Raw genomic sequence first — 50328 nt, 5'->3', positions numbered from 1 at the left:
CTCATTTTCGAGAGACCTCGACCTCTATCCCGGCAACGACGCGCCAACCACCTCTACACCCTCATCTGTGAAGAGCCCCATAACGCTCGGCTCCGTTTCCTCATTCCGGCAGCACGGGTGCGCGTTGGAGGCGTGGACTTACTTCAATTCACGCCGTCATGCAGCGGCCTATTTGTCGAACATGTGCGTGATCTCGTTGCGCTTCTTGTCCATTTGGTTCTCGATGTAGAAACCGTTGGAGAGCGCCAACACGAGTACCACAGCCGCGCCGACACGTGCCCACTTGGGAGCGCCCATGATGAACGCGACGGCCACGCTGCCGGCCACGAGCGCGACACCCATCCATACCAAGCCAGAGCCAGACATCAAACTCACTGACTGCATCGACATCACAAGCCCCACAGCGGCAAGTACACATACAGCCGCTGCGACGGCAGCACTCTTGCTGTTGGCCGCGCTCGCCGGAGGGGGTGCCCCCGGAGCGGTCGGCACGCTCCATTCGGCCCCGTTCCAATAACGCTTTCCGTTGGGATCAGACGGGTCTGAATACCACCCCGGGGAACGCGGAGACGCAGTCACAATCCGGACGCTAGCAGCAAGCGCACAGTGAGTAGTCGGCTTCCGCGAACCTAATTGACGCAACACCAAACGGCCAGCCGAAGAGACGACGCGATTACCGTCCGGAGAAGAAGTCTCTGGCCTGCCGCAAAGTCTCAAATACCGCTTTCCCCGCGATAGCGCCGTAGCTGCCAAGCTCACGTGCGCTGAAGCCTGCACCGACTACTAGCGGGTCGGATACGTTGCGCCACTGGAGGTATGCACCGGGAAAAGTGTCAGGACCCGGGAAAGTCTCGGCGCTTGGGTACAAGCCCACAGTTTGTGGTCTCGGGCAACGAACCGCAACGTGTACCAACTTGCCACGTGCGGTGACTACCCCCTCGGGGACCGCGCTGTTAACGGCCTCAGTATCGAGTGCACCGTGGTACGCCCGATTGTTCGTATACGTCGCCTTCCGATACTCGCGCATACTGTAGATGGCCGAGACACAGCCATGCAGCGCCGACCGGTGGGCTACCGACGATTCGTCAGATTCCTTGCAAAGTCGATCAAACTCGAAGTCGAAGTCCTCATTAAGGCGGTCGAGGTCGGCTGTGGGCGTCCAGAGGTTGGTTGGCATACAGACCCCTCCTGTTGGGTGACAACAGTGTCCGCTAGCAGACCGACAATCACGGACACGAAAATCCCCGAAACAGCCACCGCCCCGGCGAGGACCACCGTCCAACGAGAACACCCCCGGCCCAACAGGACCGGGGGCGTTTCGTTGCAACTACCTAGTGGGCGTGGCCGTGGTGGCCGTGCCCGTGATCGGCTTCCTCGGCCGGCTTGTCCACGACGGCCGTCTCGGTCGTCAGGATCATCCGGGCCACCGACGCGGCGTTGAGCACCGCGGACCGGGTCACCTTGGCCGGGTCGACGACGCCGTCGGCCAGCAGGTCACCGTAGGTCAGGGTGGCGGCGTTGAAGCCGTGGCCGGCGGGCAGCTCGGCTACCTTGTTCACCACGACGGGGCCGTCCAGGCCGGCGTTGGTGGCGATCCAGTACAGCGGGGCCGACAGCGCCGAGGAGAAGACCTCGAGGCCGATCAGCTCGTCGCCGGTCAGCGAGCCACGCAGGCCATCCAGAGCGGTGCGAGCCTGGACCAGAGCGGCGCCACCACCGGTGACGATGCCCTCTTCCACCGCGGCCTTGGCGGCGGCGACGGCGTCCTCGACGGCTTCCTTGCGCTTCTTCAGGTCGGTCTCGGTGGCGGCGCCGACCTTGATGACGGCCACGCCGCCGGCCAGCTTGGCGAGGCGCTCTTCGAGCTTCTCGCGGTCCCAATCCGAGTCCGACGCCTCGATCTCGCTGCGCAGCTGCGCCTTGCGACCGTCGATGGCTTCGGCGGTGCCGCCACCGTCGACGATCACGGTGCTGTCCTTGCTGACCACGACGCGACGGGCGGTGCCCAGCACGTCCAGGCCGGCCTCGCGCAGGACCAGGCCCACGTCGGGGTTGACGACCTGACCACCGGTGACGACGGCGAGGTCCTCCAGGAACGCCTTGCGGCGGTCACCGAAGAACGGCGCCTTGACCGCGACAGCCTTGAGGGTCTTGCGGATGGCGTTGACGACCAGGGTCGACAGCGCCTCGCCCTCGATGTCCTCGGCCACGATCAGCAGCGGCTTGCCGGCCTGGGCGACCTTCTCCAGCAGCGGCAGCAGGTCGGGCAGCGAGCTGATCTTGTCGCGGTGCAGCAGCACCAGCGCGTCCTCGAGGACGGCTTCCTGGGCGTCGAAGTCGGTGACGAAGTACGCCGACAGGAAGCCCTTGTCGAAGCCGACGCCCTCGGTGACCTCGAGCTCGGTGTTCAGGGTCGAGGACTCCTCGACGGTGACGACGCCGTCGGCACCGACGCGGGTCATGGCCTCGCCGACCAGCTCGCCGATCAGCTCATCGCGCGACGAAACGGTCGCGACCTGGGCGATGGCGGTCTTGTCGGACACCGGCGTGGCGGCGGCCAGCAGGGCCTCGGACACCGCGTCGGCGGCCTTCGAGATGCCCGAACCGAGCGCGATCGGGTTGGCACCGGCAGCGACGTTGCGCAGGCCGGCCTTGACGATGGCCTGGGCCAGCACGGTCGCGGTGGTGGTGCCGTCGCCGGCGACATCATTGGTCTTGGTCGCGACGGACTTGACCAGCTGGGCGCCCAGGTTCTCGAACGGGTCTTCCAGGTCGATATCGCGGGCGATGGTGACGCCGTCGTTGGTGACCTGCGGGCCGCCGAAGGCCTTGGCCAGCACGACGTTCCGGCCACGCGGGCCGATGGTGACGCGGACTGCGTCGGCAAGCTTGTCGACACCGGCCTCCATGGCCCGGCGCGCAGCTTCGTTGAATTCAATCTGCTTGCTCATAAGAGCCTTTCGCTGATACGCATACCGCCCCGGACATCACCCGCACATGCATGCGGGGACGACCGGGGCGGGACACGAATGCTTACTTGGAGACGACGGCCAGCACGTCGCGGGCCGACAGGATCAGGTACTCCTCGCCGTTGTACTTGATCTCGGTGCCGCCGTACTTGCTGTAGATGACGGTGTCGCCCTCGGCAACGTCCAGGGGGATCCGCTTCTCGCCGTCCTCATCCCAGCGGCCGGGGCCAACTGCGACGACGGTGCCTTCCTGCGGCTTTTCCTTGGCGGTGTCAGGGATGACCAGACCGGAAGCGGTCGTGGTCTCGGCCTCGTTGGCCTGAACGAGGATCTTGTCCTCGAGTGGCTTGATGTTGACTGCCACGATGGAAGCCCTCCACTTGGTTGGTATGTCGATCCAGGGCCAATCCCCGGATGCCAGGTTGTTCGGCAAGCGTCCTGACCACACACCGTCGTCGCGGGTGCCGGAGCGCGGTTGGCCGCGTGCCACCTAGCACTCTATACACGCGAGTGCTAGCGCTCAAGGGTGGGGCAGTGCCGGATTCGACGAACTCGCTGTCGGCGGAAACAGCGCCCTACTCAGCGGCCGGCGAAGTGTTGACCAGGAGCAGGTTGGACGTCGCCCGATGAGTGATGGTGTTGGCCGTCGACCCGAGGACCCGGGCAAAACCCGCCATGCCGCGGTTTCCGATCACGATGACGTCATATTCGGCGGCCGCGAGCACGTCGGCGGGGTCGCCGGCCAGCGCGAGCCGCTCGAGTGAGCCGGTGATTCCCAGCCGGCTTTCGACGTCGTTCAGCGTCTCCTCGGCCGTGGCGGTATCGCCGGCAACGGTGACCAGGATCGGCCGGGCGCCGAGTGCGGCCGCCAGGTCGTACCCGGCACGCACCGCACGCACCGAGGTGTCGGAGCCGTCGGTGGCCAGGGCGATCGTCTGCACCGCCGCGAGCGGCTTACGCACGAACAGCACGTCGACGGGGCTGTGGTGCGACAGTTCGTTCGAGGTACTCCCCCACAGCCGGCTGGACGTGTGGCCGAGCCCCGCGGCCCCGACCACGATCAGCGGCCGCTCGGCCTGCGCCGCGGCGTCGACGAGGGCATCGAACGCACTGCCTTTCACCGGAACCTTGTCGATCGTCGTGACGCCCAGCGCGGTGAGATCGACGTCGGCGCCCTCGGCCGTCAGATCGGCCCACGGCTGCTCCCGGCCGCCGGGAACCGAAACGCTGGGCTTCCACGCGGTGACGACGGTGACCGGCGCACCGAGGCCGGCCGCCACCACGCCGGCGACGGTGACCGCGTCGGTCGCCTCGTCGGACCCGTCGGTGCCGACGACGATTCTGGAATAGGACGCCATGGCGGCCCTTTCGATCGGGGTGTCAGGCACCGAAGACGAGGATGTGGACGGCGCCGACGAGGATGCCCAGGAGCCCACCGTGGGCGTACAGCAGCCAGGCGTCCTGCTCGATGGCCGAGTACAGCATCTCGCCGAATTTGTCGGGCGGCAGCGCCCGGAACTTCTCGGTCGCGAACGTCTCGATCTTCTTGGCCTGCGTCTTGTTGAACCCGGGGTCGTAGAGGACGCTCGGCGCGAAGTCGACCAGCTTGTCGCCCGCTCCGCGTTGCAGCCCTTCGACATCCAGGACGCCGAACGAGTTGCGGGCGACGACCAGATACGGGCCCAGGATGCGCTCGGCTTCTTCACCGACCGCGGACTGGATCAGCGCGCGGGTCTTGTCCGCGCTGGCGCCGTTGAGCAGTTCGTGCGCGAAGTTCTTGACCGTCAGGACCTGTAGCGACAGCATCGTCGCGAGTTCGTGGGCGGCCTGGTGCTGCCGCTTCGCGAAAAGCCCTTGTTTCCAAAGGTATTTGTAACGGGGCTGCGGCTCGCCGGGCTCGAACACCACCTTGATCGCGATGATGTTGACGACGATGCCGATCACGGCGGCGCCGCCGAGCACCCACAGCCAGGTCGGCAGGAAGTGCAGGATCGAGTCGAGGAACCCCGGCAGGTGAATCGCGAAACCGCCATGGGCCGCGGCGTGTTCGCGCGCCTCATCGCTGGAGTAGTAGATCAGCGACAGCCACAGCGCGAGCAGCACACCGAACGGAAAGCCCAGCGCGCCGATGCGCACCATGAAGCGCAGTTCGGGCACCGCCATGCCTTTGATGATGTCCCGCAACACTTCCGGGTTGCGGCGCAGGAAGTTGACGGTCATCAGCTTGACGTTGAGCAACTGATCGATGTTCTCGCCGATCTTGGCGAAGGCCCGCTTGGAGATGGTCGGCAACTCGGCGTCGACGGTCTGCAGCACCTCGTCCTTCAACGGCTGGGGCAGCGACCGCCACATCTGCGGATGCCGGGCCTCGATGATCTCGGTGGTCAGCCGGCCGATATCCGGCCTGGCCGCCACCGCAATGGCTTTCGCGAGTTTGTCTGGATTGAGTTGTTCGTAGAAGTCCGAAATCTTGCCGATCCGGGCTATGGAGGTGTCGACGATGAGGCTGGCCATCTTCTCGGCGCGACACGGAATGAATCCCTGGAAACCCAGAATTCCGTTGGGCGCGAAGGTGGGCAGAATCTGGACCTTGCGGGGCAGAAAGGGAAATATCCGTTTCAGGCCCGGCACATAGAAGCCGGTGAACCGGACGGGCGCGAACAACATGATGACGCCGGTCCAGTTGGTGATCAAGCCGGCGATCGCGCTGAAGATCGGCACGCTGATGATGTCGACGACGAATTTCGATTGTCCGGTGAGCTCCTCCCAATCAAGAAAGGGCCCGGCGGCGAGCGTTGTCATGAAATATCCCTGGGCTTGTCGGGGGGTCGGATCAGTGCTTGGGTTTGTGCGCGGCGGGATCGGGTGGGCCTTTCCCGATGATCTTGTCGCCGCGCTCATCAGTGGCCCATCCCCCGGCGTTGTAGCCGTCGGTGTCGATGCAGACCTCGCAGAACTGTTGGCCGAACTCCGACAGATAGATGCTGCGGTACACGCTGATGGTCTTGGGTATCGCCTCGGTCACCTCGAGTGCGCGTGGTTGCACCTCAAGCAGCGCGTAGCGCCGGTAGTCCGCCACCGGCTCGGACGAAAAGCGCACCAGGCCAAGACGATTGAGGTTCGCGAGATAACGTTGGTCGGCCTCCGGCCACCGGCACCCGGCCATGTCCGCGATCATGTTCACGCCGCTGACGAGCCGCTCCGAGCCGACCTGGAACATCGTCTTCGTCCGGATGTCGATGGACGGCTGGGTGCCCGCGACGGCCAGGAAGCGCAGCATCCGAACCTCGTCCGGTGCCAGCTCACTGAGGATCTGGCCGAATGCCGGATGACGGTGCGCCTGTTTACGTGTCGGCTTCTGCGACTTGGCAATCAGCTCGTCGCCCCAATGGCGTAGCTCGGCGTCGCTGTCGTGCTTCGCGGCTTTCTTGTCCCCGTCGCGATGCTCGGACTTCTTCTTGGCGGTGTCGCCGGAGCTCATCACGCGGCGCACCGGTGTGACGGCAACGCCGAGGACAGCGGCAGGATTCAGCGCCGACTCCGCGGCGCGCTTCAAGCCGCCGAAGAGTCCCGGGTTCTCGACCGGCAATTCGTCCGGTGCCACGACGGGCAGCACAGCGGTTGCGGCAGCGGCATTTTCGTCATCGTCGTCAATATCGCTGTCATCGGCCGGTTCCGGCGACGACGGGATCGCTGCCGGCGCCGGTTGCGTCTCGCGCCCGGGCAGCCGACTCAGAATATTGACGACCTTCAGCAGGTCCCCGGCGGCGGCCCGGGTCGATTGCACGGCGGCCGCGATGTCGCGCGCGGTGTCGATACCCAGCTTGGTGAGCGGATCGACCAAGGCGCCCAAGGGATTACTGCTCTGATTTTGATCTTGACCGCGATCGTCGGAAGGCGACGCGCCACGCGCTTTGTCGGATTTTGGATCGTCGCCCATGATTCGCCTCCGTCGGACCGTGCGAGTAATTATCCAAAGGACCGGCTCGCTGATATGCGTTTCGCAGTGATCCAAAAACTACTGACGGCAGCGCAAGCGAACTACGTCGCAAACAGCCAAAGTTCGTACCACACCCAGGGCACGCGTTGTCGACGGTCCACAAATGGCCCGCCGCGACGAATTGTCAGTTCAGAACGGCCTGACCGAACCAGTGGCACAGCAGCAATGCGACCTCGACCTCGATGCGGTCGTCGACGATCGGCGTGCCCCGGCGACTGATCGCGCGGTTCACCCGGTACTTGATCGAATTCGAATGCAGATGCATTTCGTCGGCGGCCGCTTTGAAACTCGAGCCGGTCCGCAGGAACACGCGCAATGTCTCGCGGAGCCGTTCGTCGTTTTCGGTGTCGCTCGCCAGCGGGCCCAGGATTTCGGCCACCCACGCGCCGACCGCTCCGACGTTGTCGCCCAGCAGCGTCGCGACGGGCAACCCCGGGTCGCTCGCCGCGGTGATACGCCGTTCGGCCGAACCGGACACGACCGCCACCGCGCGGGCGGCGACCGCCTGTTCATGCGAACGCCGGAACCCTTCGATGCCGGGCAACGGATTACCGAGTGCGATCCACGGCGAATCTTGTTGCGTCGCGGCGAATTCCCGGATCCGGTCCGACGCACCCTCGGCGCTGTGCGCGGACAGCGGCAGCCAGACCCACGCGGTGAGGTGGTCGACCGACAGGAACAGCGGCGGCTCGTGGGTACCCAGCGACGAGGCGAGATGGTTGGCGAAACGCTCCATGCGGACGAGCTCGTCGCCGCCGTTGTCATCGGGGTACCACAGCGCCAGCGCGAGGTGCACGCGCTGCAGCGGGTAGCGGATTTCCTCGGTGAGCTCGTCGACATCACCGCCGGCCGTGGTCAGAATGGCGCGAACCCGCTGCGCCCGCATACTGTTTCGGTTCTCCACCCACCGGTCGTACTCCTGTTGGTAGGTGGTGAGGACCTGCTGCGAAATCCAGTCGATGTAGCCGAACGCGACGGTCTGGAAGTACTTGAAAACTTCGAGGCCCCACCGCGGATCCATGTCCGAGTCCGCGATCTCGTCGAGCACGAAGTTCATCACTTCCTGGTGGCCCAGCCGGTAGGCGCGTACCACCGCATTTGCCGGAACGCCGCGCTGTGCCATCCGCCTGGCGTGTTCGAGCGACTCCGTCGGCGGGACGACGTCCTCGATCGGGATCCGGTGGCGGATCGAGGCGAAGACGGTCTCGACGTTGGCCGCGACCGTGTGCGCCTGCAGTTCCATCAGTTGCGCATCCTCGCTGAGCTCGGCGATCTCGGTGAGGAGGATCTTCTGGATCGACTGCGTGATGTCGCCCAACTTGCCGTCGAGCCCGCCGATCACCTCGGCTGCGCGCGCGACGACGGCACTCTCGTCGACGCGTCGTTCCGGCATGAAACGACCGTAGATCACGCGGCGCCGAAGTTGCTGCAAATCGGGCTTTGTCGTCACACGACAACGACGCTCCGTAAACGCTCCGAGAGTTGGTCGTCGCGAGACGTCGATCGCGGCGGCCGCGGTGAATAGCTTTCGTAAACATCAGACCAACCAGGAGGGCACCGTGACCACTGCCGCCGCAACCGAAGTGGACCTCGCCGCCGTCGACCTTGCCGACCCCGCGGTGTGGGACGACGGTCCGCCGTACGAACTGTTCGCCCGAATGCAACGCGAGGACCCGGTGCACTACAGCCCGCAGCGCAACGTCCCCGGCGAAGGTGGCTTCTGGTCCATCACCCGCTTCGACGACGTGCGCACCGTCAGCCGCGACCACCGCACGTTCTCGTCCGAGAAGCGCGGCATCTTCAACGTCGACGACATCGGTGTGCCGCTGGATGTCCAGCGGCTGCAGCTGATTTCGATGGACCCGCCCCGGCACGACCGGCTCAAGGCCCTCGTCATCAAGGCGTTCACGCCAGAACGCGTCGCGGCCCACGAAGAGGCCATCAAGCAGATCATCAACGACGTCCTCGACAGCGTGGCCGACCGCGAGAGCTTCGACCTGGTCCGCGACGTCGCGCGGCCGGTGCCGGCCCGCGTGATCGGCTCGATGCTCGGCACGCCCGCGGAGGACGACGAGCGCCTCGTCTACTGGACCAACGTGTTCAGCGCGTTCGAGGATCCGGAGATCCGTACGCAGTGGGACGACGCCGGCGCCATCGTCGGCGAGATCATCACGTACCTGGGCGAACAGATGGCTCAGCGGCGCGACGACCCGCGCGACGACCTGATCACCGCGGTGATGAACGCCGAAATCGACGGCGAGAAGCTCACCGAACTCGAGATGGCCACGTTCTTCACCTTGCTCATGACGGCCGGCAACGACTCGACGCGCGCCACCTACAGCGCGACGATGCTGGCCCTGATGCAGAACCCGGATCAGCTGATCCTGCTGCAGGAGAACCCGGAGCTGCTGGAGCCCACCGTCGAAGAGGGCCTGCGCTACGCGCCCGCCTTCGCCTTCATGGGCCGGGCCGCGACCACCGACTTCGAGCTGCACGGCAAGCAGATCAAGGAAGGCGACCGGCTGCTGCTGTGGTACCTGGCGTCCAACCGGGACGAGACCGTCTTCGAGAACCCGCACGAGTTCGACATCACCCGCGAGGGGCTGGCGGACACGCACCAGGCCTTCGGCGGCCGCGGCAAGCACTTCTGCCTCGGCGCCAACCTGGCGCGCCTCGAACTGAAGCTGTGGATTCAGGAGACCGTCCGCCGGTTCCCCGACCTCACGCTGGACGGCGACCCGACCCGCGTACGGGCGCTGTTCCTCAACCAGTACAAGTCGATCCCCGTCCGTCGCACGGCGATGAGCCGCTCGGGCGAAGAACAGAGGGCACTGTGAGTAACGCTGCATACCGGGAAGTCGAGGTCGACCTCGAGGTCCGCCGGCGCGAACAATCAGCGGACGGTGTCGTCACGCTGACCCTCGCCGACCCCTCCGGCGCGGACCTGCCCGAGTGGACCCCCGGCGCTCACATCGACCTGGTCATGTCGCCGTCGCTGACGCGGCAATACTCCTTGTGCGGCAGCACCGCCAGCCGCACCGAGTGGCAGGTGGGCATCCTGCTCGATCCGAACAGCCGTGGTGGCTCGCAGTACGTCCACGACAAGCTCCACGAGGGCACCACGGTCCGGGTGCGCGGGCCGCGCAACCACTTCGCGCTCGTGAACTCGCCGCGCTACCAGTTCGTCGCCGGCGGTATCGGCATCACGCCGATGCTCCCGATGATCGAGGCCGCCGAGGCCACCGGCGCCGACTGGCAGCTGATCTACGGTGGCAGCGCCCGCTCGTCGATGGCGTACCTGGACGCGCTGGAACGCTTCGGCGACCGCGTGACCATCTGCGCGCGCGACGAGCACGGCGACGCGTTCCGGACGAAGCTGGCGGCGGTGCTGGCGGCGCCGCAAGACAAGACGTTGGTCTACTGCTGTGGGCCCGAGGGCCTGCTCGACGCGGTCGAGAAGGGCTGCCAGGCCTGGCCCGACGGCAGCCTGCACCTCGAGCGCTTCTCGGCGAAGACCATCGAGGAACCGGCCGACGCTCTCGACACGTTCGAGATCGAATGCCAGCGTTCCGGCATCACCCTGACCGTGCCGTCGGACAAGACGATCTACGACGTCGCCGAAGAAGCGGGCCTGGACGTACTGGGGTCGTGCATGGAAGGCGTGTGCGGCACCTGTGAATGCGAAATCATCGCCGGCATCGGCGATCACCGCGACTCCGTGCTCAACGACTCGGAGAAGGCGGAAAACAAAACCATCATGATCTGCGTCTCGCGCTCCCGGTCCGAAAGGCTGGTGCTCGACCTATGAGAACCAACTACCCGTTGAACTGCTGGTACGTGGCCGCGCTCAGCGATGAGGTCGGCGCGGGACTGCTGGCCCGGCGTCTGCTGGGCAAGCACGTGGTCCTGTACCGCCGCGCGTCCGGTGAAGTGGTCGCCCTGGAAGACCGCTGCGTGCACCGCGCCTATCCCCTGTCGGAGGGCCGGCGGGACGGCGACCGTGTGGTCTGCGGCTATCACGGCTTCAGCTACGAGCCCGACGGTTGTCTGGCCGACGTGCCGTCGCAGGAGAACGTGCCGCCCGGCGCCCGGGTGGCGGCGTACCCGGTCGTCGAGACCGCGCCGTTCGTCTGGATCTGGCTCGGCGAACCGCGTGCTGCCGCGCTGCGCCCGCCGCCACGCGTGCCGTGGTACCTGGACGGTTCCGGCTGGACCAGCACCACCGAGGTGCTGCGTGTCGAGGCGAATTATCTTCTGCTGCATGAGCATTACCTTGACCTGACCGATGTGTTCGTGACGCATCCCGAGGTCGTGCCGCCGGACATCCAGCAACTGCCGCCACTCAACGAGGTAGAGATCTCCGAACGCTCGGTGGCCTACACCCGGTCCACTCCCCCGAGCCGGCTGGCGCCGTGGGAGTCGGCGATCACCGGGTTGCCCGAAGAGTCGGTGGCCACCCGGCGCGAAGAGGGGACCTTCGTGTCCCCCGCGCTGCACACGCAGCACTACGCCATCGAAATCGAAGACGGCGAATCCTACGGGCTGTTGCGGATTCACGGGTTCACGCCCGAATCGGCGGGCTCGACGCACGTCTTCCTGCAGATGGCGCGCAACTACGCCGGCGCCGAGGACACCGTCACCGAGTACCTGCGGATCATGTTCCGCGAGTGGGCCGTTCGCGATGCGGCCATCCTGGAGACGATCCAGCGGCGGCTCGACGAACCCGGTGGCCGCCGGCGCGACATCAACGTCAAGGCCGACCGGGCCGCGATCCGGGCCCGGCGCATCGCCATGGACATGGTCGACGACGAAACCAGCTTTTTCAACTGAGGAGAGCCACATGTCCAACACCGACTATGACGTGATCGTCGTCGGGTCCGGATTCGGCGGCAGCGTCACCGCGCTGCGACTGACCGAGAAGGGCTACCGTGTCGGCGTTCTAGAGGCCGGCCGCCGGTTCACCGACGACCAGTTCCCCAAAACCAGTTGGGACGTCCGGAAATTCGTCTGGGCTCCCAAGCTGGGCTGCTATGGCATTCAGCGCATCCACATGCTGCGCGACGTCGTCATCCTGGCCGGGGCGGGCGTCGGTGGCGGGTCGCTCAACTACGCCAACACGCTCTACAAGCCGCCGGCGACGTTCTTCAACGACCCGCAGTGGGCCCACATCACCGACTGGTCCGACGAGCTCTCGCCGTTCTACGACCAGGCCAGGCGCATGCTCGGCGTGGTGATCAACCCGAGCATGACCCCGGCCGACGAGATCATGAAAGCGGTCGCCGAGGACATGGGTGTGGGCGACACGTTCGTCCAGACGCCGGTCGGGGTGTTCTTCGGTGAACCCGGCAAGACCGTGCCCGATCCGTTCTTCGGCGGCGTCGGACCGGACCGCACCGGGTGCATCGAATGCGGCAGCTGCATGACGGGCTGCCGCTACGGCGCCAAGAACACGCTGCTGAAGAACTACCTCGGTCTGGCCGAGAATGCCGGCGCCACAGTGCATCCTCTGACGACGGTCGATTCGGTACGACAGAGCCCGAGCGGCATCTGGGAGATCGACACCGTGCGCACCGGCCGGACCCTGCGCAAGAACCGTCGGACCTTCACGGCACGGCACGTCGTCCTGGCGGCCGGTACCTGGGGCACGCAGAACCTGCTGCACAAGATGAAGGACAGCGGCACCCTGCCCCGGCTGTCGGACCGCCTCGGCGTGCTCACCCGCACCAACTCCGAATCCATCGTCGGCGCAATGAAATACAAGGTCGACCCGGCGCTGGACCTGACCCGCGGCGTGGCCATCACGTCGTCGTTCCATCCGACCAGCGACACCCACATCGAATCGGTGCGCTACGGCAAGGGCTCCAACGCGATGGGTCTCCTCCAGACGGTGATGACCGACGGCGGCGGCCGGTGGCCGCGCTGGCTGAAGGCGCTGGGTCTGGCTGTGACGCATCCGCGCGCACTGCTGCGGGTCCTGACGGTCGGCAATTGGAGTGAGCGCACGGTGATTTCGCTGGTGATGCAGAACCTGGACAACTCGATCACCACATTCACCAAGCGAGGACTGCGCGGCTGGCACCTGTCGAGCAAGCAGGGCCACGGCCAGCCCAACCCGACATGGATCCCGGCCGGCAACGACGCGACCCGCCGGGTCGCCGAGAAGATCGACGGCGTCACGGCCGGCACCTGGGGCGAGCTGTTCAACATCCCGATGACCGCGCATTTCCTCGGCGGTTGCGCCATCGGCTCGGACGCCGAGCACGCCGTCATCGACCCGTACCACCGCGTCTACGGATACCCGACCCTGAGTGTCGTTGACGGGTCGGCGGTCTCGGCGAACCTGGGCGTGAACCCGTCGCTGACCATCACCGCCCAGGCCGAACGTGCGGCGGCGATGTGGCCCAACAAGGGCGAGGAGGACCTGCGTCCCGAGCAGGGCCAGCCCTATCGCCGCGTGGACGCCATCGCTCCGATCAAACCCGTTGTGCCGGAGGGCGCTCCGGGGGCGCTGCGACTGCCCCTCATCCCGCTCTCCCCGGCCGCGAACGACGCGTAACGGCTACAGCGCGATGTTCAGGTGGTCGGATACGTTGCCGACCATCTGCACATCCACAACACGTTCGGTGAAGTACCAACCGGCGTCGTCGCGCGCGAACGTATCGCCGTACCGGCCCACCACGATGGGTTGCAGCGGAACCGTTTCGGTCTGCTGCACCACGCAGAACGTCGACCGCGCATGAGCGGTATCGCCGTCGAGTTCAACGATCGGGTTGAGTACCAGATGCCGGGTGCGCGGGGTGTTCCCGTGATCGGGGAAACGGCGGGTGGTCGTGGCGAACAGCGCCGCGATGGCCTCGGCGCCGGCAACGCCCATGAAGTTCCCGCGCCCCAGCAGTTTTCCCACGCCATCGAAGTCACCGGCGTCGATCAGTTCGGCGTACCGGTACAGCAGCTCGGTGATCTCCAGTTTGTCCGCGGCATCCTGCAGGCTCACGCGATCTGGCCCTTCACCACCGGCAGCCCCGGGTCGCTCGGCACGTCGAGCCGCGACGGTTTGGCTCCCGCCGCGATCAGGTGCGCGGCGAACGAGGCGATCATGGCCCCGTTGTCGGTACACAGTCGTGGCCGGGGTACCCGCAGCGTCAAACCGGCCTCGGCGCAACGTTCTTCGGCGAGCTCACGCAACCGCGAATTGGCGGCCACTCCCCCGGCGATCAGCAACGTGGACACGCCCAGGTCGGTGGCCGCGCGAACCGCCTTGCGGGTCAATACATCCGCGACGGCCTCCTGGAAACCGGCGGCGACGTCGGCGTGCGACGCGTCGGGGTGCTTCTCCATGTGGCGGGCGACGGCGGTCTTGAGACCGGAGAAGCTGAAGGCGTACGGGTCATCTCGCGGACCGGTCATGCCGCGCGGGAACACGATGGCGTTCCGGTCGCCTTTGCGGGCCAGCTCGTCGAGCACGCGGCCGCCGGGGTAGCCGAGCCCCAGCAGCCGGGCCACCTTGTCGTAGGCCTCGCCGGCCGCGTCGTCAACGGTGCTGCCGAGTTCCTCGATCGGCTCACCCAGCGATCGGACGTGCAGCAGGTGCGTGTGTCCACCGGACACCAGCAGACCGACGCTCTCGGGCAGCGGGCCGTGGTCGTAGACGTCGGCGGCCAGGTGCCCGCCCAGGTGGTTGACGCCGTAGAACGGCACACCCCACGCCGCCGAATAGGCCTTGGCCGCAGCCACACCCACCAACAGTGCACCGGCCAGGCCGGGCCCGATGGTCGCGGCGACAACGTCGGGCCGCTCGATGCCGGCGGCCGCCAGGGCGCGATTCATGGTGGGCCCCAACGACTCCAGGTGCGCGCGCGAGGCGATCTCGGGCACCACGCCGCCATAGCGCGTGTGCTCGTCGACGCTGGAGGCGACCTCGTCGGCCAGCAACGTCACGGTGCCGTCGTCCGCCAATTCGCAGATGCCGACACCTGTTTCATCACAGGAACTTTCGATGGCCAAGATGATTGTCATGAGCCTGACTCGCTCCTCACGTCCGCGTCGCCTGACACGCTGCTCACCTGCGCGTCCCGTCGCATGGTGTATGCGTCCGCGCCACTGATCCGGTAATACCGCTTGCGCACACCCATTTTCACGAACCCGACGCTTTCGTACAGGCCGATCGCCGGCTCGTTGTCGGTGCGCACCTCGAGGAACACGGTGCCCCCGTCGGCAATGGCCAACAGCCGGTCCAGCAGCTCGCGGCCGATGCCCTGGCCCTGGTACGCCGGATCGACCCCGATGGTGTGCACCTCGTACTCGAACGGCGGTTTACGGCCCAGCCGGCTGATGCCGGCATACCCCACCAGAAGCCTGCCGTCGCGTGCGGCGACGTAGTGGTTGTGCTCCGAGTCGAGCTCGCGGATGAAGGCAACTGCCGGCCACGGGTCGTCGCCCGGGAACAGGATCGCCTCCAACTCGCCGCACCGGTCGGCGTCGCCGACCGTCAGGGGACCGTACTCGATGGTCACGAGAGTCCCCGCTCGGCAAGGGTTTTCGCGTCGGGTCGGCGCAGGTACAGCGGGACCAACGCGGCGGGCGGCTGGTCCCAGCCGGCGGCGGTCACGAGGCCGGTCACCGTGGGGAACTCGACGTCGAGCGACGGCAACGGGAACAGTGCGGCCTGCGCGGCCGGGCCGGCCACCGAACCCGACCCGGGCTCGACGTCGGCCGCGGCGCTCACCGCCGGCCCGTCGACCCGCACGCCGTCGCGGTACCGCGCCCAGTACACCTCGCGGCGACGGGCATCGGTGACCACCAACAGTTCTCCGGGAGTCGCCGGGGCGATCGCATCCAGGCTGCACACGCCGTACACGGGGATGCCGAGCGCCTGTCCGTACGCAGCTGCGGTGGCCATGCCGACCCGCAACCCGGTGAAGGGGCCCGGCCCGCAGCCGACGACCACGGCTTCCAGGTCAGCGAACGTGATACCGGCATCGGCAACGGCGGCAATCACATTGGGCGTCAACTGCTCGGCGTGCGCGCGGGCATCGAGGGTGATCCGTTCGGCCAGCACCTCGACGCCGGCCGCGGTACGCCGTGCCACGCCGGCGGTGACGGCCGGGGTGGCGGTATCGATGGCGAGAATCATCCACGGCTCCAATGCCAGACAGCGGTACGGGTGTCGTCGTCGGCGCGCTCCAACCGGATGTCCAGATGGCTGGCCGACAATCGCTCGGCCAGACCCTCGCCCCACTCGACGACCACCACGGCGTCGTCGAGGTCGGTGTCGAGGTCGAGCGAGTCGAGTTCTCCGAGCAGGTCGGTGCTGCCCGAATCGAGCAGCCGGTACATGTCGACGTGCACCATCGCGGGGTGTCCGGCACGGCGGGCGGGATGCACCCGGGCCAGCACGTACGACGGCGACGTCACCGCCCCGTCGACATCCATACCCTGTGCAATTCCCTTGGCCAGCATGGTTTTCCCGGCGCCCAGCGGCCCCGTGAGCACCACGACGTCGCCGACTTTGAGTTCGGCGCCGAACCGGGCGCCGAGGGCCATGGTGTCGGCCTCGGTCGGCAGGTGCACGGTGCCGTGCGAATCATCCATTGCGCTTGGCCTTTCCACGCAGATGCCGGGTGAGCGCCACCAACCGTGACGGCGTGGCGTGCTCGACGAAGCGCTCCAGCGCCTCGTTGATCAGTTCGGGTTGCTCCATGTGCACCATGTGCCCGGCCCCTTCGACAATGACCAGTTCAGACTTCGGCAGCTGCCGGGCCATCGCCTCGGACTTGGCCAGTGGGGTGAGCAGATCGTGGTCGCCGCAGGCGATCAGCGTGGGCACGTGCTGCAGGACCGGCAGCGCCCCGGCCTCGTCGTGGGTTTCGAGTGCGTGCAGGAACTCGACGGTCGTGCGGATCGACGTATTGTGCGTCATCTTCTCGACGTACCGCGCCACCGACGGGCTGACCGCGTCGTCACCGAACGACGCGGCCTTGAGCACCGGGCCGATGACGGCCTTCGCCGCGCCACGGCCCGCACTGACCGCGCCGGGCGCGAACCGCACTGCGACTTTCGCCGCCTCCAGCGCCGGGTTCTGCAGCACCTCACCCAACGGCGAACGGGTAACCCCTTGTGCCGCAGAGGCGAGGATGGCGACGCCGCACACGCGGGCGGGGTAGTTGTGCGGAAACTGCCGGGCGTGGGACAGCACCGTCATGCCACCCATCGAGTGACCGACCAGCACCACGGGCCCACGCGGCGCCATCACCCGCATCACCGATTCGAGGTCCTGCCCCAGTTGCGGGACGGTGTACGAGTCGGTCGGGCCCGCCGAGGACCGGCCGTGGCCGCGCTGGTCGTAGAACACCATGCGGACCTGGTCGCCCCACCGCTCGGCCAGCCGGGCCCGCTGAAAGTGGAAGGAGCCCATGCTGTTACAGAAACCGTGCGCGAAGAGCACCGTCAACCGGGCGTCTTTCGGGCCGACCTCGCGCACCGCCAGCGGCACGCCATCGGTGGCCGTCACCACGTATCCGCGGTCGGCGTCGAGCGTGGTGAAATCCTCACCCGCGTAAGGATCTTCACCACCACGGCGGCGCAGCGAGCGGGCGACGCTGATCCCGGCGACCGAACCCACGGCAGTGAGCCCGGCCATGCCCGCCAGCCACCGGGCATTCCTGTTGTCGCTCATGGACGTCAGCCCGTCGACTCGCGATAGGTCCGGGCGACCCGGCCCCGCGGGCTGGTGACGACCTCGTAGTTGATGGTGCCGAGCAGTTCGGCCCAGTCCTGCGCCGTCGGCTCACCGGAAGCACCCGATCCGAACAGCACCGCCTCGTCGCCGACCTTGACACCGGCACCGTCGGGACCGAGATCAACCACGAACTGGTCCATACAAATTCGGCCGATGTTGCGGTAGCGGGCACCGTTGATGCTGACGTCGATGCGTCCGCTCAGACCGCGGAAGACCCCGTCGGCATAGCCGAGCGGGATCAACCCGACGGTGGTGTCGCGGTCGGCGATCCAGGTGTGCCCATAGGACACGCCGTCGCCGGCTTTGATCGAACGCACCGCGGTGACAGGGCATTTCAGCGTCATGACGGGCCGCAGGCCGAAATCGCCGAGCCCGGGGATCGGCGTCTGCCCGTAGACCGCGATACCCGGCCGCACCACATCGAAATGCAGATCGGGCCGCGTCAGGGTCGCGGGCGAGTTGGCCAGGTGCGCCACTTCGAAGTGCACGCCGGCCGCCGCGGCCTGTTTCCGAGCGGCGGTGAGGCGCTCAGCTTGGGTGTCGTTCATCGGGTGCTGCGGGTCGTCGCCACATGCGAGGTGGCTCATGATGCCGCGGGGGTGCACCGCGCCGTCGGCGGCGGCCCGGGCGATGGCGTCGAGCAGGGCCGGGTACTCGGCGGGGCTGACGCCGTTGCGGCTCAGACCGGTGTCGACCTTGACGGTGAGCGCCGCCGGCGCACCGCTGCGGCGCACGCCGTCGAGCACGTCGTCGAACTGCCGTACCGACGCCACCGCCACCTGCACATCGGCGGCCAGCGCGGGCGCGAAGTCGGTGCCGGGCAGGTTCAGCCAGGACAGCACGGGCGCCGTGATGCCGGCCTCCCGCAGTGCCAGCGCCTCGGTGATGTTGGTGACGCCCAGCTCGGCAGCCCCGGCGGCCAGGGCGGCACGCGCCACCTGCGGCGCACCGTGCCCGTAACCGTCGGCCTTGACCACCGCCATCACCGCGGCGCTGCCTGCGCGTTCCCGCAGAAGCCGCACGTTATGCGCAATTGCGCCCAGGTCGATGACGGCCTGGGCAGCAGGTTGGGGATCGGGCGAACTCATATCGCCTCCGATTCTCCCAGACGCCCGCTGGTCCGCGTCGAGCCTGAGCTTGTGCACCACATTTTCCGGAGATCTGGAACACAAGCTCAGGGTCGTCCCCTAGTGAGCGAACGGCTGCACGTCGTCGAACTGCCCCTTCGGCTTGAGCTCGTCCAGGCTGTTCAGCACCGTGATCAGGTCGTCCCGCAGGGCGCGGGCCAGGTCGGCCGAGAATCCCTCCCGCACCACCACACGCAGCACCGCGATGTCCGTCGCGCCTTCGGGCATGGTGTAGGCCGGCACCTGCCAGCCGTAGGCGCGCAGCGCGTGCGATACGTCGAACTCGGTGTAGGGCCGCTTGCCGCTGAGCCGGCACGCGATCACCGGGATGGCCGAACCATCGGTGATGACCTCGAAGTGCTCGCTCTTGCGCAGCTCGTCACCGATCCAGCGGGCGGTGTCCGACAGGCAGTGCATGATCTGGGTGTAGCCGGCCCGGCCGAGGCGCAAGAAGTTGTAGTACTGGCCGACCACCTGGTTGCCGGGCCGGGAGAAGTTCAGCGTGAAGGTCGGCATGTCGCCGCCCAGGTAGTTGACCCGGAACACCAGGTCCTCGGGCAGGTGCTCCCCGCTACGCCAGACCACGAAGCCGATGCCGGGGTACGTGAGCCCGTACTTGTGGCCGCTGACGTTGATGGACACCACCCGCGGCAGCCGGAAGTCCCACTCCAGGTCGGGGTGCAGGAACGGCACCACGAAGCCGCCGCTGGCGGCGTCGACGTGGACGGGGATGTCCAGACCCTTGTCGTGCGCGAGCTGATCCAGCGCCGCGCAGATCTCGGCGATGGGTTCCAGCTCACCGGTGAAGGTGGTGCCGAGGATGCCCACCACGCCGATGGTGTCCTCGTCGACGTTGTCGAGCACCTGTTCGGGGGTGATGACGTAGCGGTCCTCGGCCATCGGCAGGTACCGCGGCTCGACGTCGAAGTAGCGGCAGAACTTCTCCCACACCACCTGGACGTTGGAACCCATGACGAGGTTGGGCGTGCGTCCCTTCCAGTCGCCGACCTTCTGCCGCCATCGCCATTTGAGGGCCAGACCGGCCAGCATCACGGCCTCGCTCGATCCGATGGTCGACACGCCACACGCTGACGCCGGATCGTCGTCGCGCAAGTTCTCGGCGTGGAACAGGTCGGCCACCATGGACACGCAGCGGGACTCGATGGCCGCGGTCGCCGGGTACTCGTCCTTGTCGATCATGTTCTTGTCGAACGTCTCGGCCATGAGCTTCTCGGCCTCGGGGTCCATCCACGTGGTGACGAACGTCGCGAGGTTGAGCCGGGAGCTACCGTCGAGCATGAGCTCGTCGTGGATGAAGCGGTACGCGGCCTGCGGGTCCAGCGGATCGTCGGGCAGCCGCAGCGACGGGATGGGCGCGGTGGACAACCGCCCCGTGTACGCCGGACTCATGGTCGGTCCATGAACATGCTTGCGCGACATACTGATTCCCCCTTGTGGTTAGAGCGATGCGATGGCGGCCCGGACATGGGCCAAGATGCGGTGCGCCGACGTGGGCGCAGGACGCGGGCCGGGATCATGTGCGGCAAGATCGGCGGCACGAGCGTGGACGAACGCGGCCATCGCCGCTGCCTCACCCGGTGCGATGCCTGACGCCAGCAGAGCACCGATGATGCCGGACAGGACGTCACCGGATCCGGCTGTGGCGGCCCAGGATTGACCGGCGGGGTTGAGATACGTCGGGCCGTTCGCGTCGGCGACGACCGTGACGTTGCCCTTCAGCAGGACGGTGGCACCCAGACGGTCGGCCAGTTCAAGCGTCGCGGCCACCCGGTCAGAACCCGGCGGATGTCCTGCGAGCCGGGCGAATTCACCGGCATGTGGGGTCAGCACCGTGGGTGCCGAGCGGTCGGCGACCAGGTCGAGATCGGCGGCCAGCAGGGTCAGGGCGTCGGCATCGACGATCACCGGCAGGTCGGTGGCCAACGCGAAGCGCAGCGCCTCGTCGCCGGCGGTGTCGGTGCCGAGTCCCGGGCCGACCACCCACGCCTGGACGCGCCCCGCAGCCGTCGCATCCGACGCCGCAACGACTTCCGGCCAGTGCGAGACCACTTCAGCGTGCGCAGAGCCGGCGTAACGGACCATGCCGGAGGTCGCGGCGACGGCGGCGCCGGTGCTCAGGATCGCCGCACCCGGATAGGTCGCCGACCCGGCGAGCACGCCCTTGACGCCCTGGCTGTACTTGTCGTCCGACGGGTGCGGCACCGGCCAGCGGGCGCGGACGTCGTGCGCGTCGAATCCGAGGAACGCCGGTTCGGGCAGGTCGAGTCCGATGTCGATGAGTTCGACGCGTCCGCAGTCGGCCAGTCCGTGTACGGGTTTGAGTCCGCCGAAGGTGACGGTCAGCGCGGCGTGCACATGGGGGCCGTCGGCGGCGCCGGCCTGGACGTCGATGCCGCTGGGGAGGTCGACGGCGACAACGGGCGCGGTGTTGGCGTCGAAGACCGCCGCGGCATTGGGCCGGAGCGGCCCGCTGGCGCCGATCCCGACGACGCCGTCGATCACCAAATCGGTTGACGGCGGAATGCTTTCAACTACTCTGCCGCCGGCTTTCCGAAATGCTGTGAGCGCCTTCGGGTGGGCGCGGTCCGGGTTCAGGAGCACCGCTGTTGCGGCCGCACCGCGGCGGCGCAGGAAGGTCGCCGCCCACAGCGCGTCGCCGCCGTTGTCCCCCGAGCCCACCACCGCACAGACGCTGCGCCCGCTCACGCCGCCGGTGCGGGTTTTGAGTTCTGTGGCAATCGCCGTCGCCAGCCCGTAGGCCGCGCGGCGCATCAACACGCCATCGGGTAGGGAAGCCAACAGCGGCGCCTCGGCCGCGCGGATCTGCTCGGCGGTGTAGTAGTGCCGCATAGCTCCGAAGGTTACGCACATCCGCCCCGCAGGGGTTGGCATGTGCGTCAAATTCGGGCGTCGAGCGTGAGCGTGTGTGCGAACTTCTGCCGATTTTTCGCACACACGCTCACGTTCGGCGCGGATAACATCCCGCCATGACCTACGGCTATCCGGCGCCGCCACCGGCCAAGCCCCCGCTCTCGAGCGGCGACCTCGCCGCGTCGATCAGCGCGCTGGTGCTCACCTACGTCGGCGGCGGCGTGGCGGCATTCTTCGCGGTGTTCGCGCTGGCGTTCACCGACTACTGTCCGCCGGCGACGTGTCACATCGACGCCGGGATCAACGCCATGGCAGCGGGATTCATCGCGGCCATGGTGGTGGCATTGGCCGGCACGGTCGTCACCGTCATCCGGCTGGTGAAGCGCCTGCGCGCCTGGCCATTTGCCGTCGGCACGCTGGGGTTGTGTGCCGTTCTGTGCGTGCTGGCGATCGGCGGCTATATCGCTGCCGTCGGCGGCTGAGACTCAGACGAGAACCGCGCTGGGCTCCACCGTCACCTTGATGGCCTCGCCGTTCTGGACGATCGAGAACGCATCGAGCACCTCGTCGAGGGCGATGTGCCGGGTGATCAAGTCCTTCACCGGAACCTGGCCGGTTGAGATGTAGTGCAGCGCCCGCTTGTTGTGCTCGGGCGCAGATCCGTTGGCGCCGTGGATGTGCAGCTGGCGGTAGTGCACCACGTTGGAATCGCAAGTGATCGTCGGATTCGTCTTGGGCAGGCCGCCGAAGAACGAGATGCGGCCGTTGCGCGCGGCCATCGCGATGGCCTGCTCCTGCGTGATATTGGCGGCGGTCGCGGTGATCACCACGTCGGCGCCGCGGCCTCCGGTCAGTTCCATGACCTTCTCGACGACGTCGACCTCCGCCGCATTGATCACCGCATCGGGGTGCACGGCATCGGCGGACATCGCCAGGCGGGCGTCGTTGACGTCCACGAGGTACACCGGCCCGCAGTCGTGCACACCACGGGCGATGCGGATGTGCATGCACCCGATGGGACCGGCACCGAACACCACGACGGTGTCCCCCGGCTCGATGCCGAGCAGATCCTGGGCATTGATGGCGCACGCGAAGGGTTCCGCGGCCGACGCCTCGTCGTAGCCGACGTTGTCCGGAATCCGGTTCAGCCCATCGACTTTGAGTACCTGGCGCGGCACGATCATGTACTCGGCGAACCCGCCGTCGTACTGGTAGCCCATCGAGGTCTGGTTCTGGCAGACGGCCATCCAGCCCTTGCGGCACTCGTGGCACTCGCCGCACGGGACCGCGGCGATCACCTGAACCCGGTCGCCTTCGGCCCACTCGGTGCCGTAGGTGGCGTTCACGTTGGTGCCCACCTCGACGATGTCGCCGGCGATCTCGTGCCCGATGGTCCGCGGCGGGGTCAGGTTCTGGTGCCCGTTGTGCAGGATCTTGACGTCCGTGCCGCAGGTCGAACAGTTGCGTACCCGGATCTTGATCTCGTCGGGTCCGCATACCGGCTCGGGCACATCTTCGAGCCGGACGTCCTCGGGTGCGTAGTAGCGCAGCGCTTTCATGGCGTTCCTTCCGGTTCTCCGGCCTGGCCGGCAAGTGTGTCGTGGTTCACTCTGCGCCCACTATAACGGCAATTCGGGCATAAATCCAAACTTTTCTCTGCCCATTTTTGCCCATTTGCTTGCCATCATGCCCATTTGTGGGCTTTACTCATAACCACACGGTGATGTGACGGGCATCACCTTCGCGGCCGGTCAAGGTGGAGGTCCAGCACAGTGAACGCAACGACGGAAACACCGCAGCGCGCCAGTCTGCGCGTGCGGGTGCAGCAGCTCGGCACCGCACTGTCGAACATGGTCATGCCGAACATCGGCGCCTTCATCGCCTGGGGCCTGATCACCGCACTCTTCATCAAGACCGGCTGGCTACCCGGCCTCTTTCACTCGCTGCAGAACCCGGACGGCTGGGTGGCCCACATCGGCGGCTGGGGCGCCTATGAAAAGGGCGGCATCGTCGGGCCGATGATCACCTACCTGCTGCCGATCCTCATCGGCTCCACCGGCGGGCGAATGGTGTACGGAACCCGCGGAGCCGTCGTCGGTGCCATCACCACCATGGGCGTGGTTGCCGGATCCGACGTTCCGATGTTCATGGGCGCAATGATCATGGGGCCCTTGGGCGGCTGGGTCATCAAGAAGCTGGATGCGTTGTGGGACGGCAAGATCCGGCCCGGCTTCGAGATGCTGGTGAACAATTTCTCGGCCGGCATCGCCGGCCTGGTGCTGGCCGTCATCGGGTTCTTCGGTGTCGGTCCGGTGGTATCGGCGTTCACCCGCGGCGCCGGCCACGGCGTCGACTTCCTGGTCGGCCACGACCTGCTGCCGCTGACCTCGATCTTCATCGAGCCCGCCAAGGTGCTCTTCCTCAACAACGCCATCAACCATGGCGTGCTCACTCCCCTGGGCACCACACAGGCGCTCGCCACCGGCAAATCCGTACTGTTCCTATTGGAAGCCAATCCGGGCCCCGGCCTGGGAATCCTGTTGGCGTTCATGGTGTTCGGCCGCGGCGCCGCCAAGGCATCCGCACCGGGCGCCGCCATCATCCAGTTCCTGGGCGGCATCCACGAGATCTACTTCCCGTACGTGCTGATGAAGCCGAAGCTGATCGCCGCCACCATCCTGGGCGGAATGACGGGCGTCTTCATCAACGTGCTGTTCGGCTCCGGCCTGCGCGCGCCCGCCGCACCCGGTTCGATCATCGCCGTCTACGCCCAGACCGCGTCCGGCAGCTACCTCGGCGTCACGCTGTCGGTGCTGGGGGCGGCCGCCGTCTCGTTCGCGGTTGCCTCCGTGCTGCTCAAGACCGACCGCGCCACCGACGAGCCCGATCTGGCCGCCGCCACCGCCGAAATGGAGGCAATGAAGGGCAAGCGATCCAGCGTGGCCTCGGCACTGGTCGGCAGCTCTGCATCAGCTCCCATCACCAACATCGTGTTCGCCTGCGACGCCGGCATGGGTTCGTCCGCGATGGGAGCCTCGGTGCTGCGCAAGAAGATTCGCGACGCCGGCTTCACCGGCGTGACGGTCGTCAACCAGGCCATCTCCAACCTGACCGACACCTACGGGCTGGCCGTCACCCACCGTGATCTCACTGAGCGCGCCCGACAGAAGACCCCGTCGGCGATCCATGTCTCGGTCGACGACTTCATGAACTCGCCGCGCTACGACGAAATCCTGGAACTACTGGGACGTACCAACGGCGCACCTGGGTCCTCAGGCGAATCCGCCACGGCGCCAACCGAACCCACGGCCGGTTCCGACGATGTGCTGTCGCTCGACTCGATCGTGCTGGCCGGCTCGGCCACCACCGCCGAGGCCGCCATCACCGAGGCCGGCAACCTGCTGGTCTCCGCGCAAGCCGTCGACGTCTCGTATGTCGACGCCATGCACGAGCGGGAGAAATCCGTGTCGACGTACATGGGCAACGGCCTGGCGATCCCGCACGGCACCAACGATGCCAAGAGTGCGATCCGGCATTCCGGGATCTCGTTCGTCCGCTATCCCGAACCCATCGACTGGAACGGCAAGCCCGCCGAGTTCGTGGTGGGCATCGCCGGCGCCGGCAAGGACCACATGGCGCTTCTCACCCGGATCGCCCAGGTGTTCCTGAACAAGGACGAGGTGGAGCGGCTGCGTCGCGCCAGCACGCCCGAGGAGGTCCGGGCGGTGCTGAGCGAAGCGCGGTAGACGACGGGCGCCAGAATGTCATCCGTGGATTCAGACAGCCGTCAGCGCCAGATCGTCGAGTTCGCCCGTACCCGTGGGCGGGTCGAGGTGCTGGCGCTTGCCGAAGAACTGAACGTGGCGTCGGAGACCATCCGCCGCGACCTGAAGGTGCTGGCCGGGCGGCGCATGCTCAAGCGGGTCCACGGCGGAGCCATCCCGCTGGAGACGGCGGCATTCGAATCGACGGTCGAGTACCGCAGTCAGGTCGACCTGGCCCAGAAGCACCGGATCGCGGCCGCAGCCGCGGATCTGCTGCATGGAGCCGAAACCGTTTATCTGGATGAGGGTTTCACTCCGCGACTGATCGCCGAACAACTGGCGGATCAGCAGCTGACGGTGGTGACGTCGTCGTTGCTGGCCGCCGAAGCGCTGGCCCACAGCGAGACCGTGACGGTGTTACTGCTCGGCGGACGCATGCGCGGAAGAACCCTGGCCACGGTGGACAACTGGGCCGTCGAGCGCTTGCGCAGCCTCGTCATCGACGTCGCGTACCTCGGCACCAACGGCATCACGCCCGAGCATGGGCTGACCACCCCGGACCCCGCCGTGGCCGCGGTCAAACAGACCGCGGTGTCGGTCGCGATGCGGCGGATCCTGGTGGCCGCCGACTCCAAATTCGGCGAGACCAGTTTCTGCCGGTTCGCCGACGTGTCCGACTTCGAAGCGATCGTCACCGGTACGGAACTGCCGGCCGCCGAGGCGGCCCGTTATGAAGCGCTAGGGCCTTCGGTGGTGCGCGCGTAAGCGTTGCGATCGAGTCGATCCCGCAGGGCCGACGGGCCGCCGGGTCGGGGTGTCGACGTGTATCGCTGCATCGGTTCGCGGGCGTGCCCGGCTGAGCACATGCGCTACCCGGCCGAGTTGGCGCCCAACCTTTCCGGGCGGTTCGCGCGATGCGCTAGGCAGTTGCAAGGCTCGAGCTTGAGGGCCCAACTGCCTTCACCACGAACAGCCGAACCGTCACCGATCTCCTGATGTAGGCCGAAAAACTCCTTGTTGTTCGAACGTATGTTCGATACAATTGGGCATGGGAATCACACCGGATCTCAACGCTCTTCTCGAGCGCCTGCGTGACGTGGACGTCCCCGACGACGTGTCCAGGGACGACGCGGTGGCGGCGCTGGCGTGCGTGATGAAACTGCGCAATGTGGCCGATCATCTGGCGGCGATGCTGACCGGGGTGCTGGACCGCTGTGGTGCCGCGGCGGCGCAGGGCCGGACGCCACGGGAGTTGTTGATGGCGTTGGGGTGTGCGCCGTCGGTGGCGCAGCGGCTGGTCCGGGTATCGGGAGCCTTGCCGGCGTTGCCCACGCTCGCGGCCCATGCCGCCGATGGGGCGATCTCCGGGGAGCATGTGGATGCGATCGTCAAAGGCATCAACCACATCCGCGCCCGCGCACCCGGTGAGGTCGACGAGGAAGCCCGGTACCAGCAGGTGACCGATCTGCTGGGACAGTTCTTCTCCGGGGCCACCCCCGCCGACATCGACAAACGCGCCCGCCGGCTGGGCAACCGCCATGCCGCAGCGGAAGGTGGCCTGCCGGCTGCCGAGGACCGGTCGATCAATACCGCCGACCACCGCGTCACCAGCGACGGGCGGGTCCAGATCCGGGCGGACCTGGACGCCGAAGTCGGGGCCAAATACATCGCGGCGATCGAACAAGGATCAGCGCCGCGGCCCGAACCCGACGGCAGCCCCGACACCCGCACGGCGGGCAGGCGGCGGGCCGATGCGCTGGAAGCGGTGCTGGACATTGCCGCCCGCGGCGGCGACACCGCTTCCGCGCCGCGCACCCAGCTACTGGTGACGGTGCCCGCCGAAGCCCCAGACCTGGCGGCGTTGGAATTCATCGGATCGATCAGCACCATGACCCTGGAACGAATCTGCTGCGACACCACCGTCACCACGATCATCGTCGACGGCGAACACGTACCCCTCGATATGGGGCGCGAGAAACGTTTGTTCCCGGCGCACCTGCGCAAAGCGCTGTATTTGCGGGATCAGTGCTGCATCAAATGCGGCGCCCCACCCGGACGCACCCACGCCCACCACATCATCCACTGGACCCACCACGGTGAGACATCACTAGCCAACGGCTGCCTGCTGTGCCCGGCCTGCCACGCCAACGTCCACCACGACGGCTGGGATGTGGTCATGGGCCTGGACAAACACCCCTGGCTCATCCCACCCGCGACCGTCGACCCACACCGAAAACCCATCCCCGCATACAACCGCCGCACCATGCGCCTCGACACAGCCGCATAACACGCAAAGCGTTGCGTACCTTGACAACTCAACAGTGACAACGGCAATCACGGGCCTGCTGCTTTTCAACGGCAGGAGGAAAGCAGCAGGCCCGCACCCGGAGGATCACGAACAGTTCACCGCGATGTCCGCACCGCGTCAGGCATCGGCGGCAGGTAGCTGACGGCATTGCCGCCGCCGCGCTTGGCCACGAACATCGCCTCGTCGGCACGGGCGACCAGATCGCCGAGCAGTTCCGCGTGGTCACACCCGGATTCGGCGAAGTGCGTGATCGCCGCGGCGGTGATCCCGATACTCGCCGTGATCGGCGCGTGGTCGTCGCGGCCGCACAACGCGACCCGGATCCGGTCGGCCACGGCCACCCAGTCCCCCGGCTGCAGGACGTCGACGACGACGAACTCCTCGCCCCCGACACGCGCTACCAGCGCGCCGCCGTGCACGGAGGACTCCAGTCGCCGGGCGCAGCGGACCAGCACCTCGTCGCCGACGCTGTGGCCGAACCGGTCGTTGACGATCTTGAACCGGTCGAGGTCGATCACGATCACCACGACGTCGGCCGCGCGCTTGCGGTGGCCGCGCAGCAGGTCGTCGATGTGGAGATTGAGACCGCGGCGGTTCAGCAATCCGGTCAGTGGGTCGTTCGAGGCCTCGTTGGCCTCGTTGCGCAGGGCCCAGATACCGAAGTGGGCGGCGATCGGCGCCACCGCGAGCGCCCCGCCGGACAGCAGCTTCACGAACGCCAGGACTGGATCGCCGCCGCCGATGATCGCGATCTCGACGGACATCGCTGCGATCGACGACACCGCCCAACAACTATGTACGGCAAGCGCTTTGGGGCCGTCGAAGAAGATGATGTAGAACGACACCAGCAGCAGCGCACTCAGCCCGAACATGCCGGACAGCACCTTCTGGTTGAGCAGGGTGACCACGGTGACGCCGATGTCGACGTTGATGAGGAACGCGTGCGACACCCGGTACGACGGCCACGGCCGCAGCCACCACACCCAGCTCCACACGTACATCGCCGTGATGAAGACGATGGACACGGCCCGCACGACCGCGCCCGCGGGTTCATCGCCGGACCACTGGGCGATCATGACGATGAGGCCGACCATGCCGACGCCGAGCCCGACGAGGAACTGGATCAGCCCGGTCAGCGACCGCTTGGCGAAGTACTCGACCTGCGCCTCGTAATCGGTCGGCGTATGCCACCATTCGCGGACCATCCGGACCGTGGCGTGACGCGCAGCAGCATCCAGCAACAATCCACGGCCCTCACAATGGACACCTTCGACTGACCCTCAACCCGCATCCAACCATTTCCACAGCTAATATTTCAGCAGAATGTGCGGATATGGTTGACCTGCGTTTTCCCATGCTAGAGCACAGGCATGGTTGATGCCAGCGAACGAGCCAACGCGAAGCTATTCGACAGTGACCGACTTCGCCAGGTTCCGCGGCTTGTCCACGTCGTATCCACGCTCACGGGCCACCGACGCGGCGAACACCTGCAGCGGGATGGTCGACAGCAGGGGCTGGAACAACGTCGAGGTCGTCGGCAACTCGAAGATGTAGTCCGCGTACGGCCGCACCGTCTCGTCGCCTTCCTCGGCGATGACGATGGTGACCGCGCCACGGGCCTGAATCTCCCGGATGTTGCTCAGCAGCTTGGCGTGCAGCATCGAGGAGCCCTTGGGCGACGGCATCACCACGATCACCGGCAGATCGTCGTCGATCAGCGCGATGGGACCGTGCTTGAGCTCGCCGGCGGCAAAGCCCTCGGCGTGCATGTACGCCAGCTCCTTGAGCTTGAGCGCACCCTCGAGCGCCACCGGGTAGCCAACATGCCGCCCCAGGAACAGCACCGTCGGCGACTTCGCGAACTGCCGGCCCAGATCGGCGATCGGGTCCAGCCGCTCGAGCACCTGCTCGACCAACGCCGGCATGGCCTCCAGCTCGCGGTACTCGCGGGCGACCTCGTCCGGGTACTTGGTGCCGCGCGCCTGCGCCAGCGCCAGGCCCACCAGGTAGTTGGCGGCCACCTGGGCCAGGAACGTCTTGGTCGCGGCGACGCCGATCTCCGGCCCTGCCCGGGTGTAGAGCACGGCGTCGGCCTCGCGCGGAATCTGCGAGCCGTTGGTGTTGCAGATGGCCAGCACCTTGGCCTTCTGGCCCTTGGCGTGCCGGACGGCCTCCAGGGTGTCGGCGGTCTCGCCGGACTGCGAGATGGCGATCACCAGCGTGCTGCGGTCCAGGACCGGGTCGCGGTAGCGGAACTCGCTGGCCAACTCGACCTCGACCGGCAGCCGCGTCCAGTGCTCGATGGCGTACTTGGCGAGCAGGCCGGAGTGGTACGCGGTACCGCAGGCGACGATGAAGACCTTGTCGACGTCGCGCAGCTCCTGGTCGGACAACCGCTGCTCGTCGAGCACGATCTTGCCGTCGACGAAGTGACCGAGCAGCGTGTCGGAGACGGCCGCGGGCTGCTCGGCGATCTCCTTGTACATGAAGTAGTCGTAGCCGCCCTTTTCGGCAGCCGACAGGTCCCAGTCGATGTGGAACGGGCGCGCGCGGTCCGACGCGTCGTTGCCGTCGAAGTCCAGCACCTGGTAGCCGTCCGCGGTGATCACCACGGCCTGGTCCTGTCCGAGTTCGACGGCGTCGCGCGTGTACTCGATGAAGGCCGCGACATCGGAGCCGACGAACATCTCACCGTCGCCGACGCCGACCACCAGCGGGGTGGACCGGCGGGCCGCGATGATGGTGCCGGGATCGTCGGCGTTGCTGAACACCAGCGTGAAGTGACCCTCCAGCCGGCGCAGCACCGCCAGCACCGACGCGACGAAGTCACCGGCCGTCGGGCCGTTCCGGTAGGCCTGTGCCACCAGGTGGACGGCGACCTCGGAGTCTGTGTCGCTCTGGAACTCGACGCCGGCGGCCTCCAGCTCGGCGCGCAGCCCGGCGAAGTTCTCGATGATGCCGTTGTGGACCACCGCGAGCTTGCCGCTGGCATCGCTGTGCGGATGCGCATTGCGGTCGGTGGGACGCCCGTGGGTCGCCCAGCGGGTGTGCCCCATGCCGGTGGTGCCCTCGAGCTCGGCGGCATCGGTCTCGGCCAGCGCCTCTTCCAGATTGGCCAGTCGGCCGGCGCGCCGCCGGATGGTCAGACCCCCGTGGCCATCGGCCAGGGCGACACCGGACGAGTCGTAGCCGCGGTATTCCATCCGTCGCAGCGCGTCGACCACGATGTCGCGGGCCGGCCGTTGCCCGACATAGCCGACGATTCCACACATGGTTATCCAGGGTAGTGCAGCCGCCCGGGTGCCGGACCGTGCATGCGTGACGCGCAAACCAGGGCCACTGCGCTAACGTCATCGCGTGGCCAAGACGAAGAAGCTCTTCGGCGCTCTGACGCGCCGCGGCCCGCACCGCGTTCTGCGTGGTGACCTGGGTTTTGCCGGCCTGCCGGGCACCGTCTACACCCCCGAGTCGGGGCTGAATCTGCCCGGCGTGGCATTCGGCCACGACTGGTTGCAGGGTGTCGGACGTTACAACGGCACGCTCGAGCATCTGGCGTCGTGGGGCATCGTCGCGGCCGCACCCAACACCGAGACCGGCATCGCGCCGTCGGTGCTGAACCTGGCTTACGACCTGGGCACCACCCTCGACATCATCACCGGAGTCCGGCTGGGCCCCGGCAAGATCAGCGTGCACCCGACCAAGTTGGGCCTGGTCGGGCACGGTTTCGGGGCCTCGGCCGCGGTCTTCACCGCCGCCGGCCTGGGCTCGTCGGCCAACCCACTGAAGGCGGTGGCGGCGGTGTTCCCGACCGCCAGCAAGCCCGACGCTGACGAGCCCGCGGCCGGTCTGCGGGTTCCCGGCCTGATCCTCAACGCACCGGGCGCCGACCTGACCATCCAGTCCAACGCCACCGAGCTGGCCGCCGCGTGGCGGACGGCGACGGTGCGGACCGTCGCCAAGGCCGTCCCGGGCGGTCTGGCCGAGGGCTTCCGGCTGTCCAAACTGGTCGGGATGCCCGGCGCGGATCGCCGCACCCAGAAGACGGTGCGCGCGCTGCTGACTGGCTACCTGCTGTTCCAGCTGACCGGCGACAAGACCTACAAGGATTTCGCCGACGCCGACGTGGTGCTGCCGAAGACCGTCGCCGCCGATCCCGACGCCGAGAACCCGGCGCTGGAGGACAAGGTTGCCGCCCTGTTGAAGGGCTAGGAGCGTGTGCACGCGGCTGCACCATCGGCACCAAACCGAGTGCTGACGTTTTGACGCTGACGTCCGGGGTAACTGCGTCAGCGTGTTGGAGACCGTCACCGCCCCGTTTCAGTGGGTCGCCGCTGCCCGACACCGCCGGGTGTTCCACCCGGGTGGCGTACTGGCACGGGGTTCGATCGAGCGGGTGGCGGCGCGCGACGTAGGCCTACCGATCGAGTCCGCCTCCGATGTGCTGGTGCGGCTTTCGAAGGGAATCGGCACACCGGGAGCGCTGCCCGACGTGATCGGGCTGGCGTTTCGGCTGCCGGCGGGTGACTCGGCGACGGCATCGGCGGCACCGCCGTGGGACGTGCTGTTGGCGTCGGCGGGCCGCGGACGGCTCAGCCGCTTCGGCGTCCGGCCGGTCGTTCGATGGCCGGGCCAGCCGATGTCCAGTGTCATGCCACTGCGGTACCAGGGCACCAACTGGTGGCTGCGCGCGCAGATCCTGAGCCATGTCGACGGCGCCGGAGTGTCGCTGGACAGCATCCGCAGCGCCCTGCACGACGGGCCGATGACCGTCGCCATCGACCAGGCCCCGGGCTTCGCATCGTTTCGCCCGTTGGCCAGGCTGACGATCAAAGACGTTGTGCCGCACGATGAAATAGCCGACACCGACTTCGACCCGGTGCTGCATACCGCACCCGGCGTGCAGCTGGCGCCGCACTGGCTGTCGAACCTACGGATGCAGGCGTATCGACGCAGCCGCAAAGGGCGGCACCCCGACAGCGCATGACCCAGATCCGGACCGAAGAGGAGAAACCGTATGGACGCCTTGGCATTTCTGCGACGTGAACACGAGAGCGTGCTGGGCATGTTCGAAGTGCTCGACGGAGCTCCCCGCGGGACCGGCGCTCAGCAGAGCGGCCTGGCGACGATGGTCGAGAACTTGGTGATCGCCGAATCACAGCACGAGGCAATCGAAGAGCAGTTGTTCTGGCCGGCGGTCCGGGACGCGCTCGATGACGGTGACGAACTCGCCGATCACGCGATCTCTCAGGAAGAGGCCGGAAAGAAGCTGCTGCAGCAATTGGCGGACGGCGCGCCCGGCGAGGCGGAATATCATGCGGCACTTGACGAATTCATCAAGGCCGGCCGCGAGCACATCGCCTACGAGCAAGACGTCGTGTGGCCGAGGCTGTCCGCCGCGGTGAGCGACGAACGCTTGGAAAAGCTGGGCCACGAACTCGAAGCAGCCAAGAAGATGGCGGCAACCCGGCCGCATCCAGATACCCCGTCGAGTTCCGCGGTACAGAAAACGGTGGGTGTGGCGGCCGCCGTGGTCGACCACGTTCGGGACGCGGTGAGTGGACGAGACCGACAGAATCCGCCCGACCCACCTACCTCGTGATTGTCTTACGTCCGCGGCCACCGGCGTTCGTCGCCGGTGGCCGCGGACCGCTGGATCAGGTTGTGGCGGTGTGCTGTTCGTGGGTGAACGGCTTGTCGCAGTGCACCGCGGGTTCTCCACTGGGATTGTTCTTGGCCCCGGTGTTCTTCTGCAGGGACGTGCCCAGCCAGTCTTTCGTGGGCGACTTCACGTAGTTCCACGACATACCTTCTGGCCACGGACCCTGACCTTCGTTCCATGGTCCGCGGACGTCGCCCTGACCGTTGGACATGTTGAACGCGAGGGTCTGGAAACGCTCGTCGCCGGCCAGGGTGCCCGGCGGGAAGTTGACCGGCAGCTCGTTCAGGGCGGCGGTGAACTGCTGGAAATGGGTGACTTCGCGCGTCATCAGGAACGTGAGCGTGTCCTGCACGCCCGGATCGTCGGTGAACTGCTTGAGGTATTCGTAGACGATCTTGGCCCTCGACTCTGCGGCCAGATTGCTGCGCAGGTCGACCGAGGGATCACCGTTCGCGTTGACATACGACCCCGACCACGGAATCGCGGCCGCATTGCTGACGTCCGGGCCGCCGCCGGTCAGCACGCAGTACAGCGGATTCATCGCGACCTGGTGAATGGCCTGGTCGCGGCCATCCGGACTGGCGACCGTCGCCATCCAGTCGCAGCGCTCGTTGGCCTGCTTGAGATCGTCATTGAAGCCGTCCAGCAGCATCGTGATCATGGCACCGACCATCTCGAGATGGCTCAGTTCCTCGGTGGCGATGTCCATGAACAGGTCGTACATTTTTGGGTTCTTTTCGCGCAGCACGAATGCCTGGGTGAAGTACTGCATCGCCGCTTTGAGTTCCCCGTTCGCGCCGCCGAACTGCTCCTGCAGCAGCGTCGCAAAGCGCGGATCGGGTTGATCGACGCGTACCTCGAATTGCAAATCCTTGTGATGAGTGAACATTCGCGCTCCCTTGGGCTGGTAGTGATCTACCGCAACCGCGTACCCCCTGCCGGCCCGGCGAAACAGCATCCAGCCCGACGGCTTCACTCCCCCACATTCGGTAGTTCGTCGGCCGCGATCTCGCATGGCGTCTTGGTGGTCGGATCGGGTTGCTCCGCAACCGGTTCCACCGGCGGCGTGGTGGGCGCCGGGTCGGCTACAGGTTGGCCGGGTACCGGCTGCTGAGGCGGTAGCACCGGGGCGTCGACGGGGCCGGGCTCGGCGTCATCGGACTCAGCGGTCTCCCCCGAGGTGTCCTCCTCGCCGGCGGCATCGCTCTTGGCAGCGTCCTCCTCGTCGGCCTCCTCTGCGTCGCTGTCGTCCGGCTCGTCATCGGCATCGCCATCCGCCGCGTCGTCCGGCTCGTGGTCGGTATCGGTGCCATCGGCGCCGAGCCCGAGGTCGTCTCCCAGGCCGTCCCTGATGTTGTCGAGCCCGCCCAGTCCCGATGCGCCGGGCGCCAGACCCGCCATGGAACCGAGCGCTCCCCCGATGGCATCGGTCAGCTGCCGGCCCAAACCGCCGATACCCGAACCGAATCCGAGATCTCCGGACGAGCCGGCCGTCGGCGGGGTTGCCGCGGCAGTGCCGAGCGCCGGTTCGGGGCCTCCGGGCGCAGGGGTCGACGGTGCCGGAGCGGATTCGGCAGAAACGGGCGGGGTCGACGGCGCGGCAACAGGTTCGGCCGGCACCGGCGGAGCCGCAGATGCGGACGGCGCCGGCGGCGTCCACCCCGCCGCTGTGCCCAACGTCGCGAAGGGCGCAGCCGCCGCGGCCTGATATGCCGGCGCGGCCGGCCACGCCGGCGCGGGCGAAGCCTGAGGCGTCCAATCGGGCGTCAGCACGACGGGCACCGCGAACGAAACCCCTGCCGGGGTAACCGCGGCGATGGCCGAATCGTACGCCGCCGCAACGGCATCGGAGGCCTCCTGCAGCGCGGGCAGCAGGTCCCCCGACACCGCCCGAAGGACGAAGGGCTTGACCTGCTGATCGACGATCTCGCTGGCGGCCGACAGGTCGCCGGCCCCGGCGAGGACCGCGCGGGCCGCCGCGCTCCACTGGTCCCGGTGCCCGGCAGTCTGCGCGTCGGCCCGCAACACCGCGTCGACCTTGGCGTCGACGGCGCGCCACAACGCATCCCGCAGCGTCGTCAGTGCCTGCGCGCTCCGCTGCAGATGCGCGCCCACATCCTCGGCCGCCACCGTCAGGGTGCGCAGAAACCCGCCGGCGGCGTCGCCACCGGCACCTGACCACTGTGCCGTCAGCTCCCGATATCCGTTGCCCTGCAACCGCACTGCATCCTGCGCGACCACCACCGCAGCGTCAAGCGAGCGGGCGTCCGCGGCCAGCGCGTCGAGGTTCAGCCCACTCTCGGCGTAATACAACTCCGCCAACGGCCCTGGGGACGGCACGCCCAACACCCGGCATGCCGCCACGTACTCGTCGAGGACCGTGACCGCACCGTCGCCTTCGGAGAGCCGCCCGGCCACATCGAACGCAGCCGCCATCATCAGACCAACCGGCCGGCGAGGTCGGTATCCGCGTCCTCGTAGCGCGCCGACGAAACCCGTAGTGCCGCTGCGGCTTCCGCCGACGCCGACGCCCATGCCCGAAGCTGTCCGGCCGACTGGTCCAGCGCGGCGCGTAAGGCGGCCGCGCGCGAGGCATGATCACGCCCGCCGCAGAACCCGTCGAAGTACCACCGCAACAACGGCGCGACCGCGGTGCCGAGCATGTCGGCGACCGATTCGCACCGCTGCGCGGCATCCCGCACTGCCGAGAGGTCTATCCGAGCGACGTCACGTTCTCCCATGCCTTGCTATGACGCGCGGCGCGGCCGTTCGGTTCCATCGAAGCTGAAAATATCCTGTGGCCACCCGCCAAAACGACCTTCGTGGACGGCTGTCGGCACTAGCCTGCAACGATGCAACCGCTGGTCTTCCTCGATACGGAGACCACCGGCCTGCACGCCGAGCGGCAACCCTGGGAAATCGCCATGCTGCGGCGCGACGATGCCGGTGAGTCGCGCATCGTGATGTACATCGACCTGGCCGACCTCGATCTCGACGCGGCCGAGCCCGCGGGCCTGCGGATCAGCCGCTTCGCCAGTCGCCATCCGCAGGTGGTCTACGGACCCATCGACCTCCCGTCGGTGCACCGTGAACAGGAAGCCGCGGAAATCGTTCGCGAGTGGACCATGGACGCCACCATCGTCGGTGTGGTGCCCAGCTTCGATACGCAGTGTCTGTGCGCCATGTTGGCGCGTCATCAGCTGACGCCGGGCTGGAGCCCCAAGCTCGTCGACGTCCTCTCGCTGGCCGCCCGGTACGTCCTCGACTACGGGCGCACCCCGGAACGGGACTCGACACAGCTGTCCCGGCAGTGCGGAGTCCGGCCGCCCGGCGCCGGACTCCGCCACACCGCGCTCGGCGATGCACGGTGGGCGATGCGGTGGTACGACCAGCTGTCCACCCGCCTGATGTCCCGACTGGCCCAGTAGGACAGGCGAACTCAGCGCAAGCCCGGGTGCGTGCCCGACTGCCGGGCCCGCCGCTGGACGGCGGCGATCTCACGCAGCCCGTCACCGAGCAGGCTCCGGTTGAGCGGCGAGAGGTCGCCGACGGTGACCACGTCGTTCGGGGTGCGACCGTCGGCGATCAGCTCGACCTGATGCGCCAACCGCATCCGTTGCAGCATGACGAAAACCTCTGTGAGCGTCCGGGAATCGCGCTCGGTCAGCGCTCCGGTGCCCACCGCTGCCGCGAGCCGCGCCGGCGTCGAAGCCGACGTCATGTCGGCGGTCAGGCCGCCCCACCGGGCCAGGTTGACGATCGGCGTCACCGCATGCGTCTTCAGATCGAACGTGCCGCCGCGCCGCGACAGCACATCGCGCAGCGACCACGTGCGCACCTTGCCCGACAGCGCATCCAGCAGCTGCAGGCGCAGGGCGTTCGGATGTTCGTCACGCATGCGGTGGAACACCGTGGGCACGGTGTGCAGCGCCCGGTTCCCCCACACCACGCGACCGTCGATCAGCAGGGAGGACAGGATCAAGCCCTTGCCGCGCAAGGGATCATCGAGCCAGCCCTCGGCGGCCTGCGCCCAGTCGGAGGCCGACCGCGCGAACGCCTTGTGCGACGCGACGGCACCGTTGCTGTCGGCAGGCAGGCCGCAGCCATCGAGGATGGCGTGCGCGCGGGCCGCGATGGCACGCAACTGCGCGCATTCGGCATCGCAGCTGTCGGCCCAACTGAGCGCGCTGTCGACATCGGAGGACGGCATGGCCTCCCGGCGGGCGATGCTGCCGAGGGTGAGCCAGGCGAACTGCTCCTGCGTCGGGCCCGGGCCGGCTTCGGCCAGGGCCAGCTCCAATGCCTTGCGCACCAACGCATCCAGCACGATCGAGGCGATGCTGCTGGCGGCCGACGCCTTCGTCCCGGTGCGGAACAGCTCGACCGCGATCCGGGTCACGTCGCGGCCATGGCGCTGGAGCGCGGCGGCATCGGGCGCCTGCGCGATCGCCCGGCGCAACACGAAGCTCTGCCGCGCCGAGGCGGCCAGCAGATCGACGTCCTCCAGCACGCCCAGCACCTCACCGCGTGGCGACAGCACCGGCATATGGCGCATGCCCCGCTCCAGCATGTCCAACAGCACCGTCTCGGCGGTGCGGTCGGCGGTCACCGTCTGGGCGGGCGCGCTCATCACCTCGGAGATCGGGACGTCGACGGGCAACCCGGCCGCGACCACGCGCGACCGAAGGTCGCGGTCGGTGAAGATGCCGACGCCGCCCTCGCGCAGCCGGATCAGCGCGTAGGACACGCGCTGCTCGCTCATCTGCACGACGGCGTCGCGAACCGAGACGCCCGGCTCCACGATCAGCACGGTGCCGTGCACCAGATCGCCGACCGGCCGTGAATCACCGGCGGTGATCAGCTGCGACTGCGACGACGGCGTGGCGGACAGCGCCAGGAAGCGCAGCCCCGCCGGTTTGGCGAACTGGGCCCGCACGAGCTCGCCGGGCAGGCGGATGACGGTGGCGGGTTCCGTTGTGCGGGCCAGGAATTCGATACCACCGCCGGTCAGCATCGGCACGTAGCCGAAGATCTCGCCGGGCTCGATGGTGTCGAATACCTGCCCGTCGCCCACCTCCTGAAGGTTCACCGAGCCGGTCAGGACCATCCAGATGTCGTCGGGGACCTGCCGGGAGAAGTCCGCGATCACGGTGCCGGCGCGGTACTGCTCCACCGACGACGCGGCGACGAGGTCGTTCAGTTCGGTGTCACTCGCCGTCTGAAACGGCGGGCGCGAACCGAGGAAGTTCACCAGCTCCGGAGAGGTCACTTCGCCATCGTGCCCTACGTCACCCGTTGCGAATGAGGTCCGCACATTTCTCGGCCATCGTCATCACCGTGATGTTGGGGTTGACCACCGGCAATTTCGGCATCGCCGAGGCATCGACCACCCGCAGGTTGTGCACCCCCTTGACGCGCAGCTGCGGGTCGAGCACCGCCATCGGATCGTCGACCGCACCCATCCGGGCGGTACCGGCCGGGTGGTACACGGTGTTGTGTGTCTTGTAGATGTACGCGAGCAGTTCCTCGTCGGTCTGCGCATCCGGGCCGGGCGCGAGTTCACGGCCGATCCACTCCTGCAGCGGCTCCTGCTCGGCGATCTTGCGAGCCAGCTTGATTCCGGCCAGCATCACCTTCTCGTCGTGCCCTTCCGGGTCGGTGAAATAGCGTGGGTCGACCTTCGCCCGATCCCGGAAGTCGCGAGAGGCCAGTCGCACGGTGCCGCGCGAACGGCCTTGTGTCACATTGGGAGTCAGGCAGAACCCGTTGTCGGTGGTGGGGTACCCGTGCCGCAGCGTGTTCATGTCGAACGGGACGCTGCCGTAATGCATCATCAGGTCGGAGTGATCGGGATTGTCGCCGGCGACCTCGGTGGTGGCGAACAGCCCGATCTCCCACCACTGTGTGGATTCGGTGACCATCGGCTTCGCCGCTTCCCAGAACACGAGGCCCTCGACGTGGTCGTCGAGGTTCTCACCGACGCCGGGCGAGTCGACCCGCACCGGCACCCCGACCTCGTTCAGGTGGGCTGCGGGCCCGATTCCGGACAGCATCAACAGTTTCGGGGTGTCGATCGCGCCGGCCGTGACGACCACCTCGCGCCTAGCGGTGACGACGTCGTAGCCGGTGAGGTCCGGGCGCTGGTACCGCACGCCCGTCGCCACCGGCTCGTCGCCCGAGTCGTCGAACAGGATCTCGGCCACCCAGCAGTTGGTCAGCACAGTGAGATTGGGCCGCGACTCGAGGATCGGGTGCAGATACGCGTGCGAGCTGGACATCCGCTCGCCGGCCTCATTCGCGTTGATCTGCAACCAGCCCGCCGCGTTGAGGGTCCAGTCGCCGCGGTTGAACTGCACGGTCTCCAGACCGACTTTGGCGGCGGAGTCGATCACCGCCTGACCGCACGGGTCGTTGGGCGGCACGTCGCGAAGCCGAACTGGGCCCGAATCACCGTGCGGCACACCCTGATACGTGCCGGTCGCGGTGTTGTTCTCCACCTTGGCGGTGAACGGCAGCACGTTCTCCGGCTCCCAGCCGGTCGCGCCCATCGCCACCCAGTCCCGCAGACCCTGGGCGAGCGGCCAGAACGCAATACAGGAGTTGTGTGACGAACACCCGCCGAGCACCTTCGCCCGCGCGTGCCGCATGAAGCTGTTGCCCTTCTCCTGCGGCTCCACCGGGTAGTCCCAGTCGTAGCCGGAGTCCAGCAGGTGCATCCACTCCGACAATTCGAGGATGTTGCGGTCACCCACATCCGACGGCCCGGCCTCCACCAGACAGACGGTGACATTCGGGTCCTCGGACAGCCGCGCCGCGAGGACACAGCCGGCGGTGCCGCCGCCGGCGATCACGTAGTCGTAGGTCTGATCGGACATGATGCGAACTCCTCGAAAAGTGGTCAGGCAGAGGGGAACAAGCTCAGCGGGTCAGTCGCGGGTATACGCCGAGTGGGAGGCGAGAGTGCCAATGTGGTTGCGGCCCTTGACGAAATACCAGAGCAGGCCCAGACCGAGGATGACGCCGATGTAGACGAACGCGCCCCAGGTGTTGTACCACGGGTCACCGTAGATCGCGACGCGCGGCCACGCCAGGTTGACGGCCATCCCGACGCCCCACAGCACCGCGAAGATGTTGACCGGCAGGCCCCACTTGCCCATGGTGAAGTAGCCACCCTCGGCAAGGTCTTTCGGCGGCCACTCCCCCCGCAGGCGCTTCTTGAGCAGCGGGCCGGTGACCATCAGGTAGGCCAGGTAGATCATGATGATCGCGATCGAGGTCAGCACGGTGAAAACCTTTGGCTGCCCGAGGTTGATCACGAGGATCAGCGCCGCGATGATGCCGATCACGACGGCCGGCACGACGGGCGCCTGGGTCTTGGGGTGCACCTTGGCGAGTTTCTCGCCGAACGGCAGCGCGTTGTCGCGGGCCATGGCGAACGTCAGGCGGATCGCCGCGGTGTGCACGGCCAGCGAGCACACCGTCACGGCGACCACGATGCAGATCAGGAAGATGGTGCCCAACGGGCCCCACATCACCTTCTCGACGATGGACTGCAGGCTGCCGTCGGGGCTGCCCAGCGCCGGGTCGTTCAGATCCGGCGTGGCCATGATGGCGCCCGCCAGGATGGCACCGCCGATCACGAACGAGGCCAGGATGGCGCGCAGGATGGCCTTGGGCGCGGTGCGCCGCGGTTCGACCGTTTCCTCGCCGAGTGAGCTTGCCGTGTCGAAGCCGTACATCACGTACAGCGACGCCACCGAGGCCACCAGGAACGCGCCGAAATATCCACCGGGTAGCCCGGCGCCGTGGCCCTGGGTGTCGAAGAAGACGCTCGGCCCGCGCTTGATGTTGAACAGCAGGATGACCGCGATGAGCACGGCCGCAATGAGTTCGATGAAGACACCGGCACTGTTGATCATCGCCATCAGCCGCACGCCGAAGGCATTGACGACAGTGGTGAACACGATGAGGACCGTGCCGAGCAGGATGGCGTTGGCGGCGAAATCGTACTGACCGGTGCCGTCACCGATCACCTGGAAACCCTTCCAGAGCCGTGGCAGGTTCAACTGTAGGGCCAACACCACCGCCGACAGCGTGACGATGGAGGCCGTGAGCATCAGCCACCCCGAACTCCAGCCGACGATGCGGCTGCCCAGCTTCTTCGACCAGTTGTAGACGGAACCCGCGACCGGATACTTGGCGGCGAGTTCCATGAAACACAGCGCCACCGCCATCTGCCCGATGAACACCATCGGCCAGGACCAGAGGTACGCCGGTCCGCCGTTGCCGTAGCCGACATAGAACAGCTGGAAGGTACCGGTCAGGATCGAGATATAGCTGACCCCGGCCGCGAAGCTCGCGAATTTTCCGATGCTGCGGTCCAGTGATTCCTTGTAGCCGAAATCCTCGAGTCCGCCGCTGTCCGTATCAGTGAGGTTCTGAGTCATGAAGTTGTGTCCCTAGCCTTCGGTGGCGTCAAACCAGCCGGCCGGCGTTGGCGCGGTGTTGTGCCAGATATGTTTGAGCTCTTGATATTCCGCGAGACCCGAGGGACCGAGCTCGCGGCCGTTGCCCGACTTCCCGAAACCGCCCCACTCCGCTGCCGCGGTGTAGTAGCCGAAGTCGTTCAACCACACCGTGCCGTGCCGTAATGCGCGCACCACACGTTCGCCCCGCGCCGGATCAGAGGTTCGCACCCCTGCCGCGAGACCGTACTGCGTGTCGTTGCCGAGCCTGATCGCCTCGGCCTCGTCGGTGAACCGCTCCACCGTCATGATCGGCCCGAAGGTCTCCTCCGTGACGATCCGCATCGAGCGGTCACACCGGTCGAAGATCGTCGGCAGGAAGAAGTAGCCGTCCGCCAGTGCCGGATCGCTGGGCCGGGTCCCGCCGGTGATGAGCTTCGCGCCCTCGGAAATACCCAGGGCCACAAAGGATTCGATCTTGTCCAGCTGCTGCTTGGACACCAGCGGGCCGGTCTGGCTACGCGGGTCGGTACCGTCGCCCATCCGGATCTTCTCGGCCCGCTCGGCGAGCTGAGCGACGAAGTCGTCGGCGATCGACTCCTCGAGGATCACCCGGGTACCGGACGAGCACACCTGGCCCGAGTGCAGGAACACGCCGGTGAGGACCTGGTCGACGGCGGCGTCCCAGGCCGCGCCGGTTCCGATGTCGGCGAAGACGATGTGCGGGTTCTTCCCGCCGAGTTCCAGCGCCACCTTGGTCACGTGCGCGGCGGCGGTCCTGGCGATGTGCTGGCCGGTGCTCAGCCCACCGGTGAACGAGATGAGGTCGACGTCGGGGTTGTCGGTGAGTGCCGCACCGACGGCGGCCCCACTGCCCTGGATCAGGTTGAGCACACCCGGGGGCACCCCCGCTTCCTGGGCCAGCCGGACGAAGGCGATCGTCGAAAGCGGTGTCACCTCACTGGGTTTGGCCACCATGGTGCAACCGGCCGCCAGGGCCGGCGCGACCTTCCAGGAGATCTGCAGGAGCGGATAGTTCCACGGGGCGATCAGCACGCACACCCCGATGGGCTCGTGCACCACCCGGCTGATGACGGCCGGGTTGCCCACGTCGACCAGGCGGTCGGACTGCGTCGCGACCAAGCGCGCGTAGTAGCGGAACACCGAGATTACGTCGTCGATGTCGATCCGGCTCTCCGCCAGGGTTTTTCCGGTGTCAGCGGTCTCCAGTGCCGCCAGCGACTCCTTGTCGCGGGCCAGCAGGTCAGCGATGCGCTCGAGCAGCGCGGCCCGCTCGGCGACCGGCGTGGCCGGCCAGTCCCCGGCATCGAAAGCGGCGCGGGCCGCGGCGACGGCCGCCAGGGCGTCGTCGTGCGTGGCCTCGTCCACCGTGGCGAAGACCTTGCCCGTTGCGGGGTTTATGAGATCCCGGGTACCGCCGTCGGCGGCATGCCGCCACTGCGATCCGATGAGCAGATCAGGTGCACCGTCCACGTTGCCTCCTCGATTACCGGTGATCACCCAGGCCACAGGCGATCCGGCGGCGACCATACTCGGAACCCGCTGTGCCCATGCGATTTTCGGACGCGACGGTCCTGCGATTCACTCTGGGCATCGCGGCTCGCTTTCCCTATGGGCGTCGGAGGCAGTCGGGCCGCCACGACGAGACCATCGACTACGGCCGCCCCGGCCCTGTCGCCAACTAATATATCACTAGCTGATCAGTAATGATGCGGTTTGAGATGCTGATCTGACTCATTTTTTGCGACCCGCTGCCAGCCATGCGAAAGACCTCATCTGGCCTTCCTCGGCGTCGATCCCGGCTGCCCGCGTCTGACGAGTTCGGCACCGGAATTCATGTGCGCGACGCGTCCCATGCGGCGCTGGACGTCGGCGATCTCCTTGACGGTCTGCTCGATCGTGCTGCGGTCGATGGGTGAGATCTCGTCGAGGTCGATGATGTCGTCGGGACGCTGCCCCGCCTCGATCTGGCGCAACTGGTGTTCCAGCCGGAGCAGCTGGAGCGCGTCGAACGCTTCGATCAGCCGGCTCGCGGAGCGGTCGGTGAGCACCTCCGACCCGGCGGCAACGCGGAGCCGGTCGACGGTGTGCAACTCCGGGGATCCGACGCTGAGCGAGGCCCACCTCGCGACATTGACGATCGGCAGCAAGCCGCGGCCCTTGATGTCGAACTTCTCGTCACGCCCGATGATCCGGTCCCGCACCGAGAGCAGGCGCGCTCGGCGCGAGAGCGAATCCTGCAGCAGCAGTTCGACGGTCGCGGGATGCCGATTGAAATCGCGGAAGACGCGCGCGGGCTCGGGCAACGCCGGGTCGCCGAAGATCGGCCGGGCGTCCACCAGGAGCGAGGCCATGATGGTGCCCTGATTCTGCTGAGGGTTGGTGAGCCAGCCCTGCGCCGCCTCTCGCCACTGCGAATCGGTACGCGAGAACCCCGGGTGCGACGGGAACGCATGATGAGCGTCGACGCCGATGCCACAGAGCTGCAGCACCTCCCCCACGACGCTGAATGCTTCGCGGTAGCGCGGGATTTGGTCCTCGTACGAATCCGCGAACGTCACCGCGGCATCGACATCGGACGAGGGCACCGCTTCGCGCCGGCCGATGCTGCCGAGTGAGAGCCAGGTGAAGGCATCGATCGACAGATCGTTGAATTCCTCGTGGTCGAAGACCAGGAAGATCGCGCGACGGGTGATCGAAGCGATCAGCGCCGAATGGACGGCGATCACCCGGTCGGCCGTCAGCCCGCGCGCCAGGATGTCGGCAAGCATCGCCGGAACCCGCCGCGCATGTGTGATCAGCCCGTCGATGCTGCAGGCCTGCCGGATCTGTGCGTTCAGGCTGACACCGGCGGTCGTGGGCGCGAGCATGAAATCACGCTCCCCGACCGCGCCTTTCAGGCGGCCGTCGTCTCCGGTGACGAGCAGGAACGAGACGCCGTGATCGAGCAGCATGATCAGGGCGTCAGCAGACGACATACTCGCCGGTGCCGTGATCGCGGGATAGTCCATCACCGCATTCGCGGGCGACTCCCGCGGCAGGCCTTCCCCGATCACCTTGCGGCGCAAGGCTTCATCTGTCACCAGGCCGAAGTGGCCGGTACCGGTGTCGACGGCGGCGTACGGCAGGCCCAGCTCGGTCATGCGCGCTGCGAGCGCCGTCACCGATTCGTCGGCCCGTACGACGAGCGGTTCGCGGTAGACCAGATCCGACAGCAGTGTGTACCGCGGCTGAGCGGCCGTGAGCCCGCGCACGTGCGCGATCTCGTCGGCCAGGAAACGCGCGCCGCTGCGGGACGCGAACGCGGGAAGGACGATCCCGGACGGCAGGTTCGCGACGATGACCTTGGTCTTCGCCTCGATCCGCGGGCCGACCGGCCGCCCCGCCAGTGCGGAGGTGTATCCGATTGGCGCGCCACGGGTGAACTTGTCGGCGGGCCCCTCACCGATGCGTTCCGGATCGAACCAGAGATCGATCTCTCCCGACATCACCAGTCCGATGCTCGTCGGCATCGTGGCGAAGGCATCCAGAATCAGGTCGCCCGGCTGGTACTCCGCGATCTGCGCAGCAGCCACCGCGCCGGCGCGCTCGGCCGGGCTCAGTGCATCGAACGGTGGGCAGTGCGCCAGCAGTTCGGCGAGTTCGCCCAGTTCCGCCTCGGTCTCGGTCTCGGTCGACATGCCGCAGTCCTCTCCGGAGTCGCTCACCCGACGGTGGGCCGGGAGCCGGTCGTGACGACGAAGGCGCCCCACTCCGGGGTCGCCTCGACGAGGTGGCCGGGATCGATGCCGATGAGACGACCGCCCGGGAAGCGGGTCACCTCATGGTGCAGTCGCGCATCATAGGTGGTTGCCGGATGGTCGGACGCACCGTGCGAGCCACTGTGACCGTGCACCTGACTGAACGGGAGCATCGTGCCTTCCCACCCGGGCACGACCTCCTCGGTGCGGCTGGCCCACAACGGACCCGCCATCGGATTCGGTGGGCCGAGCATGGCGCCGCCGCCGTACAGCGTCGGGCACCCCGTGCGGGCCAGGCTGTTGATCCGGCGCGCCGCCTGCCGCGCGGTATCGGGGGCGAGGAGGTGCTCGCGCCAGAACTGCTCGGTGACCCCGGCATGCGTCACCAGGAAATCCTCTTCGTCGGTCTCGACGGCGACCGCGGCGTGCAGCTTGCCGTCGGCCCACCACTTCTTCAGGATGCGCTGTTCCAGGTAACCGATCCGGTCCTCCCACAGGAAACTGTTCGGCCGCAGATACAGAGCCTCATGATTGCCCACAAGTTGAACCCACTGCCCGGGATACGTGTTCAGGTAGTAGTCGACCAGACGAACGACACCCTCGGAGTCCGGGCCCCGGTGCACCAGATCCCCCACCTGAATCACGACGAGATCATCGGGCAACACCCCGGTTTCGGAGACACCGAGAGACCGCAGCTCGCGCCGCAGCTCCTCGATGTGCCCACCGACATCGCCGATCACGGCCACCCGCATCGTCATGGACCGGATTTTCCTCCCGCCTCGCGCCGCACCTGACCGAGTCCGCAGCGGCGTGACCCAGGCCCGGCCTGTATGGCGTGCGCTCAGTGGCTCATGTCCAATTCGCTCAGCGACTTGCCGCTGGTCTCCGGAGCCAGGATCTGCGACACGATCGCGCCGGCGAAGGCGATGATTCCCGCGAAGACCATGGTCCAGGTGAAACCGAGGTGCTTCATCGAGAGCGGGATCAGGAACAGACCCGCAGCAGCACCGAGGCGGCTGATCGCCGCCGCGAATCCGGTACCGATCGCCCGGACCTCGGTCGGGAAGACCTCCGCGGGATAGATTTGAGTGAACGCGGTGTACATCGCGTTGACGAACGAATACGCCAGGAACAGCGCCAACATCACCATCGACATCACACCGACCTGCTCCACCGGAAGCACGAAGCTGCCGAGGACGGCGATGGCGACCAGCAGACCGCCCGCGATCCACTGGGTCGGAACGGTCATCTTGCGCCGCCCCCAACGGTCGATCATGAACATCGTGAAGATCACGCCCAACCAGGCGACGACCGAGAGAACCACTCCGCGCATCAGGCCCTTCATGCCGATATCGCCCAGTAGGCCGTCGGCGAAGGTCGCGATGGCGAAGTACGGCGTCACCGCGCAGGTCCAGAACACGGCCATGAAGACCGTCGAGCGCCACACCGCCGGCGAGAACAGCATCTTGAAACTGCCCGTCGCGCCGCCCGCAGTGGCTTTCATCATGTCGGTCTGGTAGGCGGTGTCCAGATACCCGACGACCAGTCCGTGCGCCTCTTCGGTCCTGCCCTTTGCCCACAACCAGCGCGGCGACTCGGGCAACCCGATCCGGCCGATCAGCAGCGCGGCTGCGATGAGCGTTGTAGTGCCCAGCGTGACCCGCCAATCCACACCGGCCCGGTCCATGAAGTAGCCGATGACGAACGCGATCATGAAACCGCCGTACCAGGCGACCAGGGTCAGGGCCAACAGTTTGCCGCGGAGATGGGTCGGCGCGAACTCCGCCAGCATCGGCAAGCCGACCGCGTACTCGATGCCGACGGCCAGGCCCATCAACAGACGAACGGCGAAAAGCTGTTCTGGTCCGTCGACGAAGAACTGCAGAGCCGAAAAGGCCGTGAACAGCGCCAGATCCCAGAACAGAATCGGCTTACGGCCGAACTTGTCGGCCAGCCACCCACCCAAAGGTGAGCCGATGAGGATGCCGAGCATCGCCGAGGCGGCCTCCAGCCCGATCCAGACGGTGGTGAACCGGGGGTCCAGCTCGATGGTGTGCGTAACCGGACCGATGCTGCCCAGGATGTAGCCATCGAGGAACATGCCGCCGACCAACACGACGATCATCCGCGCCATGAACCGGCGCTTGCGCGCCAGCACGGCCGGGTCGTCGGAGAATGTCGCTGCCGCACCTTCGCTCACAGACATGGCACATGCTCTTCAGGAATCGGTGTACAGGACATCACTGCTCCTTTGATCGCGGGTTCCGAAATAGCGGACGTCGTTGGCCTGGATGGCACTGCGCTGCACAGCCTTTGGGTGGTGTGGTGTCCCGGTCCGTCAAGGCCGCCTCTCCAGCCGGCCCGGCGGACCGGGACACCGCGCCGACTCCGCGAGTATTCGGCGCCCGGCCGGTTGCCGGGAGCCGAATGCGCGCATCTAGTCGGCGAGCTTGTTGCGCAGCCAGTCATGGAAGTCGCCGAGGTGGTGTTCGCTGGGCACCAGCACACCGCCGTCGCGATAGACGCGGGAACTCATGGCGGGCTGACAGCGCTCGCACGCGTCGAAGTCCTGCTGGTTGACGCGGTGGAACAGCTCTACCGACTTGCTCACGTCGCGCCCGGATTCGACCACGCCGGGCAGGTACAGCCAGTCGCATTCGACGATGGTGTGGTCCGCCGCCATCGGGAACATCCGATGGATGATGACGTGATCGGGCACCAGGTTGACGAACACCTGCGGACGTACCGTGATCGCGTAGTAGCGCCGGTCCTGATCCGCGGTGACGCCGGGGATGTGCTCGAAACCCTCTGAGCCATCGATGGTGAAGCCCGCGACGTCTTCGCCGAACTCCGCGCCGTGGCCGACGTAGTACTGGGCGGCGTAGCCGTCCGCGAACTCCGGCAGCACCTCGGTCAGTTCCGGGTGGATGGTGGCGCAGTGGTAGCACTCCATGAAGTTCTCGATGATGAGCTTCCAGTTCGCCTTGACGTCATAGACGATGCGGCGACCGAGGCTCAGATCGCCCACCGTGTAATGGTCGATCGACTCGACATCGCCCAGCCGATCCACGATCTCCTGCATGACGGTGTCCTCGAACGACGGTGGCTCGTCGGCCAGGCACACCCAGACATAGCCGAGCCACTCCCGGACCGAGATCTTGCGCAGGCCGTATTCGACGCGGTCGATGTCGGGCATCTTCGTCAGGTTCGGCGCCGCGACGAGCTTGCCGTCGAGATCGTAAGTCCATGCGTGATAAGGACATTGGAACGCGCGCTTGACCTCGCCGCTGTCCTCGGTGCACAGCCGGGCGCCGCGATGCCGGCACAGGTTGAAGAACGCGTTGATGTCACCCTTGCGGGACCTGGTCACCAGAACGCTTTCGCGACCGACCTGGACGGTCTTGAACGCACCCGGCTTGTCCAGATCCGCGGCGCGCACAACGCAGAACCACATGGTCTCGAAAATCTTCTCCTGCTCGAGGGCGAAGACCTCCGGATCGGTGTAGTAATGCCCTGCCAGAGTGGAAATGAGGCTTTCCGGCAGGCTCGGCACGGTGGCGGTCATCGAACTCCTTTGCGATGTCATGTCGTGAGTTTGGTTGGGGTGCAAGAACTTCGGCTCAGACCGTGGTGGGCGTCGGCACCAACTGGCGGCGCCACCGGGTGAACAGCCGGGGCTGGTCGATACCGAGGACCGCCACCAGGCGGCCGTCGCGCCGGTACGTGGCCAGCAGGCAGCGCTCCTCGCAGCTGCCCTCCTCGATGGTGATCTCGTCATCGGGACGGGCCAGGCCGGCGAACTGAATGCGGGAGCCGTACTGGTCCGACCAGAAGTACGGCGGCTTCACCGTCGACTCCTGCGCCAGACCACCCGCCAGCAGCGCAGCGACCGCCATGGCAGGACGCTCCAGCGCACCGGTCCAGTGTTCGACCCGGTGGTGGGTGTCGGTGGCGGCGTCGAGCCATGCCGCGCAGTCCCCGACGGCGACGACGTTCGGCAGGGCCGTCTGCCCGTGCGTGCCGCACAGCACGCCGTTGCCGAGCGCCAGCCCGCTGCCCTGCAGCCAGTCGATGTTGGGCACGCCGCCGATACCCACCACGACGATGTCGGCCGGCAGATGGCGGCCGTCGGCCAGATCGACGCCGGCCACCCGCCGCACACCGCCCGGGGTGCGCAGTGCGCGCTCCTGCCCGACCAGTCCGGCCACACCGACACCGCAGATCAGCGTCGTTCCGTTGGCGGCATGGGCACCGGCGACCACACCGCCGAGCCACCCGCCGAGCTGCATCTGCAACGGCGTGCGGGCGGCTTCGACGACGGTGACGTCCAGGCCCAGCTTGCGGGCCGTCGACGCGACCTCGGCCCCGATGAAACCGGCGCCGATGACAACCAGCCGAGCGCCCGGCACCAGTTCGGCCCGCAACGCCACGGCGTCGTCGATGGTGCGGATGACGTGCACGCCGGCCATACCCTCGCAGCCGGGCCAGCGGCGGGCGCGCGAGCCGGTCGCGAGCACCACGCCGTCGGCGTCGATGCGCGTCCCGTCGGCGAGTTCGATTGCGCCACTGCGACTGTCGAGCTTGGCGGCGGCGACACCCAGTCGCCAGTCTGCCTGCAGATCGTCGTCGTCGGATTCCAGCGCGA

At 67.2% G+C, this 50328-nt stretch carries 43 protein-coding genes and 1 pseudogene (1 of these 44 cut by a window edge); 12 read left to right on the top strand and 32 right to left on the bottom strand.

Annotated features, from left to right (window positions below; translation table 11 throughout):
- Positions 1 to 168: 168 nt before the first annotated feature.
- The 8 genes and pseudogenes from ACJH6J_RS05810 to ACJH6J_RS05775 form a co-directional block, all read right to left on the bottom strand.
- Positions 169 to 342, bottom strand: coding sequence for a hypothetical protein (locus ACJH6J_RS05810; RefSeq protein WP_244872996.1), 174 nt, complete (start codon positions 340 to 342; stop codon positions 169 to 171).
- Positions 343 to 471: 129 nt separating this feature from the next.
- Positions 472 to 579, bottom strand: a pseudogene (locus ACJH6J_RS05805) (DUF2510 domain-containing protein); the annotation flags it as partial.
- 752 nt (positions 580 to 1331) lie between these two features.
- Entirely contained in the window at positions 1332 to 2951 is a 1620-nt protein-coding gene (gene groL / locus ACJH6J_RS05800) for a chaperonin GroEL (protein WP_406803656.1), read from the bottom strand.
- An 82-nt stretch (positions 2952 to 3033) separates the two neighbouring features.
- Positions 3034 to 3336, bottom strand: coding sequence for a co-chaperone GroES (gene groES, locus ACJH6J_RS05795; protein ID WP_029367666.1), 303 nt, complete (start codon positions 3334 to 3336; stop codon positions 3034 to 3036).
- A gap of 208 nt (positions 3337 to 3544) precedes the next feature.
- Entirely contained in the window at positions 3545 to 4357 is an 813-nt protein-coding gene (locus tag ACJH6J_RS05790) for a universal stress protein (RefSeq protein ID WP_244872781.1), read from the bottom strand.
- Positions 4350 to 5771, bottom strand: a complete 1422-nt coding sequence (locus ACJH6J_RS05785) for a hypothetical protein (RefSeq protein WP_212806840.1) — start codon at positions 5769 to 5771, stop codon at positions 4350 to 4352. Before ACJH6J_RS05785 ends, ACJH6J_RS05790 begins: the two co-directional genes overlap by 8 nt.
- Positions 5772 to 5802: 31 nt before the next feature.
- Positions 5803 to 6984 carry an Abi-alpha family protein gene (locus ACJH6J_RS05780; protein WP_406802578.1) on the bottom strand — a complete coding sequence of 394 codons (1182 nt, stop codon included), beginning with the start codon at positions 6982 to 6984 and terminating at the stop codon, positions 5803 to 5805.
- A gap of 109 nt (positions 6985 to 7093) precedes the next feature.
- The gene (locus tag ACJH6J_RS05775; RefSeq protein ID WP_318986485.1) at positions 7094 to 8362 is read right to left on the bottom strand and encodes a helix-turn-helix domain-containing protein; all 1269 of its coding nucleotides are present in this window, start codon (positions 8360 to 8362) and stop codon (positions 7094 to 7096) included.
- A 166-nt stretch (positions 8363 to 8528) separates the two neighbouring features.
- Here ACJH6J_RS05775 and ACJH6J_RS05770 point away from each other — a divergent pair, with 166 nt between their 5' ends.
- From ACJH6J_RS05770 to ACJH6J_RS05755, 4 genes are read left to right on the top strand one after another with little or no spacing between them, the layout of a single operon-like run.
- Entirely contained in the window at positions 8529 to 9806 is a 1278-nt protein-coding gene (locus ACJH6J_RS05770) for a cytochrome P450 (RefSeq protein WP_318986484.1), read from the top strand.
- Positions 9803 to 10777, top strand: a complete 975-nt coding sequence (locus ACJH6J_RS05765; RefSeq protein ID WP_318986483.1) for a PDR/VanB family oxidoreductase — start codon at positions 9803 to 9805, stop codon at positions 10775 to 10777. The genes ACJH6J_RS05770 and ACJH6J_RS05765 overlap by 4 nt, the downstream gene beginning before the upstream one ends.
- Positions 10774 to 11799 (top strand): Rieske 2Fe-2S domain-containing protein, encoded by a 1026-nt coding sequence (locus ACJH6J_RS05760; protein ID WP_406803655.1) that lies wholly within the window; start codon positions 10774 to 10776, stop codon positions 11797 to 11799. The genes ACJH6J_RS05765 and ACJH6J_RS05760 overlap by 4 nt, the downstream gene beginning before the upstream one ends.
- A 10-nt stretch (positions 11800 to 11809) precedes the next feature.
- A complete protein-coding gene (locus ACJH6J_RS05755) occupies positions 11810 to 13525 on the top strand; it encodes a GMC family oxidoreductase (RefSeq protein WP_318986481.1) in 1716 nt (571 codons plus the stop codon).
- Between the two features lie 3 nt (positions 13526 to 13528).
- Here the strand turns inward: ACJH6J_RS05755 and ACJH6J_RS05750 are convergent, their stop codons facing one another.
- The 9 genes from ACJH6J_RS05750 to ACJH6J_RS05710 all read right to left on the bottom strand — a co-directional run bounded on the left by ACJH6J_RS05750 (position 13529) and on the right by ACJH6J_RS05710 (position 21705).
- On the bottom strand, positions 13529 to 13963 hold the full coding sequence (locus ACJH6J_RS05750) for a nuclear transport factor 2 family protein (protein WP_318986480.1): 435 nt from the start codon (positions 13961 to 13963) through the stop codon (positions 13529 to 13531).
- Positions 13960 to 14985, bottom strand: coding sequence for a tRNA (adenosine(37)-N6)-threonylcarbamoyltransferase complex transferase subunit TsaD (gene tsaD / locus ACJH6J_RS05745; RefSeq protein WP_406803654.1), 1026 nt, complete (start codon positions 14983 to 14985; stop codon positions 13960 to 13962). Before tsaD ends, ACJH6J_RS05750 begins: the two co-directional genes overlap by 4 nt.
- On the bottom strand, positions 14982 to 15482 hold the full coding sequence (rimI, locus tag ACJH6J_RS05740) for a ribosomal protein S18-alanine N-acetyltransferase (protein WP_212806845.1): 501 nt from the start codon (positions 15480 to 15482) through the stop codon (positions 14982 to 14984). Before rimI ends, tsaD begins: the two co-directional genes overlap by 4 nt.
- Entirely contained in the window at positions 15479 to 16102 is a 624-nt protein-coding gene (tsaB, locus tag ACJH6J_RS05735; RefSeq protein WP_406803653.1) for a tRNA (adenosine(37)-N6)-threonylcarbamoyltransferase complex dimerization subunit type 1 TsaB, read from the bottom strand. The genes rimI and tsaB overlap by 4 nt, the downstream gene beginning before the upstream one ends.
- Complete coding sequence (gene tsaE, locus ACJH6J_RS05730) at positions 16099 to 16560, bottom strand: tRNA (adenosine(37)-N6)-threonylcarbamoyltransferase complex ATPase subunit type 1 TsaE (RefSeq protein WP_020102514.1); 462 nt, start codon at positions 16558 to 16560, stop codon at positions 16099 to 16101. The genes tsaB and tsaE overlap by 4 nt, the downstream gene beginning before the upstream one ends.
- Entirely contained in the window at positions 16553 to 17644 is a 1092-nt protein-coding gene (locus ACJH6J_RS05725) for an alpha/beta fold hydrolase (protein WP_064859886.1), read from the bottom strand. Before ACJH6J_RS05725 ends, tsaE begins: the two co-directional genes overlap by 8 nt.
- A 5-nt stretch (positions 17645 to 17649) precedes the next feature.
- On the bottom strand, positions 17650 to 18795 hold the full coding sequence (alr, locus tag ACJH6J_RS05720) for an alanine racemase (protein ID WP_406803652.1): 1146 nt from the start codon (positions 18793 to 18795) through the stop codon (positions 17650 to 17652).
- A 99-nt stretch (positions 18796 to 18894) separates the two neighbouring features.
- Positions 18895 to 20274 carry a glutamate decarboxylase gene (locus ACJH6J_RS05715; RefSeq protein WP_073697568.1) on the bottom strand — a complete coding sequence of 460 codons (1380 nt, stop codon included), beginning with the start codon at positions 20272 to 20274 and terminating at the stop codon, positions 18895 to 18897.
- 18 nt (positions 20275 to 20292) lie between these two features.
- On the bottom strand, positions 20293 to 21705 hold the full coding sequence (locus tag ACJH6J_RS05710; RefSeq protein WP_406803651.1) for an NAD(P)H-hydrate dehydratase: 1413 nt from the start codon (positions 21703 to 21705) through the stop codon (positions 20293 to 20295).
- Positions 21706 to 21842: 137 nt separating this feature from the next.
- Here ACJH6J_RS05710 and ACJH6J_RS05705 point away from each other — a divergent pair, with 137 nt between their 5' ends.
- Positions 21843 to 22208 carry a hypothetical protein gene (locus ACJH6J_RS05705; protein WP_406803650.1) on the top strand — a complete coding sequence of 122 codons (366 nt, stop codon included), beginning with the start codon at positions 21843 to 21845 and terminating at the stop codon, positions 22206 to 22208.
- Positions 22209 to 22211: 3 nt separating this feature from the next.
- Here ACJH6J_RS05705 and ACJH6J_RS05700 read toward each other — a convergent pair whose 3' ends face one another.
- Complete coding sequence (locus ACJH6J_RS05700) at positions 22212 to 23285, bottom strand: zinc-dependent dehydrogenase (protein WP_406803649.1); 1074 nt, start codon at positions 23283 to 23285, stop codon at positions 22212 to 22214.
- A gap of 213 nt (positions 23286 to 23498) precedes the next feature.
- On the opposite strand from ACJH6J_RS05700, the gene ACJH6J_RS05695 reads away from it, so the two are divergent.
- The 3 genes from ACJH6J_RS05695 to ACJH6J_RS05685 all read left to right on the top strand — a co-directional run bounded on the left by ACJH6J_RS05695 (position 23499) and on the right by ACJH6J_RS05685 (position 27777).
- Positions 23499 to 25472 carry a PTS mannitol transporter subunit IICBA gene (locus ACJH6J_RS05695; RefSeq protein ID WP_406803648.1) on the top strand — a complete coding sequence of 658 codons (1974 nt, stop codon included), beginning with the start codon at positions 23499 to 23501 and terminating at the stop codon, positions 25470 to 25472.
- Positions 25473 to 25496: 24 nt separating this feature from the next.
- The gene (locus ACJH6J_RS05690; protein ID WP_346416358.1) at positions 25497 to 26255 is read left to right on the top strand and encodes a DeoR/GlpR family DNA-binding transcription regulator; all 759 of its coding nucleotides are present in this window, start codon (positions 25497 to 25499) and stop codon (positions 26253 to 26255) included.
- 283 nt (positions 26256 to 26538) lie between these two features.
- The gene (locus ACJH6J_RS05685) at positions 26539 to 27777 is read left to right on the top strand and encodes a DUF222 domain-containing protein (RefSeq protein ID WP_406803647.1); all 1239 of its coding nucleotides are present in this window, start codon (positions 26539 to 26541) and stop codon (positions 27775 to 27777) included.
- Between the two features lie 116 nt (positions 27778 to 27893).
- Here the strand turns inward: ACJH6J_RS05685 and ACJH6J_RS05680 are convergent, their stop codons facing one another.
- Together ACJH6J_RS05680 and glmS are read right to left on the bottom strand one after the other, a co-directional pair.
- Complete coding sequence (locus tag ACJH6J_RS05680) at positions 27894 to 29039, bottom strand: GGDEF domain-containing protein (RefSeq protein WP_406803646.1); 1146 nt, start codon at positions 29037 to 29039, stop codon at positions 27894 to 27896.
- Between the two features lie 162 nt (positions 29040 to 29201).
- Positions 29202 to 31070, bottom strand: a complete 1869-nt coding sequence (gene glmS, locus ACJH6J_RS05675; RefSeq protein ID WP_212806857.1) for a glutamine--fructose-6-phosphate transaminase (isomerizing) — start codon at positions 31068 to 31070, stop codon at positions 29202 to 29204.
- 85 nt (positions 31071 to 31155) lie between these two features.
- Here glmS and ACJH6J_RS05670 point away from each other — a divergent pair, with 85 nt between their 5' ends.
- From ACJH6J_RS05670 to ACJH6J_RS05660, 3 genes are all read left to right on the top strand, one after another.
- On the top strand, positions 31156 to 32007 hold the full coding sequence (locus tag ACJH6J_RS05670; RefSeq protein ID WP_318986472.1) for a hypothetical protein: 852 nt from the start codon (positions 31156 to 31158) through the stop codon (positions 32005 to 32007).
- An 82-nt stretch (positions 32008 to 32089) separates the two neighbouring features.
- Positions 32090 to 32782, top strand: coding sequence for a phosphodiesterase (locus ACJH6J_RS05665; RefSeq protein WP_318986471.1), 693 nt, complete (start codon positions 32090 to 32092; stop codon positions 32780 to 32782).
- Between the two features lie 30 nt (positions 32783 to 32812).
- Positions 32813 to 33397 (top strand): hemerythrin domain-containing protein, encoded by a 585-nt coding sequence (locus ACJH6J_RS05660; protein WP_064859825.1) that lies wholly within the window; start codon positions 32813 to 32815, stop codon positions 33395 to 33397.
- A 55-nt stretch (positions 33398 to 33452) separates the two neighbouring features.
- Here the strand turns inward: ACJH6J_RS05660 and ACJH6J_RS05655 are convergent, their stop codons facing one another.
- From ACJH6J_RS05655 to ACJH6J_RS05645, 3 genes are all read right to left on the bottom strand, one after another.
- The gene (locus ACJH6J_RS05655; RefSeq protein WP_212806860.1) at positions 33453 to 34346 is read right to left on the bottom strand and encodes a manganese catalase family protein; all 894 of its coding nucleotides are present in this window, start codon (positions 34344 to 34346) and stop codon (positions 33453 to 33455) included.
- A gap of 83 nt (positions 34347 to 34429) precedes the next feature.
- A complete protein-coding gene (locus ACJH6J_RS05650; protein ID WP_406803645.1) occupies positions 34430 to 35896 on the bottom strand; it encodes a hypothetical protein in 1467 nt (488 codons plus the stop codon).
- Positions 35896 to 36198, bottom strand: a complete 303-nt coding sequence (locus ACJH6J_RS05645) for a type VII secretion target (RefSeq protein WP_318986469.1) — start codon at positions 36196 to 36198, stop codon at positions 35896 to 35898. The genes ACJH6J_RS05650 and ACJH6J_RS05645 overlap by 1 nt, the downstream gene beginning before the upstream one ends.
- A 111-nt stretch (positions 36199 to 36309) precedes the next feature.
- Here ACJH6J_RS05645 and ACJH6J_RS05640 point away from each other — a divergent pair, with 111 nt between their 5' ends.
- Positions 36310 to 36885: an exonuclease domain-containing protein gene (locus ACJH6J_RS05640; protein WP_318986468.1), complete on the top strand. Its 576-nt coding sequence runs from the start codon at positions 36310 to 36312 to the stop codon at positions 36883 to 36885.
- An 11-nt stretch (positions 36886 to 36896) separates the two neighbouring features.
- Here ACJH6J_RS05640 and ACJH6J_RS05635 read toward each other — a convergent pair whose 3' ends face one another.
- From ACJH6J_RS05635 to ACJH6J_RS05595, 9 genes are all read right to left on the bottom strand, one after another.
- A complete protein-coding gene (locus ACJH6J_RS05635; protein WP_318986467.1) occupies positions 36897 to 38726 on the bottom strand; it encodes a DUF294 nucleotidyltransferase-like domain-containing protein in 1830 nt (609 codons plus the stop codon).
- Positions 38727 to 38745: 19 nt separating this feature from the next.
- Entirely contained in the window at positions 38746 to 40332 is a 1587-nt protein-coding gene (locus ACJH6J_RS05630; RefSeq protein WP_318986466.1) for a GMC oxidoreductase, read from the bottom strand.
- A gap of 51 nt (positions 40333 to 40383) precedes the next feature.
- The gene (locus ACJH6J_RS05625; RefSeq protein WP_318986465.1) at positions 40384 to 41904 is read right to left on the bottom strand and encodes an amino acid permease; all 1521 of its coding nucleotides are present in this window, start codon (positions 41902 to 41904) and stop codon (positions 40384 to 40386) included.
- A 12-nt stretch (positions 41905 to 41916) separates the two neighbouring features.
- Positions 41917 to 43416: an aldehyde dehydrogenase family protein gene (locus ACJH6J_RS05620; protein ID WP_406803644.1), complete on the bottom strand. Its 1500-nt coding sequence runs from the start codon at positions 43414 to 43416 to the stop codon at positions 41917 to 41919.
- A gap of 299 nt (positions 43417 to 43715) precedes the next feature.
- Positions 43716 to 45623 carry a putative nucleotidyltransferase substrate binding domain-containing protein gene (locus ACJH6J_RS05615; RefSeq protein WP_406803643.1) on the bottom strand — a complete coding sequence of 636 codons (1908 nt, stop codon included), beginning with the start codon at positions 45621 to 45623 and terminating at the stop codon, positions 43716 to 43718.
- Positions 45624 to 45646: 23 nt separating this feature from the next.
- Positions 45647 to 46441, bottom strand: coding sequence for a metallophosphoesterase (locus ACJH6J_RS05610; protein WP_318986462.1), 795 nt, complete (start codon positions 46439 to 46441; stop codon positions 45647 to 45649).
- A gap of 83 nt (positions 46442 to 46524) precedes the next feature.
- Positions 46525 to 47889: an MFS transporter gene (locus ACJH6J_RS05605; protein ID WP_318986461.1), complete on the bottom strand. Its 1365-nt coding sequence runs from the start codon at positions 47887 to 47889 to the stop codon at positions 46525 to 46527.
- 231 nt (positions 47890 to 48120) lie between these two features.
- On the bottom strand, positions 48121 to 49248 hold the full coding sequence (locus tag ACJH6J_RS05600; protein WP_406803642.1) for an aromatic ring-hydroxylating dioxygenase subunit alpha: 1128 nt from the start codon (positions 49246 to 49248) through the stop codon (positions 48121 to 48123).
- A 55-nt stretch (positions 49249 to 49303) separates the two neighbouring features.
- On the bottom strand, positions 49304 to 50328 hold the 3' portion of the coding sequence (locus tag ACJH6J_RS05595) for an NAD(P)/FAD-dependent oxidoreductase (protein WP_406803641.1). Its footprint extends 175 nt past the window's final position; 1025 of the gene's 1200 nt are visible here — the last part of the coding sequence; its start codon lies beyond the right edge, outside the window; it ends in the stop codon at positions 49304 to 49306.

It is taken from the genome of Mycobacterium sp. SMC-18, from assembly GCF_045310895.1.
In the GTDB taxonomy this organism is placed as follows: Bacteria; Actinomycetota; Actinomycetes; order Mycobacteriales; family Mycobacteriaceae; genus Mycobacterium.
The sequence above is the reverse complement of the archived record's forward strand: the minus strand, read 5'-3'. Positions and strand labels throughout refer to the sequence as shown.

Bases quoted from the DNA above. Each gene is read 5' to 3' on its own strand.
- ACJH6J_RS05810 (WP_244872996.1), bottom strand. From the start codon at position 342: ATGGGTGTCGCGCTCGTGGCCGGCAGCGTGGCCGTCGCGTTCATCATG.
- groL (WP_406803656.1), bottom strand. From the start codon at position 2,951: ATGAGCAAGCAGATTGAATTCAACGAAGCTGCGCGCCGGGCCATGGAG.
- ACJH6J_RS05785 (WP_212806840.1), bottom strand. From the start codon at position 5,771: ATGACAACGCTCGCCGCCGGGCCCTTTCTTGATTGGGAGGAGCTCACC.
- ACJH6J_RS05775 (WP_318986485.1), bottom strand. From the start codon at position 8,362: ATGCCGGAACGACGCGTCGACGAGAGTGCCGTCGTCGCGCGCGCAGCC.
- ACJH6J_RS05760 (WP_406803655.1), top strand. From the start codon at position 10,774: ATGAGAACCAACTACCCGTTGAACTGCTGGTACGTGGCCGCGCTCAGC.
- ACJH6J_RS05755 (WP_318986481.1), top strand. From the start codon at position 11,810: ATGTCCAACACCGACTATGACGTGATCGTCGTCGGGTCCGGATTCGGC.
- tsaD (WP_406803654.1), bottom strand. From the start codon at position 14,985: ATGACAATCATCTTGGCCATCGAAAGTTCCTGTGATGAAACAGGTGTC.
- tsaB (WP_406803653.1), bottom strand. From the start codon at position 16,102: ATGATTCTCGCCATCGATACCGCCACCCCGGCCGTCACCGCCGGCGTG.
- tsaE (WP_020102514.1), bottom strand. From the start codon at position 16,560: ATGGATGATTCGCACGGCACCGTGCACCTGCCGACCGAGGCCGACACC.
- ACJH6J_RS05725 (WP_064859886.1), bottom strand. From the start codon at position 17,644: ATGAGCGACAACAGGAATGCCCGGTGGCTGGCGGGCATGGCCGGGCTC.
- alr (WP_406803652.1), bottom strand. From the start codon at position 18,795: ATGAGTTCGCCCGATCCCCAACCTGCTGCCCAGGCCGTCATCGACCTG.
- ACJH6J_RS05715 (WP_073697568.1), bottom strand. From the start codon at position 20,274: ATGTCGCGCAAGCATGTTCATGGACCGACCATGAGTCCGGCGTACACG.
- ACJH6J_RS05710 (WP_406803651.1), bottom strand. From the start codon at position 21,705: ATGCGGCACTACTACACCGCCGAGCAGATCCGCGCGGCCGAGGCGCCG.
- ACJH6J_RS05705 (WP_406803650.1), top strand. From the start codon at position 21,843: ATGACCTACGGCTATCCGGCGCCGCCACCGGCCAAGCCCCCGCTCTCG.
- ACJH6J_RS05700 (WP_406803649.1), bottom strand. From the start codon at position 23,285: ATGAAAGCGCTGCGCTACTACGCACCCGAGGACGTCCGGCTCGAAGAT.
- ACJH6J_RS05685 (WP_406803647.1), top strand. From the start codon at position 26,539: ATGGGAATCACACCGGATCTCAACGCTCTTCTCGAGCGCCTGCGTGAC.
- glmS (WP_212806857.1), bottom strand. From the start codon at position 31,070: ATGTGTGGAATCGTCGGCTATGTCGGGCAACGGCCGGCCCGCGACATC.
- ACJH6J_RS05660 (WP_064859825.1), top strand. From the start codon at position 32,813: ATGGACGCCTTGGCATTTCTGCGACGTGAACACGAGAGCGTGCTGGGC.
- ACJH6J_RS05655 (WP_212806860.1), bottom strand. From the start codon at position 34,346: ATGTTCACTCATCACAAGGATTTGCAATTCGAGGTACGCGTCGATCAA.
- ACJH6J_RS05650 (WP_406803645.1), bottom strand. From the start codon at position 35,896: ATGATGGCGGCTGCGTTCGATGTGGCCGGGCGGCTCTCCGAAGGCGAC.
- ACJH6J_RS05645 (WP_318986469.1), bottom strand. From the start codon at position 36,198: ATGGGAGAACGTGACGTCGCTCGGATAGACCTCTCGGCAGTGCGGGAT.
- ACJH6J_RS05640 (WP_318986468.1), top strand. From the start codon at position 36,310: ATGCAACCGCTGGTCTTCCTCGATACGGAGACCACCGGCCTGCACGCC.
- ACJH6J_RS05630 (WP_318986466.1), bottom strand. From the start codon at position 40,332: ATGTCCGATCAGACCTACGACTACGTGATCGCCGGCGGCGGCACCGCC.
- ACJH6J_RS05625 (WP_318986465.1), bottom strand. From the start codon at position 41,904: ATGACTCAGAACCTCACTGATACGGACAGCGGCGGACTCGAGGATTTC.
- ACJH6J_RS05615 (WP_406803643.1), bottom strand. From the start codon at position 45,623: ATGTCGACCGAGACCGAGACCGAGGCGGAACTGGGCGAACTCGCCGAA.
- ACJH6J_RS05610 (WP_318986462.1), bottom strand. From the start codon at position 46,441: ATGACGATGCGGGTGGCCGTGATCGGCGATGTCGGTGGGCACATCGAG.
- ACJH6J_RS05605 (WP_318986461.1), bottom strand. From the start codon at position 47,889: ATGTCTGTGAGCGAAGGTGCGGCAGCGACATTCTCCGACGACCCGGCC.
- ACJH6J_RS05600 (WP_406803642.1), bottom strand. From the start codon at position 49,248: ATGACCGCCACCGTGCCGAGCCTGCCGGAAAGCCTCATTTCCACTCTG.